Source organism: Pantoea sp. MBLJ3 (genome assembly GCF_000816655.1).
GTDB classification, from domain to species: domain Bacteria; phylum Pseudomonadota; class Gammaproteobacteria; order Enterobacterales; family Enterobacteriaceae; genus Pantoea; species Pantoea eucalypti.
Window position 1 is genome coordinate 344,115 of record NZ_JSUT01000002.1, and the last position, 57,671, is coordinate 401,785.

General features: G+C 53.6%; 56 protein-coding genes and 2 tRNA genes (2 of these 58 cut by a window edge). 21 read left to right on the forward strand and 37 right to left on the reverse strand.

The annotated features are described in order from the left end of the window. The 3 genes from NP77_RS02595 to NP77_RS02605 form a co-directional block, all read left to right on the forward strand. Positions 1-267, forward strand: partial view of a peptidase U32 family protein gene (locus tag NP77_RS02595; protein WP_008925428.1) — the 3' portion only. It extends 729 nt beyond the left edge of the window; the window shows 267 of its 996 coding nt (coding positions 730-996); the start codon falls outside the window, past its left edge; it ends in the stop codon at positions 265-267. A 9-nt stretch (positions 268-276) separates the two neighbouring features. Continuing rightward, a complete protein-coding gene (locus NP77_RS02600) occupies positions 277-1,155 on the forward strand; it encodes a U32 family peptidase (RefSeq protein WP_039658935.1) in 879 nt (292 codons plus the stop codon). A gap of 120 nt (positions 1,156-1,275) precedes the next feature. Further along, complete coding sequence (locus NP77_RS02605) at positions 1,276-2,286, forward strand: luciferase-like monooxygenase (protein WP_003851053.1); 1,011 nt, start codon at positions 1,276-1,278, stop codon at positions 2,284-2,286. Here NP77_RS02605 and NP77_RS02610 read toward each other — a convergent pair whose 3' ends face one another. Continuing rightward, positions 2,287-3,207, reverse strand: a complete 921-nt coding sequence (locus NP77_RS02610) for an AraC family transcriptional regulator (RefSeq protein ID WP_003851054.1) — start codon at positions 3,205-3,207, stop codon at positions 2,287-2,289. It abuts the gene before it with no gap. Between the two features lie 176 nt (positions 3,208-3,383). Here NP77_RS02610 and NP77_RS02615 point away from each other — a divergent pair, with 176 nt between their 5' ends. Further along, positions 3,384-4,130 (forward strand): SDR family NAD(P)-dependent oxidoreductase, encoded by a 747-nt coding sequence (locus tag NP77_RS02615; RefSeq protein ID WP_008925425.1) that lies wholly within the window; start codon positions 3,384-3,386, stop codon positions 4,128-4,130. Between the two features lie 55 nt (positions 4,131-4,185). On the opposite strand, the gene NP77_RS02620 is transcribed toward NP77_RS02615, so the two are convergent. The 17 genes from NP77_RS02620 to rlmE all read right to left on the reverse strand — a co-directional run bounded on the left by NP77_RS02620 (position 4,186) and on the right by rlmE (position 22,191). After that, a complete protein-coding gene (locus NP77_RS02620) occupies positions 4,186-6,114 on the reverse strand; it encodes a DEAD/DEAH family ATP-dependent RNA helicase (RefSeq protein ID WP_003851058.1) in 1,929 nt (642 codons plus the stop codon). Positions 6,115-6,130: 16 nt separating this feature from the next. Further along, complete coding sequence (gene yrbN / locus NP77_RS24040; RefSeq protein ID WP_098053093.1) at positions 6,131-6,187, reverse strand: protein YrbN; 57 nt, start codon at positions 6,185-6,187, stop codon at positions 6,131-6,133. Between the two features lie 105 nt (positions 6,188-6,292). Next, positions 6,293-7,177 (reverse strand): lipoprotein NlpI, encoded by an 885-nt coding sequence (gene nlpI / locus NP77_RS02625; RefSeq protein ID WP_003851059.1) that lies wholly within the window; start codon positions 7,175-7,177, stop codon positions 6,293-6,295. A gap of 129 nt (positions 7,178-7,306) precedes the next feature. After that, positions 7,307-9,442 carry a polyribonucleotide nucleotidyltransferase gene (gene pnp / locus NP77_RS02630; RefSeq protein ID WP_003851060.1) on the reverse strand — a complete coding sequence of 712 codons (2,136 nt, stop codon included), beginning with the start codon at positions 9,440-9,442 and terminating at the stop codon, positions 7,307-7,309. A 310-nt stretch (positions 9,443-9,752) separates the two neighbouring features. Further along, on the reverse strand, positions 9,753-10,022 hold the full coding sequence (rpsO, locus tag NP77_RS02635) for a 30S ribosomal protein S15 (RefSeq protein ID WP_003851063.1): 270 nt from the start codon (positions 10,020-10,022) through the stop codon (positions 9,753-9,755). A gap of 131 nt (positions 10,023-10,153) precedes the next feature. After that, the gene (gene truB, locus NP77_RS02640) at positions 10,154-11,098 is read right to left on the reverse strand and encodes a tRNA pseudouridine(55) synthase TruB (protein ID WP_039658939.1); all 945 of its coding nucleotides are present in this window, start codon (positions 11,096-11,098) and stop codon (positions 10,154-10,156) included. Continuing rightward, positions 11,098-11,505: a 30S ribosome-binding factor RbfA gene (rbfA, locus tag NP77_RS02645; protein WP_033731320.1), complete on the reverse strand. Its 408-nt coding sequence runs from the start codon at positions 11,503-11,505 to the stop codon at positions 11,098-11,100. The genes truB and rbfA overlap by 1 nt, the downstream gene beginning before the upstream one ends. 65 nt (positions 11,506-11,570) lie before the next feature. Next, complete coding sequence (infB, locus tag NP77_RS02650; RefSeq protein ID WP_003851068.1) at positions 11,571-14,264, reverse strand: translation initiation factor IF-2; 2,694 nt, start codon at positions 14,262-14,264, stop codon at positions 11,571-11,573. A 17-nt stretch (positions 14,265-14,281) separates the two neighbouring features. Then, complete coding sequence (nusA, locus tag NP77_RS02655) at positions 14,282-15,769, reverse strand: transcription termination factor NusA (RefSeq protein ID WP_003851070.1); 1,488 nt, start codon at positions 15,767-15,769, stop codon at positions 14,282-14,284. A 24-nt stretch (positions 15,770-15,793) separates the two neighbouring features. Next, the gene (rimP, locus tag NP77_RS02660; protein ID WP_010251795.1) at positions 15,794-16,246 is read right to left on the reverse strand and encodes a ribosome maturation factor RimP; all 453 of its coding nucleotides are present in this window, start codon (positions 16,244-16,246) and stop codon (positions 15,794-15,796) included. A 211-nt stretch (positions 16,247-16,457) separates the two neighbouring features. Further along, positions 16,458-16,534, reverse strand: a tRNA-Met gene (locus tag NP77_RS02665). Between the two features lie 59 nt (positions 16,535-16,593). Then, positions 16,594-16,680 (reverse strand) — tRNA-Leu (locus NP77_RS02670). A gap of 37 nt (positions 16,681-16,717) precedes the next feature. Further along, positions 16,718-17,056, reverse strand: coding sequence for a preprotein translocase subunit SecG (secG, locus tag NP77_RS02675; RefSeq protein WP_003851074.1), 339 nt, complete (start codon positions 17,054-17,056; stop codon positions 16,718-16,720). Positions 17,057-17,272: 216 nt separating this feature from the next. Then, positions 17,273-18,607 carry a phosphoglucosamine mutase gene (gene glmM, locus NP77_RS02680; RefSeq protein WP_003851080.1) on the reverse strand — a complete coding sequence of 445 codons (1,335 nt, stop codon included), beginning with the start codon at positions 18,605-18,607 and terminating at the stop codon, positions 17,273-17,275. Then, positions 18,604-19,443 carry a dihydropteroate synthase gene (gene folP / locus NP77_RS02685; protein WP_039658941.1) on the reverse strand — a complete coding sequence of 280 codons (840 nt, stop codon included), beginning with the start codon at positions 19,441-19,443 and terminating at the stop codon, positions 18,604-18,606. Before folP ends, glmM begins: the two co-directional genes overlap by 4 nt. A 79-nt stretch (positions 19,444-19,522) precedes the next feature. After that, positions 19,523-21,448: an ATP-dependent zinc metalloprotease FtsH gene (gene ftsH, locus NP77_RS02690; protein ID WP_033743100.1), complete on the reverse strand. Its 1,926-nt coding sequence runs from the start codon at positions 21,446-21,448 to the stop codon at positions 19,523-19,525. 113 nt (positions 21,449-21,561) lie between these two features. Next, positions 21,562-22,191 (reverse strand): 23S rRNA (uridine(2552)-2'-O)-methyltransferase RlmE, encoded by a 630-nt coding sequence (gene rlmE / locus NP77_RS02695; protein WP_008925419.1) that lies wholly within the window; start codon positions 22,189-22,191, stop codon positions 21,562-21,564. A gap of 127 nt (positions 22,192-22,318) precedes the next feature. Between rlmE and yhbY the strand changes: the two genes are divergently transcribed. Further along, positions 22,319-22,612 (forward strand): ribosome assembly RNA-binding protein YhbY, encoded by a 294-nt coding sequence (gene yhbY / locus NP77_RS02700; RefSeq protein ID WP_008925418.1) that lies wholly within the window; start codon positions 22,319-22,321, stop codon positions 22,610-22,612. A 106-nt stretch (positions 22,613-22,718) separates the two neighbouring features. Here the strand turns inward: yhbY and greA are convergent, their stop codons facing one another. Further along, on the reverse strand, positions 22,719-23,195 hold the full coding sequence (greA, locus tag NP77_RS02705; protein WP_003851087.1) for a transcription elongation factor GreA: 477 nt from the start codon (positions 23,193-23,195) through the stop codon (positions 22,719-22,721). Between the two features lie 248 nt (positions 23,196-23,443). Here greA and dacB point away from each other — a divergent pair, with 248 nt between their 5' ends. Further along, complete coding sequence (dacB, locus tag NP77_RS02710; protein WP_033743117.1) at positions 23,444-24,877, forward strand: serine-type D-Ala-D-Ala carboxypeptidase; 1,434 nt, start codon at positions 23,444-23,446, stop codon at positions 24,875-24,877. 170 nt (positions 24,878-25,047) lie between these two features. Here the strand turns inward: dacB and cgtA are convergent, their stop codons facing one another. From cgtA to rplU, 3 genes are all read right to left on the reverse strand, one after another. Beyond that, a complete protein-coding gene (cgtA, locus tag NP77_RS02715; protein WP_003851092.1) occupies positions 25,048-26,220 on the reverse strand; it encodes an Obg family GTPase CgtA in 1,173 nt (390 codons plus the stop codon). 242 nt (positions 26,221-26,462) lie between these two features. Then, on the reverse strand, positions 26,463-26,720 hold the full coding sequence (gene rpmA, locus NP77_RS02720) for a 50S ribosomal protein L27 (RefSeq protein WP_003851093.1): 258 nt from the start codon (positions 26,718-26,720) through the stop codon (positions 26,463-26,465). Positions 26,721-26,735: 15 nt separating this feature from the next. Further along, the gene (rplU, locus tag NP77_RS02725) at positions 26,736-27,047 is read right to left on the reverse strand and encodes a 50S ribosomal protein L21 (protein WP_008925416.1); all 312 of its coding nucleotides are present in this window, start codon (positions 27,045-27,047) and stop codon (positions 26,736-26,738) included. Between the two features lie 256 nt (positions 27,048-27,303). Here rplU and ispB point away from each other — a divergent pair, with 256 nt between their 5' ends. Both ispB and NP77_RS02735 read left to right on the forward strand, forming a co-directional pair. Then, complete coding sequence (ispB, locus tag NP77_RS02730; protein ID WP_008925415.1) at positions 27,304-28,275, forward strand: octaprenyl diphosphate synthase; 972 nt, start codon at positions 27,304-27,306, stop codon at positions 28,273-28,275. A 238-nt stretch (positions 28,276-28,513) separates the two neighbouring features. After that, positions 28,514-28,798, forward strand: a complete 285-nt coding sequence (locus NP77_RS02735; protein ID WP_003851095.1) for a helix-turn-helix transcriptional regulator — start codon at positions 28,514-28,516, stop codon at positions 28,796-28,798. 72 nt (positions 28,799-28,870) lie between these two features. Here the strand turns inward: NP77_RS02735 and murA are convergent, their stop codons facing one another. The 8 genes from murA to NP77_RS23610 all read right to left on the reverse strand — a co-directional run bounded on the left by murA (position 28,871) and on the right by NP77_RS23610 (position 33,906). Further along, positions 28,871-30,130, reverse strand: a complete 1,260-nt coding sequence (murA, locus tag NP77_RS02740) for a UDP-N-acetylglucosamine 1-carboxyvinyltransferase (protein ID WP_008925414.1) — start codon at positions 30,128-30,130, stop codon at positions 28,871-28,873. 67 nt (positions 30,131-30,197) lie between these two features. Next, positions 30,198-30,455: a BolA family iron metabolism protein IbaG gene (gene ibaG / locus NP77_RS02745; protein WP_003851098.1), complete on the reverse strand. Its 258-nt coding sequence runs from the start codon at positions 30,453-30,455 to the stop codon at positions 30,198-30,200. A 113-nt stretch (positions 30,456-30,568) separates the two neighbouring features. Beyond that, complete coding sequence (mlaB, locus tag NP77_RS02750) at positions 30,569-30,874, reverse strand: lipid asymmetry maintenance protein MlaB (RefSeq protein ID WP_008925413.1); 306 nt, start codon at positions 30,872-30,874, stop codon at positions 30,569-30,571. Further along, positions 30,874-31,509: a phospholipid-binding protein MlaC gene (gene mlaC / locus NP77_RS02755; RefSeq protein ID WP_008925412.1), complete on the reverse strand. Its 636-nt coding sequence runs from the start codon at positions 31,507-31,509 to the stop codon at positions 30,874-30,876. Before mlaC ends, mlaB begins: the two co-directional genes overlap by 1 nt. A gap of 15 nt (positions 31,510-31,524) precedes the next feature. Further along, complete coding sequence (mlaD, locus tag NP77_RS02760) at positions 31,525-32,070, reverse strand: outer membrane lipid asymmetry maintenance protein MlaD (protein WP_008925411.1); 546 nt, start codon at positions 32,068-32,070, stop codon at positions 31,525-31,527. 4 nt (positions 32,071-32,074) lie between these two features. Continuing rightward, positions 32,075-32,857 (reverse strand): lipid asymmetry maintenance ABC transporter permease subunit MlaE, encoded by a 783-nt coding sequence (gene mlaE / locus NP77_RS02765; RefSeq protein WP_008925410.1) that lies wholly within the window; start codon positions 32,855-32,857, stop codon positions 32,075-32,077. 4 nt (positions 32,858-32,861) lie between these two features. Then, on the reverse strand, positions 32,862-33,677 hold the full coding sequence (gene mlaF / locus NP77_RS02770; RefSeq protein WP_008925409.1) for a phospholipid ABC transporter ATP-binding protein MlaF: 816 nt from the start codon (positions 33,675-33,677) through the stop codon (positions 32,862-32,864). Then, complete coding sequence (locus NP77_RS23610) at positions 33,649-33,906, reverse strand: hypothetical protein (RefSeq protein ID WP_128755139.1); 258 nt, start codon at positions 33,904-33,906, stop codon at positions 33,649-33,651. The genes mlaF and NP77_RS23610 overlap by 29 nt, the downstream gene beginning before the upstream one ends. Here NP77_RS23610 and NP77_RS02775 point away from each other — a divergent pair. The 11 genes from NP77_RS02775 (at position 33,905) to npr (ending at position 41,885) form a co-directional block, all read left to right on the forward strand. Continuing rightward, entirely contained in the window at positions 33,905-34,885 is a 981-nt protein-coding gene (locus NP77_RS02775) for a calcium/sodium antiporter (protein ID WP_003851100.1), read from the forward strand. The two genes, NP77_RS23610 and NP77_RS02775, sit on opposite strands and share 2 nt — an antisense overlap. A 16-nt stretch (positions 34,886-34,901) precedes the next feature. After that, complete coding sequence (gene kdsD / locus NP77_RS02780) at positions 34,902-35,885, forward strand: arabinose-5-phosphate isomerase KdsD (RefSeq protein ID WP_003851102.1); 984 nt, start codon at positions 34,902-34,904, stop codon at positions 35,883-35,885. 13 nt (positions 35,886-35,898) lie between these two features. Then, a complete protein-coding gene (gene kdsC, locus NP77_RS02785) occupies positions 35,899-36,465 on the forward strand; it encodes a 3-deoxy-manno-octulosonate-8-phosphatase KdsC (RefSeq protein ID WP_003851104.1) in 567 nt (188 codons plus the stop codon). Then, positions 36,462-37,034, forward strand: coding sequence for an LPS export ABC transporter periplasmic protein LptC (gene lptC / locus NP77_RS02790; protein ID WP_008925408.1), 573 nt, complete (start codon positions 36,462-36,464; stop codon positions 37,032-37,034). The genes kdsC and lptC overlap by 4 nt, the downstream gene beginning before the upstream one ends. Then, positions 37,009-37,560 (forward strand): lipopolysaccharide ABC transporter substrate-binding protein LptA, encoded by a 552-nt coding sequence (gene lptA / locus NP77_RS02795; RefSeq protein WP_033762313.1) that lies wholly within the window; start codon positions 37,009-37,011, stop codon positions 37,558-37,560. The genes lptC and lptA overlap by 26 nt, the downstream gene beginning before the upstream one ends. 5 nt (positions 37,561-37,565) lie before the next feature. Beyond that, positions 37,566-38,291, forward strand: coding sequence for an LPS export ABC transporter ATP-binding protein (lptB, locus tag NP77_RS02800; protein ID WP_003851107.1), 726 nt, complete (start codon positions 37,566-37,568; stop codon positions 38,289-38,291). A 48-nt stretch (positions 38,292-38,339) separates the two neighbouring features. Beyond that, the gene (gene rpoN, locus NP77_RS02805; protein ID WP_008925406.1) at positions 38,340-39,773 is read left to right on the forward strand and encodes an RNA polymerase factor sigma-54; all 1,434 of its coding nucleotides are present in this window, start codon (positions 38,340-38,342) and stop codon (positions 39,771-39,773) included. Positions 39,774-39,794: 21 nt separating this feature from the next. Further along, positions 39,795-40,082 (forward strand): ribosome hibernation promoting factor, encoded by a 288-nt coding sequence (gene hpf, locus NP77_RS02810; RefSeq protein WP_003851111.1) that lies wholly within the window; start codon positions 39,795-39,797, stop codon positions 40,080-40,082. Positions 40,083-40,234: 152 nt separating this feature from the next. Next, positions 40,235-40,714: a PTS IIA-like nitrogen regulatory protein PtsN gene (gene ptsN / locus NP77_RS02815; protein WP_008925405.1), complete on the forward strand. Its 480-nt coding sequence runs from the start codon at positions 40,235-40,237 to the stop codon at positions 40,712-40,714. Positions 40,715-40,761: 47 nt separating this feature from the next. Further along, positions 40,762-41,616: an RNase adapter RapZ gene (gene rapZ, locus NP77_RS02820; RefSeq protein ID WP_003851114.1), complete on the forward strand. Its 855-nt coding sequence runs from the start codon at positions 40,762-40,764 to the stop codon at positions 41,614-41,616. Then, positions 41,613-41,885 carry a PTS phosphocarrier protein NPr gene (gene npr, locus NP77_RS02825; RefSeq protein ID WP_003851116.1) on the forward strand — a complete coding sequence of 91 codons (273 nt, stop codon included), beginning with the start codon at positions 41,613-41,615 and terminating at the stop codon, positions 41,883-41,885. Before rapZ ends, npr begins: the two co-directional genes overlap by 4 nt. A 3-nt stretch (positions 41,886-41,888) precedes the next feature. Here npr and mtgA read toward each other — a convergent pair whose 3' ends face one another. Both mtgA and arcB read right to left on the reverse strand, forming a co-directional pair. Continuing rightward, the gene (gene mtgA, locus NP77_RS02830) at positions 41,889-42,608 is read right to left on the reverse strand and encodes a monofunctional biosynthetic peptidoglycan transglycosylase (protein WP_033762315.1); all 720 of its coding nucleotides are present in this window, start codon (positions 42,606-42,608) and stop codon (positions 41,889-41,891) included. 887 nt (positions 42,609-43,495) lie between these two features. Then, complete coding sequence (gene arcB, locus NP77_RS02835; protein WP_003851122.1) at positions 43,496-45,829, reverse strand: aerobic respiration two-component sensor histidine kinase ArcB; 2,334 nt, start codon at positions 45,827-45,829, stop codon at positions 43,496-43,498. 889 nt (positions 45,830-46,718) lie between these two features. Between arcB and NP77_RS02840 the strand changes: the two genes are divergently transcribed. Together NP77_RS02840 and NP77_RS02845 are read left to right on the forward strand one after the other, a co-directional pair. Beyond that, positions 46,719-52,250: a glutamate synthase-related protein gene (locus NP77_RS02840; protein ID WP_039658946.1), complete on the forward strand. Its 5,532-nt coding sequence runs from the start codon at positions 46,719-46,721 to the stop codon at positions 52,248-52,250. Positions 52,251-52,435: 185 nt separating this feature from the next. Continuing rightward, positions 52,436-54,193 (forward strand): sulfite reductase subunit alpha, encoded by a 1,758-nt coding sequence (locus NP77_RS02845; protein ID WP_039658947.1) that lies wholly within the window; start codon positions 52,436-52,438, stop codon positions 54,191-54,193. Positions 54,194-54,306: 113 nt separating this feature from the next. Here the strand turns inward: NP77_RS02845 and sspB are convergent, their stop codons facing one another. The 5 genes from sspB to zapE all read right to left on the reverse strand — a co-directional run. Then, on the reverse strand, positions 54,307-54,792 hold the full coding sequence (gene sspB / locus NP77_RS02850; RefSeq protein ID WP_003851133.1) for a ClpXP protease specificity-enhancing factor: 486 nt from the start codon (positions 54,790-54,792) through the stop codon (positions 54,307-54,309). 3 nt (positions 54,793-54,795) lie between these two features. Beyond that, on the reverse strand, positions 54,796-55,437 hold the full coding sequence (sspA, locus tag NP77_RS02855; RefSeq protein WP_003851135.1) for a stringent starvation protein SspA: 642 nt from the start codon (positions 55,435-55,437) through the stop codon (positions 54,796-54,798). Between the two features lie 331 nt (positions 55,438-55,768). Next, the gene (gene rpsI / locus NP77_RS02860; RefSeq protein WP_008925401.1) at positions 55,769-56,161 is read right to left on the reverse strand and encodes a 30S ribosomal protein S9; all 393 of its coding nucleotides are present in this window, start codon (positions 56,159-56,161) and stop codon (positions 55,769-55,771) included. Between the two features lie 15 nt (positions 56,162-56,176). Next, complete coding sequence (gene rplM, locus NP77_RS02865) at positions 56,177-56,605, reverse strand: 50S ribosomal protein L13 (RefSeq protein ID WP_008925400.1); 429 nt, start codon at positions 56,603-56,605, stop codon at positions 56,177-56,179. A gap of 227 nt (positions 56,606-56,832) precedes the next feature. Further along, positions 56,833-57,671: the 3' portion of a cell division protein ZapE gene (gene zapE / locus NP77_RS02870; protein WP_033743099.1), read on the reverse strand. Its footprint extends 289 nt past the window's final position; only the last 839 of its 1,128 coding nucleotides appear in the window; the start codon falls outside the window, past its right edge; it ends in the stop codon at positions 56,833-56,835.

Here is a 57,671-nt window from a genome sequence, read left to right on the forward strand (position 1 = left end):
CACGTGCTGGAAGAACCCACCAGCCTCAACACCCTGGAACTGCTGCCGGAACTGCTGCGGGCAGGCATCGCCTCAGTGAAAATCGAAGGCCGTCAGCGCAGCCCCGCCTATGTTGCTGACGTGGCGCGCGTCTGGCGTCAGGCCATCGATCGCTGCAAAGCGCAGCCGGAACAGTTTGACGTCGCGCCGCAGTGGATGCAGACGCTGGGCGATCTCTCCGAAGGGACGCAAACCACGCTGGGTGCTTATCACCGTGAATGGCAATAAGGAGTCATGATGCAATATGCCCTTGGGCCGGTGCTCTGGTACTGGCCAACCGATACGCTGGAAGATTTCTATCAACAGGCTGTCCGCAGTCGCGCAGATATTATCTATCTCGGCGAAGCGGTGTGCAGTAAACGCCGCGCCACGCCCTATGCGCGCTGGATGGATCTGGCCCGCGAAGTCGCGGCCAGCGGCAAACAGGTGGTACTGAGCACGCTGGCATTGCTGCAGTCACCCTCTGAGCTGAAAGAGCTGCAGCGTTACGTTGAGAACGGCGAGTTTCTGATTGAAGCCAATGATATCGGCGCGGTCAATATGGTCGCTGAACGTCACCTGCCTTTTGTCGCGGGCCCGACGCTGAATGTCTATAACGCTGACACGCTACAACTGCTGGTCAAAGAGGGCATGACGCGCTGGTGTATGCCGGTGGAGATGTCCCGTGACTGGCTGCTACAGCTGCTGGAGCAGTGCGAGAGACGAGGTATCCGGCAGCAATTTGAGGTGGAGGTGCTGGGCTACGGTCATCTGCCGCTGGCGCTCTCGGCGCGCTGCTTCACCGCCCGCTCGGAAAACCGCGCGAAAGATGACTGCGAAACCTGCTGCATCAACTATCCAGCAGGCCGTCGCGTTAACTCTCAGGAGGGACAGCAGGTGTTCGTCCTCAATGGCATTCAGACCATGAGCGGCTACTGCTATAACCTGGGTAACGATCTGGCCGGTATGCGCGATCGGGTTGATTGTGTCCGGCTGTCGCCGCAGGGTGTCACGACGCTGGCAGAGATCGACCGTTTCCGCGCCAATGAAAACGGCCAGGCACCGTTAATGGTCGCGAAAGGCAGCGATTGTAACGGTTACTGGCGCAAACTGGCGGGTATGACGCTGGTCTCCTGAGTAAAAGCACATACCGGCTATATTCCTGCACAGGTTAGCAGTTTTAATAGAAGGAATGATGCGTAATACTTAATGGTGCAGGCCTTCACTTAATGCCTGCGCCATTCAACGGGAGTAGTCATGTCTGATAAAAAACCTCTTCGCCTGTCCGTACTGGATCTTGCGCCGATTCCACAGGGCGCGACCGCACGGGATGCGTTCCATAATTCACTGGCGCTGGCGCGTCAGGCGGAAAAACTGGGTTTCGAACGCTACTGGCTGGCTGAACATCACAACATGACAGGGATTGCCAGCGCCGCGACGTCAGTGCTGATTGGCTATCTGGCGGCGAATACCGAGACCCTGAGGCTGGGATCCGGCGGGATCATGCTGCCTAACCATGCGCCGCTGGTCATCGGCGAGCAGTTTGGCACGCTGGCTTCCCTCTATCCTGGGCGTATTGATCTCGGCTTAGGTCGTGCGCCAGGTTCTGACCAGCGCACCATGATGGCGCTGCGCCGTCATCAGGCCAACATGCATATCGACACCTTTCCCGAAGATGTCGCTGAACTGATTAACTGGTTCGATGCTGACGCGGATGCGCAGCTGCCAGTGCAACCGGTGCCCGGTCTGGGTCTGAAAATTCCGGTCTGGCTGCTCGGCTCCAGTCTTTACAGCGCACAGCTGTCAGCAAAAATGGGCCTGCCGTTTGCGTTTGCCTCCCACTTTGCGCCTGACCAGCTGTTCCAGGCCCTGCACGTCTATCGCGAGAACTTCAAGCCATCGGCGCGTCTCGACAAACCTTATGCCATGGTCTGCATTAATGTGGTTGCCGCTGATAATGAGCGGGATGCACGTTTCCTGTTTACCTCAATGCAGCAGCAGTTTATTAACCTGCGCCGCGGCAAACCGGGCCCGCTACCGGCACCGGTTGAAAACATGGATAACCTCTGGTCACCGTCAGAACAATATGGTGTTCAGCAGGCGCTCAGCATGTCACTGGTCGGCGATATTGATAAGGTGCGTCATGGGCTGGCCTCACTGATGCGTGAAACCCAGGCGGATGAGATTATGGTCAACGGCCAGATTTTTGACCGCGATGCGCGCCTCAAATCCTTTGCCATTGCGATGGAAGCGGCAAACAGCCTCTAATCAGTTTTGCGGTGGGCGGCGGGTCTCCGTGCTCACCGCCAGTTCACGGCTGTCCCTCGCCGGTGATTGCCCATACAGGCGGCGATACTCCCGGCTGAACTGTGACGCGCTCTGATACCCCACCCGATAACCTGCCGTACCGGCATCCAGCTTTTCAACCAACATTAAACGCCGTGCCTCATTCAGCCGAAGCTGTTTCTGGTATTGCATCGGCGTCATGGCAGTGACGGCTTTGAAGTGATGATGCAGTGAAGAGATACTCATGCCGACATTACTGGCAAGCTGATCGATTTTCAGCGGCTGATGAAAATTCTCCCGCAGCCAGCGTGCAGCCTGTGCCACCCGACTGCCCGGCCGCTCAGCCAGCGCCATGTTTAAAATCCGCGAGCCTTCTGGCCCGGTCAGCAACCGGTAGAAAATCTCCTGCTCAATGAGCGGAGCCAGAGCATCAATATCTTCGGGATGGTCAAGCAGGCGTACCAGTCGAATGACCGCATCCACCAGCAAAGGTGAGACTTTGTGTACGGTGACGCCGCGTTCATCAGGTGCGATCGCCAGCGGCAGCGCGGGAGGAAACTTTTCAAGATAGCGCCTCAGCCGGGATTCATTGATGGCAATACCAATCCCCAGATTCGGCTTTTCCGGCGTGGCGACAGTCACGCAGGCGCGTACCGGCATATCGAGTGTCACCAGCAGCAGATCACCCGGCCCATAGTGCAGCACCTCATCACCCATATGCAGCGCTTTACTGCCCTGCGCCACCAGCGCAAAACTGGCCCATTGAGCAAAGTGCATGGGCTCAGTGGGCGCTGAAACCCGGCCAAAAAACAAGCAATCGATGGCACTGGAATGCCGGCCATCCTCCGGCGCATGACGGGCAATTAACTGTGCCAGCGCCTGCCACTTATCACTCTCTGTCACTCTGTTCTTCCCCCTCCTGCTCGCTGTGCTGATATTACCTGACCTCCGGCCAAATACCTGTTGCGATAAGGCACTTTTGCAGGATTGTGCAAAAAGCTTGCAGGATTGCGCTACCCGCTTCTCAGCACCAGCGCGCATAGTCTTTCGACGCAATCATTACGGCGGAGAATGACATAATGAAAGCACTGCAGAACAAAATCGCACTGGTGACCGGCGCCTCGAAAGGCATAGGTGCGGCGATTGCTATCGCCTTTGCCGCAGCGGGCGCACGCGTCGTGGTCAATTATCGTCAGGATGAAGTCGGGGCCGCTGACGTAGTCAGCGATATCATCACCCTGGGCAGTGAAGCCGTGGCAGTTCAGGCAGATATCTCTCGCCTGCGGGATGTGGAACGACTGTTCGCCACCACCGCAGACTGTTTCGGCGCACCTGACATTGTGGTGAACAATGCAGGCAGCTTTCATCACGGCGAGTTTGAGGCGCTGACACAGGAGGAGATGCAGCAGCAAATTAACGTTAACCTGCTCGGCACGCTGATGGTCTGTCAGCAGGCGATTCGCCACTTCCCCGCGCACGGCGGCAGCATTATTAACCTCAGCGCCCTTAACAGTAAAAACAGCACGCCGGGCTCCGTACTCTGGGCAGCCACCAAAGGTGCGGTGGATACCCTGACTCAGGGACTGGCGCGCGAGCTGGGTGCCAGGAACATACGGGTTAACGCCCTGGCGCCTGGCATGATCCTGACTGAGGGATTACTGGCAGCGAAGAGGATGAGTCCGCAGCTCAAAGCGCAGCTGCTGGCGGCTACGCCGCTGGGGCGTTTTGGTCTGCCAGAGGATGTCGCGCAGGTGGCGCTTTTTCTGGCCTCTGAGGAGTCCGCCTATGTCAGCGGAGAGCGCGTCATGATTAGCGGCGGTGCCTGACGGGCATAAAAAAAGGGAAGCCAGTGGCTTCCCTTTTTACTACGACGCTAAGTCGTTATGCATCACGACGACGTGGAGCGGCAGCTGCGCCTTCTTCACGACGTGGACCACGGCTACCTTCACGGTTAAATGTACGTCCACCGCCTTCACGACCACCTTCACGGCGTTCAGAAGAGAAGCGACGACCACCTTCACGGTTAGCTGCGCCCGGACCGCCAGCACCTGGACCACGACGCTCACCGCCAGCTGGACGACGATCACCACGGCCTTCGTTTGGCTGTGCATCACCCAGCAGCTGCATATTCATCGGTTTGTTCAGAATACGCGTACGGGTGAAGTGCTGCAGCACATCGCCTGGCATGCCTTTCGGCAGCTCGATAGTTGAGTGGGTGCCAAACAGCTTGATGTTACCGATATAGCGGCTGCTGATGTCGCCTTCGTTAGCGATAGCGCCAACAATGTGACGAACTTCAACACCATCATCGCGGCCTACTTCAATGCGGTACAGCTGCATTTCACCAACGTCACGACGTTCGCGACGTGGACGGTCGCCATCACGGCTTTCGCGGTTTTCACGCGGAGCACGATCGCCACGCGCTTCACGGCTGTCACGACGGCCATCACGCTCGTCACGATCGCGGTATTCGCGACGTGCAGGACGTGGTGCTTCTGGTGGCAGAATCAGAGGACGTTCGCCCTGTGCCATCTTCAGCAGTGCAGCTGCCAGTGTTTCCAGATCCATTTCATCTTCAGGCTGCATTTTAGCCAGCAGAGCACGGTACTGATCCAGATCGCTGCTTTCCAGCTGCTGCTGTACTTTCGCGGCAAATTTAGCCAGACGACGCTCACCCAGCAGTTCTGCGTTAGGCAGTTCAACTTCAGGAATGGTCAGCTTCATTGTACGTTCGATGTTACGCAGCAGACGACGCTCGCGGTTCTCAACGAACAGCAGCGCACGGCCAGCACGACCGGCACGACCGGTACGGCCGATACGGTGAACGTAAGACTCTGAATCCATCGGGATGTCGTAGTTCACAACCAGGCTGATGCGCTCAACGTCCAGGCCACGGGCCGCAACGTCGGTTGCAATCAGGATGTCGAGACGACCATCTTTCAGGCGTTCCAGCGTCTGCTCACGCAGTGCCTGGTTCATGTCACCGTTCAGCGCGGCGCTGTTATAGCCACTACGCTCCAGCGCTTCTGCCACTTCAAGCGTCGCGTTTTTAGTACGCACGAAGATAATAGCAGCATCAAAGTCTTCAGCTTCCAGGAAGCGAACCAGTGCATCGGTCTTACGACCATAAGCAGTCCAGTAGCTCTGGCTGATATCAGGACGCGTGGTCAGGCTTGACTGAATACGCACTTCCTGTGGATCTTTCATGAAGCGTTTAGTGATACGACGAATCGCTTCCGGCATAGTTGCAGAGAACAGCGCAGTCTGATGATCCGCTGGAATCTGTGCCATGATGGTTTCAACGTCTTCGATGAAGCCCATACGCAGCATTTCATCAGCTTCATCCAGCACCAGACCACGCAGGTTAGACAGGTCTAACGTACCGCGTTTCAGGTGGTCAAGCAGACGACCAGGCGTACCTACAACAACCTGTGGACCCTGACGCAGTGCGCGCAGCTGCACGTCATAACGCTGGCCGCCGTAAAGGGCGACGACGTTCAGGCCACGCATGTGTTTAGAGAATTCGGTAACTGCTTCAGCAACCTGTACCGCCAGTTCGCGGGTAGGTGCCAGCACCAGGATCTGTGGCGCTTTAACAGTAGGATCAATGTTGTGTAACAGCGGCAGAGAGAAAGCCGCAGTTTTACCACTCCCGGTCTGCGCCATGCCTAACACGTCACGGCCCGCCAGCAGGTGAGGAATACACTCAGCCTGGATTGGGGATGGCTTTACGTAGCCCATGCCATTCAGTGATTCAAGGATGTCGGCGTTCAGGCCAAGGTCAGCAAAAGTGGTTTGAATATCAGTCATGTAGTACACGTGCCTCTTAGATTGCGGCGGCCAGTCTACATAACTCGTCGTGAAAACTTTCAGTCATTTTCATCAAAAAGTGTGAACCGGCTCAAATTAAAAGTTTTGACGAACAGAAAAGCCTTCATCCTTTAAGATGATGACTTAACAGGTTTTACAGGCAAATTAAGTTCGTCAGCTATTGCTGGTCAGATTCTGATAAATCGTCTTGTGCCTGGCCGAGTTGCGCCAGTTCCAACAATGCGTATCGGTGTTCAACAAAGTTATTGACGTTGTTGGCCACCGCCAGTTTGAACAACGCTTTCGCGTCGTCCTTCTCCCCCAGACTTAGGTAGTACTTACCTAAATAGAAGTTGGTTTCACTGAGATGTTCAGCGAGCGAGGTGTTATCCGTTGCGTCCGCCTTGAGACTTTCCATCAACGTTTTCTCGTTGATATCTCCAAGGTAGAACTCGACAATATTCCATCCCCATTGATCTTTCGCCGCTTTGTCGTAACGCTGTTGAAGCGCCACTTTTGCCTTGTCAGCATCCATCTCACGTTCAACGAGATAGAGCCACAGACTGCGGAAAGGATCGTTAGGATCGTCTTGATAAAACGCCAGCAGATCATCTTGCGCTAACTTGTATCGACCGCCGTAATAGAGGGCGATACCACGGTTTAAATGCGCATAGTTGTAAGTTGGATCAAGCTCAAGTACAGAATCAAACGCGTCATAGGCGGCATCAAAGTTGCCCGCCTGCGTTAAATATATGCCTAAGTAGTTAAACACTTCGGGCATATCTGGTCTTATAGACAGCGCTTGCGAAAAATCGTTCCGCGCTAATGCCCGCAGACCTAAACTATCATACAACACTCCGCGCTCATATAACAGCTGTGCGCGTTCATCATCGGTGAGAGCGCGACTGGCAAGAATTTGTTCCATGCGCGCCAGTATCACTTCCTGCTGCAGTGTGGGCTGTAAAGGCACTGCAAGAACTTCGTTCTTACGCCAATTGGAGTTGCTGCATCCTGCCAGCGTCAAAGCTGTCGCAACAAAACACCAGCGCAGAAAAGGCTTCATTTCCCACTCCCGAATACAAACATTGGGATAACCATCCTGTCATCCGCCTGCTGTGCACAAGGATTCCCGCCCTCGCGATGATACAAACGCCCCTCTCTGCCAGGCAAAGAGGGGCAAACCAGCAACGTCTTATTCCGCGTCAGGTGTAATCACCGCTGCAGCTTCTTCAGTCTGCGGCTTAGATTCTGTCGCTTCTTTGATGCTCAGACGTACGCGGCCCTGGCGATCAACTTCCATCACCTTAACCGGCACTTCCTGACCCATCTGCAGATAATCAGTCACTTTCTCAACGCGCTTATCAGCGATTTGTGAAATGTGAACCAGACCTTCTTTACCACCACCGATAGCGACGAAGGCACCGAAGTCAACGATGCGGGTCACTTTACCACTGTAAACGCGGCCCACTTCGATTTCTGCAGTGATCTCTTCGATACGACGAATCGCTTCTTTCGCTTTCAGACCATCGGTCGCAGCAATTTTAACGGTGCCATCATCTTCAATTTCAATCGTTGTGCCGGTCTCTTCGGTCAGTGCACGAATCACTGAGCCGCCTTTACCAATCACATCTTTGATCTTGTCAGAGCTGATTTTGATGGTGTAGATGCGTGGAGCAAATTCAGAAATCTCGGTACGCGGTGTGCTGATAGCCTGTTCCATAACGCCGAGGATGTGCAGACGCGCACCCTTAGCCTGGTTCAGCGCTTCCTGCATGATTTCACGCGTGATGCCTTCGATTTTGATGTCCATCTGCAGCGCGGTGATACCTTCACGGCTACCGGCTACTTTGAAGTCCATGTCGCCCAGGTGATCTTCATCGCCCAGGATGTCAGACAGAACCACAAACTTCTCATCTTCTTTCACCAGACCCATTGCGATACCCGCAACGGCGGCTTTGATTGGCACACCTGCATCCATCAGCGCCAGTGAAGCACCACAGACAGAGGCCATTGAAGAAGAACCGTTAGATTCGGTGATTTCAGACACTACACGCACGGTGTAAGGGAAATCTTCCGCTTTTGGCATAACGGCTAACACGCCACGTTTCGCCAGACGACCGTGACCAATTTCACGGCGCTTAGGTGAACCTACCATGCCGGTTTCGCCGACAGAGTACGGAGGGAAGTTGTAATGGAACAGGAAGCTGTCGGTACGTTCGCCCATCAGCTCATCCAGGTTCTGCGCATCGCGGGTTGTACCCAGCGTGGCCGTAACCAGCGCCTGCGTCTCACCACGGGTGAACAGTGATGAACCATGGGTACGTGGCAATACGCCAGTACGCACGTCCAGACCGCGGATCATATCTTTTTCACGGCCATCGATACGTGGCTCGCCATTCAGGATACGGGTACGAACGACGGTTTTTTCGAGGCTATGCACGATATCGCCGATTTCTGAACCATCCAGCGTTTCATCTTCAGCCAGCAGAGCAGCAATGGTTTCGTCTTTAATGACGCCAACCTGCGTGTAACGCTCCTGCTTGTCAGTGATGCGGTAAGCATCGCTGATGCGCGCTTCTGCCAGGGCAGCAACACGAGAAATCAGTGCGGTGTTAGCCGCTTCTGGCTGCCAGTCCCAGCGTGGTTTGCCAGCTTCTGCAACCAGGGCATTGATGTTTTCGATAACAATCTGCTGCTGATCGTGGCCAAAGACCACAGCGCCCAGCATCTGCTCTTCTGACAGGATCTCAGCTTCAGATTCAACCATCAGAACGGCATTCTGCGTACCCGCAACAACCAGATCCAGACGAGACTGTTTCAGCTCATCTGCAGTTGGGTTCAGAACATATTGATCGTTAATATACCCTACGCGCGCTGCACCGATTGGGCCATTGAACGGCAGACCTGACAGCGCCAGCGCGGCAGAAGCACCCATCATCGCAACGATGTCCGGGTGAACCTGTGGGTTAACAGAAACCACGGTTGCAATAACCTGGACTTCATTAACAAAGCCTTCCGGGAACAGTGGACGAATCGGGCGGTCAATCAGACGCGAAATCAGCGTTTCGCCTTCGCTTGGACGGCCTTCACGACGGAAGAAGCTGCCTGGGATACGACCAGCAGCGTAAGTACGCTCCTGATAGTTTACGGTCAGTGGAAAGAAGTCCTGACCTGGTTTAGATTTTTTCTGACCTACAACAGTGACGAACACTGCAGTATCGTCCATGCTCACCATTACAGCGGCAGTCGCCTGGCGAGCCATCATGCCGGTTTCCAGCGTGACGGTATGTTGACCATATTGGAATTTGCGTACGATCGGATTCAGCAAAGTCAAAGTCCTTAACTTCGGGGCATGGCTATCTGTAGCCCGCCATTGATTACCAATCTTCAGCTGCATCCTCGCGACTAATGACAACCCTCGACCGCCTCTGCGGTAAAGCCTCTCATTAGCCGCGCGAAATTCTGCAAACTAAAGATCACACTAAGCAACAATACATCAGTTTGGACCGGATTGCTGCCGATTGCTCGAAAAAAGGGGCCATAAAGGCCCCCTCTTCACGAAACTCGCACAAATCTGATCGTAAGCTGCACACAGTGCAAAAAACCACATAATGCCCCGACGATCAGATTTTTCAGACTTAGCGACGCAGACCGAGACTTTCAATCAGGCTGCTGTAGCGTGCAACGTCTTTACGCTTCAGGTAGTCCAGCAGCTTACGACGCTGAGATACCATGCGCAGCAGACCGCGGCGGCTGTGGTGGTCTTTTTTGTGCTCAGAGAAGTGACCCTGCAGATGGGTAATCTGCGCGGTCAACAGGGCAACCTGAACTTCGGTTGAACCGCTGTCGTTAGCACCACGGCCATATTTAGCAACGATCTCTGCTTTAGCTTCTACGCTTAGAGACATAATAAACTCCGGTAATAAATGAATGTATGGGTGCCGATCTCTAATTCAGCATCCCGCTTTAAAGCCGCACTATTCTACTCTGCGCCTGATAGCAACGCAAATGCCCCATCAGCGAAAAGTGGCCGCACGACTTAATCCTGATACTCAACCACTAAACGACGCGGCGCAAGACGCCCATCAGCGGCAATTTCTGCCATGCCGATAAACTTACGCGCTTCGCCTTCTGATACCCTGACCAGTCCCTGTGCAGGCGCATTACTCGCCTGTACTGGCTGTCCCAGGCGGAACAAATCTGCCACGGCAGTCGGGATATTCACTTCAGGGAAATCAGAGGCCGGGCTGTCCATTGGCAGCAGCAGCGGATCAAGCTGCGATTCCAGTGAGATGCCAGCGTCAGTGGCTTCCGCCAGCAGGGTATTGAGCTGCTCCAGCGTCACCATCCTTTCATAGGGATAACGGGCAACCTGCACACGACGCAGCATGGTGACATGCGCACCGCATCCCAGCTTTTCACCCAGATCATCAATGATGGTGCGGATATAGGTGCCTTTGGAGCAGTGAATTTCCAGCTCCAGCTCATTATCCTGCCAGCGAATAAACTGCAGCTCATAGACCGTAATCGGACGCGGTTCACGCTCGATCACAATGCGCTGACGCGCATATTCATACAGCGGACGACCCTGATGCTTCAGCGCCGAAAACATTGAGGGCACCTGCAGCGTATCGCCGCGGAAGCTCTCCAGGGCGCTATCGAGTTCGGCCTGACTGAAGCTGACCGGACGCGTCTGCACGATGTTGCCATCGGCGTCTGACGTGTCAGTCCGCTCGCCCAGTCGGGCTATCACACGGTAGCGTTTGTCGGAATCCAGCAGATATTGAGAAAACTTGGTTGCTTCACCCAGGCAAATTGGCAACATGCCAGTGGCCAGGGGATCAAGCGCGCCGGTGTGTCCTGCGCGATTAGCGTTGAAGATACGCTTTACTTTCTGCAGGACATCATTCGACGAGACGCCTTGTGGCTTATCCAGCAACAACACGCCATGGACGTCGCGACCGCGACGACGCGGACGACTCATTACGCCTCCTCGTCATCGCCAGTGGCGTCCGGACCACGACGTTCAGCATCATTCTTCACAACGCTGGTGACGAGATTGGACATACGCATCCCTTCAACTAACGAGTTATCGTAGAAGAAGGTCAGCTCAGGCACGATGCGCAGACGCATCGCTTTACCCAGCAGAATGCGAATATAACCTGACGCTTCTTTCAGCGCTTTCAGGCCATGTTTAATGGCATCTTCATCTTTGTCGTTAAGGAAAGTGACGAACACTTTTGCGTAGGCAAGATCGCGTGACACTTCAACGCCAGACACCGTGACCATCATGCCAAGACGTGGATCTTTAATCTCACGCTGCAGGATCATCGCAATCTCTTTTTGCAGCTCTTGTGAAACGCGCTGCGGGCGACCAAATTCTTTCGCCATCATTATTTCTCCCAAATAATTCGGGAGGCCAGAGGCCTCCCAAATTGCAACACATCAGCAGTCTATTACTCGATGGTGCGTTTAATTTCGATGATTTCAAACACTTCGATCATATCGCCAACGCGAACGTCGTTGTAGTTCTTCACGCCGATACCGCACTCCATGCCGTTACGCACTTCGTTGACGTCATCTTTAAAGCGACGCAGAGATTCCAGCTCGCCTTCGTAAATCACCACGTTGTCACGCAGGACACGGATTGGATTGTGACGTTTGATGTTACCTTCCGTCACCATACAACCGGCAATGGCGCCAAACTTCGGTGATTTGAATACGTCGCGGACCGCAGCCAGACCAATGATCTGCTGTTTGTACTCTGGTGCCAGCATACCGCTCATCGCCGCTTTAACTTCGTCAATCAGGTTATAGATGACAGAGTAGTAGCGCAGATCCAGGCTTTCTGCGTCAATGACGCGACGCGCAGAGGCATCGGCACGAACGTTGAAGCCAAGCAGAATGGCGTTAGAAGCAGCCGCCAGGGTCGCATCGGTTTCGGTAATCCCGCCGACGCCTGAACCCACAATCTTCACCTTCACTTCATCGGTGGAGAGTTTCTGCAGAGAATCAGAGATGGCTTCGACAGAACCCTGAACGTCAGCTTTCAGAACGATGTTCAGTTCAGATACTTCGCCTTCGGTCATGTTAGCAAACATGTTCTCGAGCTTAGATTTCTGCTGGCGAGCCAGTTTAACTTCGCGGAATTTGCCCTGACGATAGAGTGCAACTTCGCGTGCTTTCTTCTCGTCACGTACCACAGTCGCTTCATCACCCGCAGCCGGCACACCGGACAGGCCCAGAATCTCAACCGGGATAGACGGACCCGCTTCCATGACTTCGCGACCCAGTTCGTCACGCATTGCACGAACACGGCCATATTCGAAACCACAAAGAACGATGTCGCCTTTGTTCAGCGTACCTTCACGTACCAGCACGGTGGCAACCGGACCACGACCTTTGTCGAGGAACGATTCAATCACCACGCCGCTCGCCATACCTTCACGGATAGCGGTCAGTTCCAGAACTTCCGCCTGCAGCAGGATAGCGTTTAACAGATCATCAATGCCGGTACCCGCTTTCGCAGAGACATTCACGAACATGTTTTCGCCGCCCCACTCTTCCGGAATGATACCGTACTGAGTCAGTTCGTTTTTAACACGATCCGGATCCGCTTCTGGCTTATCGCACTTGTTCACGGCAACCACAACCGGCACTTTCGCGGCTTTGGCGTGCTGAATAGCTTCAACAGTCTGTGGCATTACGCCATCGTCTGCTGCAACCACCAGGATAACGATGTCGGTAGCCTGCGCACCACGTGCACGCATCGCGGTAAACGCGGCGTGGCCCGGGGTATCCAGGAAGGTGACCATACCGTTGTCAGTTTCAACGTGGTAAGCACCGATGTGCTGTGTAATGCCGCCCGCTTCGCCAGAGGCGATTTTAGTGGAGCGGATATAGTCCAGCAGAGACGTTTTACCGTGGTCGACGTGGCCCATGATGGTAACAACCGGCGCACGAGACTCCTGCGCAGCATCGGTATCACGATCGTCCATTACCGCTTCTTCCAGCTCGTTTTCACGACGCAGGGTTACTTTGTGGCCCATCTCTTCGGCAACGAGCTGTGCAGTTTCCTGATCGATCACCTGGTTGATGGTCGCCATTGCGCCCATCTTCATCATCGCTTTGATGACCAGAGAACCTTTCACTGCCATTTTGTTAGCCAGTTCGGCTACGGTAATGGTTTCGCCAATCACAACATCACGGTTAACAGCCTGCGCTGGCTTGTTGAAGCCCTGCTGCAGTGCGCTAGGTTTGCGATGCTTGCCGCCTTTACCACCACGAACCTGCGCACGCGCTTCTTCACGGTCGGTTTTGGCTTCAGAGTGTTTGTTGCCTTTTTTCGCCGGACGCGCAGCTTTAGCAGTCGTCCGCGCACGCGCACGACCTGCTTCAACCTGACGGTCGTTTTCATCTTCCGCCTGACGGGCATGGGTAGAAGTGGTGACGTGATAGTCGCCTTTATCCTCTTCTTCCGGTTTTTCCCATTCAGCTGATTTCTCTTCAGCCAGACGGCGGGCTTCTTCGGCTACGAGGCGGGCAGCCTCTTCCAGCTTACGGCGCGCTTCTTCTTCAGCTTTACGCTTCAGTTCAGCAGCTTCTGCTTCGCGACGGGCTTTGTCTGATTGCGCAGCCTTTGTCACTTCGTCGGTAGGTTGATTTGTCACTTTGTCATTTTCCGCTGCTGCACGTTTGGCCTTATCAGCGGCTTCGCGCCTTGCTTTGTCTTCGGCTTCACGTTGCGCTTTCTGTTCAGCTTCGCGACGGGCTTTTTCTTCAGCCTCGCGTTGCGCCTGCTCTTCCGCTTCACGCTGCGCCTCGGCTTCAGCTTCTGCCTGAGCTTGCTCAGACTCTGCATCACCTTTCACATAGGTACGCTTTTTGCGGACTTCAATTTGCACCGACTTACTTTTACCCCCGGTGCCTGGAATATTCAAGGTGCTGCGCGTTTTACGCTGCAACGTCAGCTTAGCTGAACCGACCTGACCGTGTTCACGGTTCAGATGAGATAGTAAGGTTTCTTTCTCTTGCTGGCTCACCGCGTCATTTTCAGACTTAGGGATACCCGCATCAGCAAATTGCTGTACCAGGCGATCGACCGGAGTCTGAATTTCTGCGGCCAGCGATTTTACGGTTACATCTGTCATGCTGTTCCTTCCTGTTATTACGCGTCATCGCCGAACCAGCAGATATTACGTGCGGCCATAATCAGCGCGCCGGCTTGTTCATCAGACAGGCCTTCAATATCCGTCAGATCGTCAACACCTTGCTCAGCGAGATCTTCCAGCGTGCAAACGCCTTTCGACGCCAGGCGGAACGCCAGCGCACGATCGAGGCCTTCAAGATTCAGAAGATCCTCAGCGGGCTCCTGATTTCCAAGACTCTCTTCTTTCGCCAGTGCCAGGGTGGTTAACGCATTTTTTGCTCGTTCACGCAGGGCTTCAATGGTCTCTTCGTCGAGGCCGTCGACTTCCAGCAGCTCGTTGATTGGCACGTATGCCAGCTCTTCCAGCGAGGAGAAGCCCTCTTCCACCAGTACGGTGGCGAACTCTTCGTCGATGTCGAGATGTTTAGTGAACATATCGATCGCTGCATGTGCTTCAGCCTGATGCTTAGCCTGCAGATCATCGACGGTCATCACGTTCAGCTCCCAGCCACTCAGCTGCGAAGCGAGACGCACGTTTTGGCCGTTACGGCCGATCGCCTGAGCCAGATTGCCAGCTTCTACGGCGATATCCATGGTGTGATTATCTTCATCAACCACGATTGACGCCACATCGGCCGGAGCCATGGCGTTGATAACAAACTGTGCCGGGTTATCGTCCCACAGCACGATATCAATACGCTCGCCACCCAGTTCACTGGAAACTGCCTGAACACGCGCGCCGCGCATGCCCACACAGGCACCGACCGGATCGATACGTTTGTCGTTGGTTTTGACTGCAATTTTAGCGCGCGAACCCGGATCACGGGCGGCTGCTTTAATTTCAATCAGTTCTTCGCCAATTTCTGGCACCTCGATCCGGAACAGTTCAATCAGCATTTCGGGTTTGGAACGCGTGACGAACAGCTGCGCGCCACGCGCTTCCGGACGTACAGAGTAGAGTACGCCACGAATACGATCGCCCGGGCGGAAGTTTTCACGCGGCAGCATATCTTCGCGCAGAATGACCGCTTCGGCATTGCTGCCTAAATCGAGGGAAATGTTGTCGCGGTTAACTTTTTTCACCACACCGGTGATGATTTCGCCTTCCTGCTCACGGAACTGATCAACCACCATTGCGCGCTCAGCTTCGCGCACTTTTTGCACGATAACCTGCTTAGCAGTCTGGGTGGTGATACGGTCAAAGGTGACCGATTCAATCTGATCTTCGACATATTCGCCCAGATTGAATGCTTCATCTTCGAAGCGGGCCGCATCCAGCGTGATCTCGCGCGTCGGCTGTGTTACCTCTTCAACGATTTCCCAGCGGCGGAAAGTATCGAAATCGCCACTGCGGCGATCAATGCTGACGCGTACCTCAATTTCCTGCTCGTACTTTTTCTTGGTCGCAGTCGCCAGCGCGCTCTCCAGCGCTTCGAAGATTTTCTCACGCGGCAGGGCTTTTTCGTTAGAAACGGCTTCTACAACAGCTAAGATCTCTTTGTTCATCCTGGTTAGCCTCAATCCGGACTTTTAAAAGTGGGGGACCAGGTTCGCTTTCTGAATATTACTCAGCGCGAACACTTCATCGCTACCCTCAACGTGCACCGTGATCATCTCGCCATCAACTGACTTGATGGTTCCCTGCCATTTACGGCGGTTCTGAACGGCCATACGCAACACCAGGCTCACTTCTTCACCCATAAAGCGGGTGTAGTGTTCAGCGGTGAACAGAGGACGATCGAGTCCCGGTGAAGAGACTTCAAGGTTGTAAGGAACAGTAATAGGATCTTCAACATCCATTACCGCACTTACCTGGTGGCTGACATCGGCGCAATCATCGACATTGATGCCATCTTCACTATCAATATAGATGCGCAGGATAGATGTGCGACTACGAACGAATTCAATTCCAACCAGTTCGTAACCCAGCGCTTCTACGGGAGCCGATACCAACTCTGTCAATTTTTGCTCTAATGTGGACAAGCCCACCCCCAAGACATAAAAAAAGGGCCTATAGCCCAGTATTACGATTCGCTAATAACAAAAAACCCCGAATATTCGGGGCTTTTAATCACTGGACCCTGTATGCCGCAATGCGGCCCGGACTCCATCCAAAGAATTTTCTTTCAAAAAATAGCCGTGAATGCGTCCGTCGATGCATACAGTATATTTGAAAAAGAACTCAAAGGGAAAGTGGTTGCGGGGGCCGGATTTGAACCGACGACCTTCGGGTTATGAGCCCGACGAGCTACCAGGCTGCTCCACCCCGCGTCCGAAAACGTGGCGAATAATACGCCAGACCTGCAAAAAATGCAAGTGATACTACGATTTGGTACCGAGGACGGGACTTGAACCCGTAAGCCCAATCGGGCACTACCACCTCAAGGTAGCGTGTCTACCAATTCCACCACCACGGCACTGCACTGACCACAACGATTCGTTGTGCTGACGACCTTACTTAGGAATATCGCTGCCCGGTGTAACCGGTTGAGCTGGCTTTTCAGTCTGTTGAGAAGACTGCGCCGGCGCAGAAAGATTTTCCCACTCACTTCCTTTTGACGCTTTATTGCTGTTCAGATTACCCAGAACCAGGCTGATGATGAAGAACAATGCCGCTAAAATGCCAGTAGTACGGGTCATGAAATTACCTGAACCCGACGAACCAAACACTGTACCGGATGCGCCTGCACCGAATGAGGCTCCCATATCAGCGCCTTTGCCTTGCTGCAGCATGATCATACCCACGAGGGCGATAGCTACAATAAGGAAAACAACTAAAAGAGCTTCGTACATATTCAACCTGTTCCTTGCACGATAATCGTACAGTTAAAGCTTCACCAGTATTGATGGGGAGTCTCGTCATCACCCATCAGAAGCGGGTGTGAATACTAACCAAAGGCGCATATCTCTGCAAGTGCAATTTTTACCACCCGAACTGATTGCAGAAAAAAGCGCCATCCCGGTGATTTTACAGGCAGTTCCACACTCTGCAGACTGCCTGTTAATGTTTTAAACGGCCTTGACCTGATCGGCGATGCGATTCGCCAGTTCGGTGACCTGTGCTTCATTTTCGCCTTCGACCATCACACGAATCAATGGCTCGGTGCCGGACTTACGCAGCAGAACACGTCCGCGACCTGCCAGCGCTTTTTCCACTTCCGCGGTCACGGTTTTGACGGCATCGCTTTGCAGCGGATCATGTTCACCTGAAAAGCGCACGTTGACCAGAACCTGCGGCAGCATTTTCATACCACTGCAGAGATCGTGCAGGCTCATGTGGTTGCGCACCATTGCAGTAAGTACTTGCAAACTTGCAACGATACCGTCGCCGGTCGTGGTTTTATCGAGCAGGATCACATGACCGGAGTTCTCAGCACCGAGACGCCAGCCCTTCTCCTGCATCTTCTCCAGCACATAACGGTCACCCACTTTGGCGCGGGTAAACGGAATGCCAAGCTGCTTCAGTGCTAACTCCAGTCCCATGTTACTCATCAGCGTACCCACTACACCGCCGCGTAACTGTCCCTGGCGCAATGCTTCACGTGCAATGATATAGAGGATCTGGTCGCCATCCACTTTGTCGCCCAGATGGTCAATCATCATGATACGGTCGCCGTCGCCGTCGTAGGCCAGACCAATATCAGCTTTCTCGGCCAGCACACGCTGCTGCAGCAGTTTGAGATCGGTGGCACCGCACTCTTTATTAATGTTCATGCCATCTGGCTGGACACCAATAGCAATGACGGTCGCACCCAGTTCACGCAATACATTCGGCGCGATGTGGTAGGTGGCACCATTGGCACAGTCGACCACAATCTTCAGGCCATTCAGATTCAGTTCGCTGGGGAATGTCCCTTTGCAAAACTCAATGTAACGCCCTGCGGCATCCACGATGCGGCTGGCACGGCCTAACTGCGCTGATTCAACACAGGTAATCGGCTTTTCCATCTCCAGCTCAATCGCTTCTTCAACGTCATCAGGCAATTTGGTGCCTTCGGAGGAAAAGAACTTAATCCCGTTGTCGTCAAACGGGTTGTGTGACGCCGAAATCACAATGCCCGCCTCTGCGCGGAAAGTGCGGGTCAGATAGGCGATGGCGGGCGTCGGCATCGGGCCGGTAAACGCCGCTGTCAGGCCTGCCGCAGCGAGGCCTGCTTCCAGCGCGGACTCCAGCATGTAGCCAGAGATACGGGTATCTTTACCAATAATGATCTTCTTGGAACCATGGCGCGCCAGCACTTTACCTGCGGCCCAGCCGAGCTTCAGGACAAAATCGGGGGTAATGGGGGTTTCACCGACTTTGCCGCGAATGCCGTCTGTACCGAAATATTTACGATTACTCATGATACTCCTTTTGCTCTTCGGGTCGCTTCGACCACGCGCATCGCTTCGGCCGTCTCTTTTACGTCATGCGCGCGAATAATCTGCGCGCCCTGCATGGCAGCAATCACCGCGCAGCTCAGGCTGCCGGTTAAACGCTGTGATGGGCCGACATTTAACAGCTGACCAATCATTGATTTACGCGACATCCCAACCAGCAGCGGCAGACCGAAGTGGTGAAAATCGCCCAGATGAGCCAGCAGTTCATAATTGTGGCTGAGATTTTTACCGAAACCGAAGCCCGGGTCGAGTATCAGCCGCTTTTTTTTAATTCCCGCCGCTTCACAGCGTGCAATCTGCTGAGCGAAGTAAGTGTCCACTTCGCTTAAGATGTTTTCGTAAACCGGTGCCTGCTGCATGGTGCGCGGCTCGCCCTGCATATGCATTAAACAGACGGGAAGTCCGGTAGCGGCTGCAGCATCGAGCGCGCCTGGTTCAGTGAGTGAACGAACGTCATTAATGATGTGAGCACCCACTCGTGCAGCTTCCCGGATAACCTCGGCTTTAGAGGTGTCCACTGAGATCCAGACTTCGAAACGCTGGGCGATGGCTTCGACCACCGGAATCACCCGCTCCAGCTCTTCCTCCACACTCACTTCATCAGCGCCAGGACGGGTTGATTCACCGCCCACGTCGATAATGGTGGCACCTGCATTAACCATCTCATTGGTATGCGTCAGCGCATCAACCAGCGCGTTATGTTTACCACCATCTGAAAAGGAGTCCGGCGTGACATTCAGAATGCCCATCACATGCGGGAAAGATAAATCGAGATGGGAATCACGGGCAAACAACTTCATGGTGAAAACTCCTTGCTGATCAATATCTGGATGTAAAAAACCCCGGACCAGCCGGGGTTTTGTCTGACGATGTTGCGTCTTATTTGTTGTACTGCTCTGACATAGTATTGCCTGGGTTTGGCGTACGCGGTTCATCAACCGGACGTGGCGCCTTTGGCGTACCGTTGCTGTCTGAGTTGCTGCCTGGATCTTCCCAGCCTGCTGGCGGACGCACTTCGCGGCGTGCCATCAGGTCGTCGATCTGCGGTGCATCAATGGTTTCATACTTCATCAGCGCGTCTTTCATCGCGTGAAGGATGTCCATGTTCTCACCCAGAATGCGGCGAGCACGCTGGTAGTTGCTGTCGATCAGGTGTTTGACTTCCTGGTCGATGATGCGGGCAGTTTCATCAGACATGTGTTTCGCTTTCGCGACAGAACGTCCAAGGAACACTTCACCCTCTTCTTCTGCATACAGCAACGGACCCAGTTTTTCAGAGAAGCCCCACTGCGTCACCATGTTACGTGCCAGGTTAGTCGCGACTTTGATGTCGTTAGACGCACCGGTAGAAACACGTTCTGCACCGTAGATGATCTCTTCTGCCAGACGACCGCCGTAAAGCGTTGAAATCTGGCTTTCCAGTTTCTGACGGCTGGCGCTGATCGCGTCGCCTTCAGGCAGGAAGAAGGTCACACCCAGCGCACGGCCGCGCGGGATAATCGTAACTTTATGGACCGGATCATGCTCTGGTACCAGGCGACCAATAATCGCGTGGCCGGCTTCGTGGTAAGCCGTTGACTCTTTCTGCGATTCCGTCATCACCATGGAGCGACGTTCCGCACCCATCATGATTTTATCTTTCGCTTTTTCGAACTCAACCATCGACACCACACGCTTGTTTGAACGGGCGGCGAACAGCGCTGCTTCGTTGACAAGGTTGGCCAGATCGGCACCGGAGAAGCCTGGGGTACCACGTGCAATGATCGCTGCATCAATATCGGTAGCCAGTGGCACACGACGCATATGCACTTTCAGGATCTGCTCACGACCGCGTACATCGGGCAGGCCTACAACAACCTGACGGTCAAAGCGGCCCGGACGCAGCAGCGCAGGGTCCAGTACGTCAGGACGGTTAGTCGCGGCGATAACGATAATACCTTCGTTACCTTCAAAACCATCCATCTCAACCAGCATCTGGTTCAGCGTCTGCTCACGTTCATCATGACCACCGCCTAAACCGGCGCCACGCTGACGACCAACGGCATCGATTTCATCGATGAAGATGATGCACGGTGCCGCTTTCTTAGCCTGTTCGAACATGTCGCGCACACGGGATGCACCAACACCGACAAACATTTCCACAAAGTCAGAACCGGAGATAGTGAAGAAAGGCACCTTCGCTTCGCCAGCAATCGCTTTGGCGAGCAAGGTTTTACCGGTACCCGGTGGCCCCACCATCAGAACGCCTTTTGGAATTTTACCGCCCAGCTTCTGGAAACGGCTCGGCTCACGCAGATATTCCACCAGCTCAGCCACTTCATCTTTCGCTTCGTCACAACCTGCGACGTCAGCGAAAGTGGTTTTAATCTGGTCTTCCGTCAACATGCGGGCTTTACTTTTGCCGAAGGACATCGCGCCCTTTCCGCCACCGCCCTGCATCTGACGCATAAAGAAGATCCACACACCGATCAGCAGCAGCATCGGGAACCACGAAATGAAGATTGAAGCCAGCAGGCTTGGTTCTTCCGGCGGTTCGCCAACCACTTTGACGTTTTTGGTCAAGAGGTTATCGAGCAACTTAGGATCATTGACAGGAATGTAGGTGGTATATTTATTGCTGTCTTTTTTGACAACGTTAATTTCACGCCCGTTAATGCGTGCCTCGCGGACCTGATCCTGGTTCACTTCCGACAGGAAGGTTGAATAATCAACCCGACGGCCATTCGACTCGCTGGGCCCAAAGCTCTGGAATACTGACATCAGCACGACCGCGATGACTAACCAGAGAATCAGGTTTTTCGCCATGTCACTCAAGGGATTAACCTCATATTACATCGGTGTTAACAGATAGCGTAGGGTACTATAGTTCCTGCATACATGGAATCGCAGCAACGCTGCGGACTTCTCCAGCAATTTGGTTATAGTTTGCGCCCAGTCGCCACAATGTACACTTCACGTGAACGAGAACGTGAAGCGTCCGGCTTACGAATTTTTACTTTCGTAAACAGGGAGCGAATTTCCCGCAGGTATTCATCGAAGCCATCTCCCTGAAACACTTTCACTACAAAACTGCCGCCAGGTGCCAGGATATCCCGACACATCTCCAGCGCCAGCTCCACTAAATACATCGACCGGGGAATATCTACGGCAGGTGTACCACTCATATTCGGCGCCATGTCGGACATGACAACCTGAACTTTCTGATCGCCAACGCGCTCAAGCAGCGCATTGATCACCGATTCTTCACGAAAATCGCCCTGAAGGAAATCGACACCGACTATTGGATCCATTGGCAGGATATCACAGGCAATGACGCGCCCTTTGTTCCCGATTTGCTGTACCACATATTGCGACCAGCCACCGGGTGCGGCACCCAGATCTACCACGGTCATACCGGGTTTGAACAGCTTGTCACCCTGTTGTATTTCATCAAGTTTAAACCAGGCGCGCGAGCGCAACCCTTTTTTATGCGCCTGGAGCACATATTTATCGCTAAAGTGTTCCTGAAGCCAGCGGCCGGAGCTGGCTGAACGCTTTTTACCCGTCATATTATTTCCAACTAAATCGTCATCGTAGCGATAAACCTGCACGCAATGGGTTGCGTCGATTTGGTGATATACCCGAGATGGCGGTAGAATGAACCGTTTTCAATCCCTGAGTAAGTAAAAAACTACGATGAATCTAAGTACCAAACAAAAACAGCACCTCAAGGGCCTCGCCCATCCACTCAAGCCCGTGGTTATGCTGGGTGGCAACGGCCTGACTGAAGGCGTGCTGGCCGAAATCGAGCAGGCTCTGGCGCATCACGAACTGATCAAGGTAAAAATCGCCTCAGAAGATCGTGAAACGAAACAGCTGATCGTTGAAGCTATCGTGCGTGAGACCGGTGCCAGCAACGTACAGGTGATCGGCAAAACGCTGGTGCTGTATCGCCCCTCTAAAGAGAGCAAAATTTCTCTGCCACGTTAAGTGGGCAAAGAAAGTGACATGCTCTTACCTCAGATAAAAGGCCGCGATGCGGCCTTTTTCTTTTCTTTACATTGTGCTTTAACGCTTTTCAAAGCGTAGCAACATCTTAAAGGTATTCCACCTTCAGGATTTCGTACTCAACGTCGCCGCCTGGGGTTTTAACAATAGCCACATCATCGGCCTCTTTTCCCACCAGGCCACGCGCCATTGGCGAATTGACCGAAATCAGATTTTGCTTAAAGTCCGCTTCGTCATCGCCCACGATACGATAAGTCGACTCTTCGTCGGTCTCGACATTCAGTACGGTTACCGTTGCGCCGAAAATTACGCGGCCAGTTTTAGGCATCTGGGTGACGTCGATCACCTGCGCATTGGAGAGTTTGGCTTCAATCTCCTGAATACGCCCTTCACAAAAACCCTGCTCTTCACGCGCAGCATGGTATTCCGCGTTTTCTTTTAAATCGCCGTGTTCGCGTGCGTCAGCGATAGAGGCGATAATGCGCGGGCGCTTCACGGTTTTCAGCTCGTTCAGCTCTTCGCGCAATCTTTCAGCGCCTCTTAACGTCATCGGAATCTGATTCATTTAAGCTCCTCGCCCTCTTTCCTGTTAACGATGTCATCCTGACCGGTGACTGCAGAAAAAAGCGTTCTGCGGCACATTAGCCCGTTTTTGCAAATAAAAGAATCCTGACCCGGAGATGCTTCCAGGCCAGAAAAGAGTTTTGCAATTTGATACGTATTTTACCCCAGAGTTCACTGCGGGTCATCGTTTACTTTGCACCGTCCGGCAACGTAGTATTGACGCCCTCACCTGCCAGTTACCGCGAGATTATGCGATTTTCACGACTTGTTACCGGATTAAGCTGTGCATTTATGCTGCAGGCACACGCAGCGCCAGTTGATGAATACATGCAGTACCTGCCAGACGGTGCCAATCTGGCGCTGATGGTCCAGAAAGTGGGTGCTTCAACACCGATCATTGATTATCACGGAAAACAGATGGCCCTGCCCGCCAGTACCATGAAAGTGGTGACGGCGCTGGCGGCATTACTGGAACTGGGTGGCGATTTCCGTTTTCAGACCACTTTTGAGACTCGCGGCGCCATTATAGATGGCACCCTGAACGGCGATTTAGTCGCACGTTTCGGCGGTGATCCCACTTTAACCCGTCAGGATCTGCGCAACATGGTCGCGGCGATTAAGAAGCAGGGTATTAACCATATCAAAGGCAATCTGGTTATCGACACGTCCGTGTTTGCCAGTCACGACATGGCGCCGGGCTGGCCGTGGAACGATATGACTCAGTGCTTCAGCGCCCCGCCGGGTGCAGCGATTGTTGATAAGAACTGTTTCTCGGTGTCGCTCTACAGCGCGAATACGCCGGGTGAAAATGCCTTTGTTCGCATCGCCTCCTATTATCCGGCGCATATGTATAGCCAGGTCCGCACCATCGGCCGCAACAGCGGCGAAGGGCAATATTGTGAACTGGATGTGGTGCCGGGCGAGTTGAACCGCTACACGCTGACTGGCTGTATGCGTCAGCGTGCCGAACCGCTGCCGCTGGCCTTTGCCGTGCAGGATGGTGCGGCCTGGGCTGGCGAGATTCTCAAGGCGGAACTGCGGTCGTCAGAGATTGATTACAGCGGGCATCTGGTGCGTCAGACGCAGGTCACGGAGCCAGGCACCGTACTGGCATCGACCCAGTCCGCGCCGCTGCATACGCTGCTGCACACCATGCTGAAGAAGTCAGACAACATGATTGCCGACACGGTGTTCCGCACTATTGGTCATCACTACTTCAACGTACCAGGAACCTTCCGTGCCGGGCAGGATGCGGTTCGTCGTATCCTGAAAGCGAAAGCCAACGTCGATATGGGCAACAGCATCCAGGTCGATGGTTCCGGCCTGTCGCGCCACGACCTGATTTCGCCGCAAACCATGATGCAGGTGTTGCAGTTCATTGCGAAGAATGACAACACGCTGGATTATATTTCGATGCTGCCGCTGGCTGGCTATGATGGCACGCTGCAATATCGGGGCGGACTGCATGAAGCAGGACTGGATGGCAAAGTCTCGGCGAAAACCGGTTCACTGCAGGGCGTCTATAACCTGGCGGGCTTTATCACTACCTCAAGTGGCGCGCGGGTGGCGTTCGTTCAGTTCCTTTCCGGGTATGCGGTACCGCCGGAAGATCAACGTACCCGTCGTATTCCCCTGGTGCGTTTCGAGAGCCGACTCTACCGCGATATCAATCAGAACAACTGATTACGCAGTAATAAAAACGCAGCAGGTGATCAACCTGCTGCGTTTTTTTATGGCTGAACGCTTCAGAAGCAGATATCAGCGTCGCCCTGAAGAGCAGGCTCCAGAAAGAACAATGCCCCCTTTCATTCCTGAAAGGGGGCATCCTATATCACGCTGTAGCAGACGCGCGGTTAACGCTGATAGATGATTTCAACACCTTCGTCGTCTTCATCATCCCAGTCGTCATCCCACTCTTCATCTTCCACTTCGACCGTGTTTTCAATGGTTTCTTTGTGGTAATCGTCCCACATAAACTCCACTTTTTCCGGCTGTTTCTCTTCAAGCTCGGCTTCTTTCGGGTTGGCATTGATGAAGCTCATCACGTCCCAGCAGAGTTCGTTGACACCAGTACGGCTTGCGGCAGAGATCAGGTAATACTTATCTTCCCAGCCCAGCGCTTCAGCAACGGCTTTTGCCCGTGACTGCGCTTCTTCTTCGCTAATCAGATCAATCTTGTTGAAGACCAGCCAGCGTGGCTTGTTGAACAGCTTCTCGCTGTACTTTTCGAGCTCGCCGAGAATAATGCGGGCATTTTCAACCGGATCGCTTTCATCGATCGGATCGATGTCGATCAGGTGCAGCAATACGCGGCAACGCTCAAGGTGTTTCAGGAAGCGGATACCGAGGCCAGCACCGTCTGCTGCGCCTTCAATCAGGCCAGGAATATCAGCCACGACGAAGCTCTGCTCGCTGTCCATACGGACTACGCCCAGGCTCGGCACAAGCGTGGTAAATGGATAGTCCGCCACTTTTGGTTTGGCAGCTGAAACAGCACGGATAAAGGTTGATTTACCGGCGTTCGGTAAGCCCAGCATCCCAACGTCTGCCAGCAGCATCAGCTCCAGCTGCAGGTCACGTTTTTCACCTGGAGTACCCATCGTTTTCTGACGAGGACTGCGGTTCACTGAGGATTTGAAGCGCGTGTTGCCCAGACCATGCCAGCCGCCCTTGCCGACCATCAGTTTCTGGCCGTGACGCGTCATGTCACCGAGTGTCTCACCGGTACCCTGATCGATAACCCGGGTGCCGACCGGCACTTTAACTTCGATATCTTTACCGCGTTTGCCTGTACAGTCGCGGCTCTGGCCGTTCTGTCCGCGCTCTGCCCGGAAAGATTTTTCGAAACGATAATCGATAAGGGTATTGAGGTTTTCATCAGCGATCAGATAAACATCACCGCCGTCACCGCCATCACCGCCATCAGGGCCGCCTCTCGGGATATATTTTTCGCGGCGGAAGCTCACGCAACCATTACCGCCATCACCGGCGACGACCAAAATTGTCGCTTCATCTACAAACTTCATTTTCTATCTCCGTCACACAATCGTCTGCAGCACTCTGCAGACGGGTCCGCCAGGGTCTTCTGCGCTGACCAGCGGCGGATAAATCAGGATTGGCTTTCGCCAGTGCGTACACAAAGTGTACAGCAAACTTTTGTGATGCGTCGCTTTTACCGCAACAGACCGCAGAATGTAAAAAGCCCCGCAGGAGCTGCGGGGCCTTCAATTCGTGCGTTCAGACGTTAAACGTCTGCGTCACGACAACCTTACTCAGCAACGATGCTGATGTATTTACGGTTGTTCGGACCTTTAACTTCGAACTGTACTTTACCGTCTGCGGTAGCAAACAGGGTGTGGTCACGACCACAACCTACATTGGTACCGGCGTGGAATTTGGTGCCACGCTGACGAACGATGATGCTACCTGCCAGAACAGATTCGCCACCGAAACGCTTTACACCCAGACGTTTTGCATTGGAGTCACGACCATTTCGAGTCGAACCACCAGCCTTTTTATGTGCCATTTGTCAGATCTCCTCTTACGCCGTGATACCAGTGATTTTCACATCAGTGAACCACTGGCGATGGCCTGCTTGCTTACGGTAGTGCTTACGACGACGAAACTTAACAATCTTAATTTTCTCGCCACGACCGTGAGCAACAACTTCTGCCTTGATCATTCCGCCTGAAACCAGTGGCGCGCCGATTTTCACGTCTTCGCCATTAGCAATCATCAGAACCTGGTCAAACTCAATCGTTTCACCGGTTGCGATGTCCAGCTTTTCCAGGCGAACGGTCTGACCTTCGCTAACTCGGTGTTGTTTACCACCACTTTGGAAAACCGCGTACATATAAAACTCCGCTTCTGCGCTTGCCTTTTAGTTCATCAGGCGGCGCGCTAAATATTCACAATAGGGCGCGAATTCTACGCAAAACTCCAGAAGAAGACAAGAGCACTTTGCACACTCTTGCAGAAAAAAAACACAGGCTGAATGCAACCGTTTCTCAGGCACAAAATTCAAGTACAATCAGTAACAGATTACCTGAACGCTGGCTGAGTAAACCACTTACCATGGCAGAGATAACGAGTCATAGCTGAAAAGACGAATGAACTTAGAACAGATTAATGAATTAACCGCACAGGATATGGCTGCCGTTAACCAGACCATCCTCGACCAGCTGAATTCAGATGTCTCGCTCATCAACCAGTTGGGCTATTACATCATCAGTGGTGGGGGCAAGCGTATCCGTCCCATGATTGCCGTGCTCTCCGCACGTGCCATGGGCTACAAGGGCGACCTGCACGTGACCAATGCGGCGCTGATCGAATTTATCCACACCGCCACGCTGCTGCATGACGATGTCGTGGATGAATCCGATATGCGTCGTGGCAAAGCGACCGCGAACGCGGCGTTTGGCAATGCGGCAAGCGTGCTGGTCGGTGACTTTATTTATACCCGCGCCTTCCAGATGATGACCAGCATGGGTTCGCTGCGTATCCTGGCGCTGATGTCAGAGGCAGTAAACGTCATTGCTGAAGGTGAAGTCCTGCAGCTGATGAACGTCAATGATCCCGACATCACTGAAGAGAGCTACATGCGCGTCATTTACAGCAAGACAGCGCGTCTGTTTGAAGCCGCCTCGCAGGCTTCTGCAATTCTGGCTGAAGCCACACCTGAAGAGGAAAAAGCCCTGCAGGATTATGGGCGCTATCTGGGTACGGCTTTCCAGTTAATTGACGACTTACTGGATTACAGTGCTGATGGTGAAACGCTGGGTAAAAATACTGGCGATGACCTGAGTGAAGGCAAACCCACCCTGCCACTGCTGCATGCGATGCAGCACGGCTCGCCTGAACAGGCGAAGATGATCCGTGAAGCTATTGAACAGGGAAACGGCCGCCATCTGCTGGAACCCGTACTGGAAGCGATGAATCAGTGCGGTTCACTGGAGTGGACGCGCAGTCGTGCCGAACAGGAAGCGGATAAAGCCATTGAAGCCCTGAGAATTCTGCCGGAATCGCCATGGCGCAGTGCCCTGGAGTCGCTGGCGCACATGTCAGTTCAGCGCGATTTTTGATCCCTCACGGAGCCTTCCGGGCTCCGTTTTCATCTCATCCGTCCCCATTATTCTTATTTCCTGCAAGCATTTGCACACCTTTTGCGAGTCATCCCACAGACCCGGCGCTGGATCTAAAAATAACTGGAAATTAATGGAAACTTTTTGCTATAAAACCCCTGTTCTTTCCAGATGGCACTAAAAAGGAAAGCCAACGTCCTGCTGGACGACGCAATGACAAGGAAAAGGAGAACAGGTTATGGAAAAAATAAAGGAAGACTGGCATCCGGCTGACATTATCGCGGCGCTGCACAAACGCGGTATGACGCTGGCAGCACTATCACGCGCATCGGGTCTGAGTTCGTCAACACTGGCTAATGCGCTGACGCGCCCGTGGCCCAAAGGAGAATGGCTGATCGCCGACGCGCTAACGATTCACCCGAGTGAGATCTGGCCCAGTCGATATTATGATCCCCACACCCACCGCCTGCTGGATCGCAGAAAACGTATCCGGACGCCTGCAGCGCATTCCGACAGCAACTGAGACCGCAGGCTATTTTCAGGCGAAAAAAAACCAGCCCTGAAGGGGGCTGGCTTTTTGAGTGCCTCAGCAGACTTACTCTTCGCTGACACGCTCGATGTTCGCGCCCATTGCTTTCAGTTTATCTTCGATGTGCTCATAGCCACGATCGATGTGATAAATGCGATCAACGAACGTCGTGCCTTCCGCAATACAACCCGCCAGAACCAGGCTGGCAGAAGCACGCAGATCGGTCGCCATCACCTGCGCACCTGACAGGGTTTCAACCCCATGGCAGATTGCCGTGTTGCTCTCAATCTCAGCATGTCCGCCCATACGAATCAGTTCAGGGATATGCATAAAACGGTTTTCGAAAATGGTTTCGGTAATCAGACCCGTGCCTTCCGCAACCATGTTTAACAGGGTGAACTGTGCCTGCATATCTGTCGGGAACCCCGGATGCGGAGCGGTGCGCACGTTAACCGCTTTTGGTCGCTTGCCGTGCATGTCCAGACTGATCCAGTCTTCACCGGTTTCAATATCGGCACCCGCATCACGCAGCTTAGCCAATACAGCATCCATGGTATCTGGCTGGGTTTTGTGGCACATCACTTTGCCGCCTGAAATGGCAGCAGCCACCAGGAAGGTACCGGTTTCGATACGATCGGGCAGAACGCGATAAACACCGCCACCCAGACGCTCAACGCCTTCAATGGTGATTTTGTCGCTACCTGCGCCACTGATTTTGGCACCCAGGGTGTTAAGGAAGTTGGCGGTATCGACAATTTCCGGCTCACGTGCCGCATTCTCAATCACAGTGGTGCCCGTCGCCAGCGTCGCTGCACTCATGATAGTGACCGTTGCGCCAACGCTGATTTTGTCCATGACAATCAGCGCGCCTTTCAGGCGTCCATTGACTGAGGCTTTAACGTAGCCCTCTTCCAGTTTGATCTCAGCACCCAGCTGTTCCAGACCGGTGATATGCAGATCAACCGGACGCGCGCCGATAGCGCAGCCACCCGGCAGAGAAACCTGACCCTGACCAAAACGCGCCACCAGCGGACCCAGCGCCCAGATTGAGGCACGCATGGTTTTGACCAGGTCATAAGGCGCACAAAACACATCTACCGCACTGGCATCGACATGCACAGAACCGTTGCGTTCGACCTTCGCACCCAGCTGGCTCAGCAGTTTCATGGTGGTATCAATGTCGCGCAGCTTTGGCACGTTCTTAATCTCTACCGGCTCTTCAGCCAGCAGGGCAGCAAACAGAATAGGAAGTGCGGCGTTCTTTGCCCCGGAAATGGTGACTTCACCACTTAAACGGGTGGGGCCTTGCACACGAAATTTTTCCATCAACACGGCTCTCGATTAACTAGCTAAAAATTGGACTCGCTCACGGCGAGTTCACCACGCAGAAGGATCAGAAACCGTTGAGTTTGCGGTCACGTGCCCATTCAGCGGGAGTATAAGTTTTGATAGAGACAGCATGCATGCGGTTATCCGCGATGAATTCCATCAACGGCGCATAGACAGCCTGCTGCTTTTTCACGCGGCTCAGTTCGCCAAACAGTTCGCCTACGGCGATCACCTGAAAATGGCTGCCATCGTTGCTCATCACATGAACTTCGTCTAAAGGCAATGCGGCCATCAGCACGGCCTGAATTTCACTGTTTTCCATTGGGCTTAACTTCACTTAATAATAATAAGGCTGACATAGTAGAGGAAAGCGGCTGACTCTTAAATACGCAAAAGCCCCTGTTGGAAACAGGGGCTTAGCATAACAACCGGAAATCAGGCGCTTTTATCCGCAGAAACAATAATCTGTTGCAGATTGTAAAGGGTAATCAGCGAGCGCAGTTTGTCACTGATGCCTGTAAAGCATGGGGTTATACCCTGTGCACGCGCGATTTCCCGCAAGTGCACCAGCAGGGCGAGACCGGAAGAGTCCACCCGCTCCAGCCCCGCGACGTCGATAGTATCGACATCTTTGATCAGCGTCTCGCGTTGCTGCCACAGGCTCATCAGCGTGTCGCGATCCAGTTCGCCTTTAAGTAATAGCGTGCTGGCTTCCCGCTCCCAGCGTAACGATTCGTGCATTATTGTTGTTTATCCAGCGTGATCGGCTGTGCCGCAGAAGACTTCAGTTGTGCCGTCAGACCATCAATACCTTTGGTACGCAACAAATCGCTCCACTCATTTTGTTTCGTGGTGATCATGCTGACGCCTTCGGCGATCATGTCATAAGCCTGCCATTTCCCGCTCTGGCTATTTTTACGCCACTGGAAATCGAGGCGTACCGGCGGACGTCCATTTGGGTCAATAATGGTGACACGAATAGCGACAATCTGGGCGTCGCCTAACGGCTGTTCAGGCTGAATCTGGTAGCTCTGGCCGTTATAGAGTGCCAGTGCCTGACCATACGCCTGCGCCAGATAATCACCAAAAGCGCTGAAATAGGCTTCACGCTGAGCAGGTGTTGAGTCACGATAGTAGCGTCCCAGCACTAACGCGCCTGCATATTTAATCTGCACATACGGCAGGAGCTCCTGACGCACAATCTCACGCAGGTAGTTGGGATCCTGCTTGATTTTCGGCTGCTCATTTTTCAGACGGGTGAATGTCTTCTGCGCCGCTTCGTTCATCAGCTTGTAAGGATTGCTCTGATCGGCTGCGGTCGCCGTCAGCGGTACCGCTACCACCAGCATGGCAATCATCAGTAAACGTTTAAACATGGTAAACCCTCTTCTTTAAGGTTGAGCCGGTGCCGCAGGCGCAGCACTGTCGCCTTCCTGCGCGTCTTTGGAGTCAGTTTTTTGTTTGTTATCGCCGCTCTTATAAAGGAACTGGCCGATCAGGTCTTCAAGCACCATGGCTGACTTCGTATCACGCAGCGTATCGCCATCTTTCAGCATCGCCGAGCCGAGCTCAGGATCGTCAAAGCCTAAGTTCAGCGCCAGGAACTGCTCACCCAGCAGGCCCTGAGTACGGACAGCCAGCGAGCTGGTATCTGAAATTTTATTCGCATACTGATCGCTGATCTCCATGGTGACACGCGGCAGCAGCGTTTTCGGCTCAAGCGCTATTTCTGTCACCCGGCCAATGACCACACCACCAATTTTGACCGGTGAACTGGCTTTCAGGCCGCCGATATTGTCAAAGGTCGCGTAGAGTTTCCACGTCGGCTCTGTACCCATCGACTTTAAATCGGCGACGCGCAGACAGAGAAACAATGCGGCGATCAACGCCATAATCATAAAAATGCCAACCCAGATTTCGCTTTTTTTGCTTTGCATTGCATCAATTCCCAAACATCAGTGCTGTCAGCACAAAATCCAACCCGAGCACCGCCAGTGAAGCATGTACTACGGTACGCGTTGTCGCGCGACTGATCCCTTCAGAAGTGGGAATCGCGTCATAGCCATTAAAAAGAGCAATCCAGGTGACCGTTACGGCAAAGACGGCGCTTTTGATGATGCAGTTAACGACATCGGTTCGGAAATCGACCGCGTTCTGCATAGCTGACCAGAAGAAACCGGGATCGATCCCCTTCCAGCTCACGCCAACCAGTGCACCGCCTGCAATACCGACCGCAGTGAAGATCATGGTCAGTAGCGGCATGCTGATAAAACCGGCCCAGAAGCGCGGCGAGACTACCCGGCGCAACGGATCCACCGCCATCATCTCCATACTGGAGAGCTGTTCAGTGGCTTTCATCAGGCCGATTTCAGCCGTCAGTGCCGATCCTGCCCGTCCGGCAAACAGCAGCGCGGTAACAACCGGCCCCAGTTCACGCAGCAAGGAGAGCGCCACCAGCATACCCAGACTGGTTTCTGCACCATAGGTGTTCAGCACCAGATAGCCCTGCAGTCCGAGCACCATGCCGATAAACAGACCTGAAACCACAATAATCAGTAACGACAGTACGCCTACACTATAGAGTTGTTTGATCAGTAGCGGCGTATGTCTGCGGAACGCGGGTTTTCCCACCAGCGCGTGAAACAGCATTAATCCTGCGCGTCCAAAACTGGCGCACGTTTCAATTCCCTGACGACCGAATGACGCCAGCGCCTTCAAGACCATCTGTTTAGTTACTCCCTGAGCCGGTTAAATCAGCGAGATAGTCGCCGGCAGGAAAACGGAAGGGAACCGGACCATCCGCATGGCCATCAATAAACTGGCGCACGCGCGGGTCATTATTCTCTCGCAGTTCCGGCGTGGTGCCGTGTGCGATAATTTTTTGTCCGGCCACGATATAGGCATAGTCCGCAATACTCAGTACTTCCGGTACGTCGTGCGAGACCACAATACAGGTCAGGCCCAGAGCATGGTTAAGTTCGTCGATTAATTTTACCAGCACGCCCATGGTAATGGGATCCTGTCCGACAAAAGGTTCGTCGAACATGATCAGCTCCGGCTCAAGCGCAATTGCACGCGCCAGTGCCACACGGCGTGCCATCCCGCCCGACAGCTCAGCTGGTTTCAGCTGGGCAGCACCGCGCAGGCCTACCGCTTCCAGCTTCATTAAGACAGTGCTGTGCAGAATCGGTGCAGGCAGACGGGTATGTTCACGCAGCGGCCAGGCCACATTTTCATAGACCGTTAAGTCAGTAAACAGGGCACCAGACTGGAACAGCATGCTCATTTTCTTGCGCGCTTCGTACAATTTAGCGCGTGACAATGACGGAATGTTTTCGCCACGGAAAAAGATTTCACCGCTGGTTGGCTGAAGTTGCCCCCCAATCAGGCGTAGCAGAGTGGTTTTTCCTATCCCCGATGGCCCCATTATCGCCGTGACTTTCCCTTTCGGCACGGTCAGCGAAATGTCGTCGAAGATAGTGCGATCTCCGCGCGAAAAACTCACGCCACGAACCTCAACCAGATTCGTTTGCTGCTGGATCATTATTACCTCTTGTAAGGATCGGGCGTAAACATGGGGTACGATGGTAGCCTGTTCGGTCCTGATTCACGATAGCTTTACAGAAACTTACCGCTAAGATTTGGCGAAAATGGTCATTAAATTTACTTTTGCCGTTCAGGCGGTCAAAATCAGCGCCTGTCTCGCCAAACAGAACCTTAAACCGGTCGGGAAAAGCATTGCCGGCCCGGGTTTTTACGCAAGGATTTTTCATGTTCTTAGCTTCTGCACTGCTGATTATCGGTTTGCTTTTACTGGCATATGGTGCCGATCGTCTGGTGTTTAGCGCCTCAATATTGTGTCGATCTTTTGGCATCCCGCCACTGATTATCGGCATGACCGTTGTCAGCATCGGCACCTCGCTGCCCGAGATGATCCTCTCCTTTTCAGCGGCGCAGCATGGCCAGATGGATCTTGCTGTGGGTACCGCGCTCGGCTCGAATATTACCAACATTTTACTGATCCTCGGTGCCGCTGCGCTCATGCACCCGCTTTACGTCCATTCTAATCTGATACGCCGCGAACTTCCGTTAATGTTGCTGGTTACCCTGCTCAGCGGATTCATGCTGTTTGACAATCAGCTTAGTCGACTGGATGGAATTGGCCTGATCGCCATAGCCGCTATTTATCTGATGGTGGTGATTCGCATTGCACGGAAAGCGGAACAGGACAATAACGACACCCTGACCCGCGAACAGCTGGCCGAACTGCCTCGCGAAGAGAGCGGAAATACAGTGGCCTTTCTCTGGCTGGCCGTCGCGCTGATTATACTGCCGATGTCGACGCGGATGGTGATCGATAATGCGACCGCTTTTGCCGACTACTTTGGCGTCAGTGAACTGGTCATGGGCCTGACGCTTATCGCCGTGGGAACCAGCCTGCCTGAGCTGGCAACGGTCATTGCGGGTGCGCTGAAAGGTGAAGATGATATCGCGATCGGCAATCTGATCGGCGCCAACATTTATAATATTGCCATCGTGCTGGGCCTGCCGGCGCTGATTCATCCTGGCAGCATCGACTATCACGCTTTTGCCCGTGATTATTGGGTGATGCTGGGCGTCAGCGTGCTGTTTGCCCTGCTTTGCCTGCTTCGTCGCCGTCGGGTTGGTCGCACGGCAGGCTTAATTTTACTCTGTGGTTTCTTCGTCTGGGTGACGCTGCTCTGGATGCAGCCGGCATTTATGGACGGTTAACAAGGACAGACTCACTATGTCATATCAGCAACCAACAGCATTTGATTTTCAGCAGGCGGGAAAAACTGTCCTGCGCATCGAGCGTGAAGGACTGGAACAACTCGATCAATATATCAATGACGATTTCGCCCGCGCCTGCGCCCTCATTTATGCCTGTCAGGGAAAAGTGGTGGTCATGGGCATGGGCAAGTCTGGCCATATCGGCAAAAAAATGGCGGCGACCTTTGCCAGTACCGGCACGCCCGCCTTTTTTGTGCATCCGGCTGAAGCCAGCCATGGCGATCTGGGGATGGTGAGCAAAAATGATGTGGTCATCGCCATCTCTAACAGCGGTGAGTCCAGCGAAATTCTTGCGCTGATCCCAGTGTTAAAACGTCAGCATATTTCGCTGATCTGCATCACCGGACGGCCTGACAGCGCGATGGGACGGGTTGCCGATGTGCATCTTTGTGTTCATGTTCCGCAGGAAGCGTGTCCGCTGGGTCTGGCGCCCACCTCCAGCACGACGGCCACGCTGGTGATGGGTGACGCGCTTGCGGTTTCGCTGCTGGAAGCGCGTGGATTCACGGCGGAAGACTTTGCCCTCTCCCATCCTGGCGGTGCGCTGGGCCGCAAGTTGCTGCTGCATGTGGCTGATATCATGCACAGCGGCGATGAGCTGCCGCACGTCACGCGGGATGCTTCACTGCGCGATGCGCTGCTGGAAATTACGCGCAAAAACCTGGGACTGACGGTGATCGTCGACGGTCTGATGAAAATTGAAGGCATCTTTACCGATGGCGACCTGCGCCGCATTTTTGATATGGGCATCGATTTTCAGCGCGCCACCATTGGCGAAGTGATGACGCCGGGTGGCATCCGCGTCCGGCCAAATATGCTGGCGGTTGAAGCCCTGAACCTGATGCAGACCAAAAACATTACCTCGATTCTGGTGGCCGATGACGACCGTCTGCTCGGTGTGGTACATATGCATGACATGCTGCGCGCTGGCGTAGTCTGAACAGGAAGAGAAAATGCAACAGGCAACTCCCCCGATTGAAACCTGCTATGGCCCGGTCAGCGCTGATGTTATGGCACGCGCCAGCAACATTCGTCTGCTGATCTGCGACGTCGACGGCGTGATGTCCGACGGGGTGATCTACATGGGAAATAATGGCGAAGAGCTGAAGGCATTCAACGTGCGGGACGGTTATGGTGTGCGGTGTTTGCTGACCTCTGATGTAGAAGTGGCTATTATTACCGGCCGTAATGCCCGTCTGATGGAAGATCGCTGCAAAACGCTCGGCATCCGTCATCTTTATCAGGGACAATCGGATAAGCTTTTGGCCTATCGTGAACTTCTGGATAAACTGTCTCTTTCCGACGACCAGGTCGCCTATATTGGTGACGATCTGATCGACTGGCCGGTTATGGCGAAGGTGGGATTAAGTGTGGCAGTGGCGGATGCACACCCGATCCTGTTGCCACGAGCCCACTACGTCACGCGGATCGCCGGTGGACGCGGCGCGGTACGCGAAGTATGTGACCTGATATTAATGGCGCAGAACAAATTTGAGGATGCCAAAGGGCAATCAGTATGAGTAAAAGCAGGCGTTGGATAACGCTGATTCTGACCTTGATTGCACTGGTTTTGATCGGCTGGAATCTTACTAACCAGGATGACAATGGCACGCCCGTCGGGCCCGACAGTCAGTCGCCGACCTACACCAGTGCTGATTCACACACTGTGGTTTATAACCCGCAGGGCGCGCTGTCATATAAACTGGTCTCAGACAAAGTGACCTATTTCTCGGATGACGAGCTGAGCTGGTTCGAAAATCCGGTGATGACCACTTATGATGAGAATAAAATCCCTACCTGGACGTTACGCGCCGATAAAGCAAAGCTCACCAAAGATCGTATGCTTTATCTGTATGGCCATGTTGAGCTGAATACGCTGACGCAGGATTCTCAGCTTGAGCGCATTAAAACTGATAACGCACAGATCAACCTTGTCACTCAGGATGTTACCTCTGATGATCAGGTAACATTGTATGGACGCAGTTTTAACTCCACCGGCATGAAAATGCGCGGCAATTTACGGACAAAAAACGCCGAGTTAATCGAGAAGGTCAAAACCTCATATGAAATTCAAAATGAACAAAAATAGCCTGAAGCTTTTACTGGCCAGCATGTTGCTGGCAACCAGCGTTCCGGCGCTTGCCCTGACCGGTGACTCGGATAAGCCCGTCAACATTGACTCGCAGAATCAGGCACTCGATTTGCAGGGCAATGTCGCGACCTTTACCGGCAATGTCATCGTGACGCAGGGTTCAATCAAAATCACGGCGGATAAAGTCGTGGTGACCCGTCCCGGTGGCGACAGCAAGAAAACCATCGTTGATGCCTACGGCAACCCCGCTACGTTCTATCAGATGCAGGACAGCGGCAAGCCGGTTCAGGGCCATGCCTCAAAGCTGCACTACGAACTGGCTAACGACTTCGTTGAACTGACCGGCAATGCGTTCATTGAGCAGCAGGACAGCAACATCAAAGGCGATCGTATTACCTATCTGGTAAAAGAGCAGAAAATGCAGGCTTACAGCCAGGGCCAGAACAAGCGCGTCACTACCGTCCTGGTGCCGTCGCAACTTCAGGATAAAGGTTCGTCCAACAGCGGAAAGAAGAGTAACTGATAGCTATGGCCACATTAATCGCAGAAAACCTGGCGAAGGCATATAAAGGCCGTCGCGTGGTAGAAGATGTCAGTCTGCAGGTAAAGTCCGGCGAGATTGTCGGCCTGCTGGGTCCGAACGGCGCCGGTAAGACCACCACCTTTTACATGGTGGTCGGTATTGTCCCGCGTGACGCTGGCCGTATCATTATTGATGATGAAGATATCAGTATCCTGCCGTTGCATGCCCGTGCGCGTCGTGGCATTGGCTATCTGCCGCAGGAGGCCTCCATTTTCCGTCGCCTCAGCGTCTACGATAACCTGATGGCGGTACTGCAGATTCGTGACGATCTGACAGAAGAACAACGTCAGGATCGCGCCCGTGAGCTGATGGAAGAGTTTCACATCGAGCACCTGCGCGACAGCATGGGTCAGGCGCTGTCGGGTGGTGAGCGACGTCGTGTTGAGATCGCACGCGCACTGGCCGCTAATCCTAAATTTATCCTGCTGGATGAGCCTTTTGCCGGTGTTGACCCGATCTCCGTTATCGACATCAAGAAAATCATTGAGCATCTGCGTGACAGCGGCCTTGGCGTGCTGATTACCGACCATAACGTGCGTGAAACCTTAGCGGTCTGTGAGCGGGCTTATATTGTCAGCCAGGGACACCTGATTGCGCATGGCACACCCAATGAAATTCTTGCGGATGAGCAGGTTAAGCGGGTTTATTTGGGTGAAGAGTTCAGACTCTGATAAGGTGTCGTTAATACCGATGTTTACCTGGGAACTACCATCCTGTCTATGAAGCAAGGTCTACAACTCAGGTTCAGCCAACAGCTGGCAATGACTCCACAGTTGCAACAGGCGATTCGTCTGCTGCAACTCTCTACGCTTGAACTCCAGCAGGAGTTACAGCTTGCACTCGAAAGCAATCCGCTGCTTGAGCAGACTGATCTGCATGAAGAGATCGACTCCAGGGAATCGCCGGAGTCTGAGGCGCTGGATACACGCGAAGCGCTTGAGCAGAAAGAGATGCCCGATGAACTGCCGCTGGATGCCACCTGGGATGAGATCTACACGGCGGGCACGCCTTCCGGCACTGGCACCGATTATCAGGATGATGAGTTACCGGTTTATCAGGGTGAAACGACACAGTCACTGCAGGACTACCTCATGTGGCAGGTTGGATTGACGCCTTTCAGTGATACCGATCGCGCTATTGCCACCTCTATCGTCGATGCTATCGATGACACCGGATATCTCACCGTTTCGCTTGAGGAGATCCTGGACAGTATCGGCAACGATGATCTCGAAGTGGATGAAGTTGAGGCGGTGCTGAAACGCATCCAGCGTTTTGACCCAATGGGTGTTGGTGCGCGCGACCTGCGTGACTGTCTGCTGGTGCAGCTGTCGCAATATGCGCCCGACACACCGATGCTGGCAGAAGCACGCCTGATCGTCAGCGAGCATCTCGACCTGCTGGCCAATCACGATTTCCGTAGCCTGATGCGAGTGACGCGCCTCAAAGAGGATGTACTGAAAGAAGCGATGGTGCTGATTCAGTCGCTGGACCCGCGTCCGGGTCAGTCGATCAATACCAGCGAGCCAGAATATGTCATTCCCGATGTCCTGGTGCGTAAAGTTGGCAGTCGCTGGACGGTTGAACTCAATGCCGACAGCTTGCCACGCCTCAAGATCAATCAGCACTATGCGGCAATGGGCAGTTCAGCGCGCAACGACAGCGACAGTCAGTTTATCCGCAGTAATCTGCAGGAAGCCCGCTGGCTGATTAAGAGTCTGGAAAGCCGCAATGATACGCTGCTGAAAGTAACGCGCTGCATTGTTGAGCAACAGCAGGCGTTTTTCGAGCAGGGTGAAGAATTTATGCGTCCGATGGTGCTGGCAGATATCGCCCAGGCTGTTGAGATGCATGAATCGACCATTTCTCGCGTGACTACGCAGAAGTATCTGCACAGTCCCCGTGGCATTTTTGAACTAAAGTACTTTTTCTCCAGTCATGTGAATACGGAAGGTGGAGGCGAAGCCTCCTCAACCGCGATTCGTGCGCTGGTGAAAAAATTAATTTCGGCGGAAAATCCAGCCAAACCCTTGAGCGACAGTAAACTGACCTCAATGTTATCTGATCAGGGGATTATGGTGGCACGGCGTACCGTCGCCAAATATCGTGAGTCTTTATCCATCCCGCCATCGAACCAGCGTAAACAACTGGTTTGAAAGAAATGAGAAGGAAGACCTATGCAGCTGAACCTGACCGGGCAACATGTTGAAATCACACCGCCTCTGCGTGAGTTCGTCAACGGGAAATTTGCCAAACTGGAACACTATTTTGAACATATCAATCAGGTCTATATTGTCCTGAAAGTTGAGAAAGTCACTCAGGTGGCTGATGCAACACTTCACGTGAATGGTGGCGAGCTGCACGCTACATCGGAAGCGGAAGATATGTATGCGGCAATTGATGGGCTGATCGACAAGCTGGCCCGTCAGCTGACCAAACACAAAGATAAACTGAAAAAACACTAATCTTCACGCTAGCAACGCGCGCCTGGCGCGCAGAGCCGACAGGATGGGGCGGATAATCCGCCCCGTTTTGTCATCTGAGTAAGCGCAGCTTGTCTCAGAGGTAATGACGCGCTGGCGGCGAATGGCCTGGTGAACACGCAAGTGAAATGATAATGAACAACGATCTTACACTGGAATTGAGCACAGTGCTTTCGCCAGACTGCACCCGCAGCGGCGTACACTGCCAGAGCAAAAAACGTGCGCTGGAAATCATCAGCGAACTGGCCGCTAAGCAGCTCAACCTGCCGCACCAGACGCTTTTCGAAGCGATCCTGACCCGCGAACGCATGGGCAGTACCGGTATTGGCAATGGGATTGCGATCCCTCACGGCAAGCTGGAAGAGGATACGCTGCGCGCGGTTGGGGTCTTTATCAGCCTCGAACAACCGATTGCATTTGATGCCGTCGACAACCAGCCGGTCGATCTGTTGTTTGCTTTACTGGTCCCGGCCGACCAGTGCAAAACACACCTGCACACCCTGTCACTGGTGGCGAAACGTCTGGCAGATAAAACGGTCTGCCGTCGTCTGCGCGCTGCCCAAAGTGATGAAGAGCTCTACGCCATTATTACGGAAATCCAGACAGAGCAGTAACACGTCTTTACCGGCCAGGTGCCGGTTTTAAAACGGGAGAAAAGGTCATGGTGCTGATGATCGTTAGCGGTCGTTCAGGCTCGGGGAAGTCAGTGGCGCTCCGTGCGCTGGAAGATATGGGGTTCTACTGTGTTGATAACCTGCCGGTCGTGCTACTGCCCGAGTTAGCTAACTCGCTGGCGGAGCGTAATATTTCGGCAGCAGTCAGCATTGATGTGCGTAACATGCCAGAATCTCCGGAAATTTTTGAAACCGCGCTGAATAACCTGCCTGACTCATTTTCACCTCAGCTGCTGTTCCTGGACGCCGATCGTAATACGCTGATTCGTCGGTACAGCGATACGCGCCGTCTGCATCCCCTTTCCAGCAAGAATCTGTCGCTGGAGAGCGCGATTGACGAAGAGAGCGATCTGCTGGAGCCATTGCGTTCGCGGGCCGATCTCATCATCGACACCTCAGAGATGTCAGTGCACGAGCTGGCCGAGATGCTGCGTACCCGCCTGCTGGGTAAACGTGAACGTGAGCTGACCATGGTGTTTGAATCCTTTGGCTTCAAACATGGCATCCCTATTGACGCTGACTATGTGTTTGACGTGCGCTTTCTGCCCAATCCCCATTGGGATCCCAAGCTGCGGCCGATGACTGGCCTCGATCGCCCGGTGGCGGCCTTTCTTGATCGCCATACAGAAGTGCATAACTTTATCTACCAGACGCGCAGCTACCTTGAACTCTGGTTGCCGATGCTGGAAACCAACAACCGTAGCTATCTTACCGTAGCGATTGGCTGCACTGGTGGCAAACACCGCTCAGTCTATATCGCTGAACAGCTGGCGGATTACTTCCGTTCGCGTGGTAAGAATGTACAGTCACGCCATCGTACGCTGGAAAAGCGCAAATCATGACCGTCAGACAAACTGTAGAAATTAAAAATAAGCTGGGCATGCACGCCCGTCCGGCAATGAAGTTATTTGAGCTGGTGCAGAGCTTTGATGCCGAAGTGTTGCTGCGCAATGAAGCGGGCACGGAAGCTGAAGCCAGCAGCGTGATTGCGCTGCTGATGCTCGACTCAGCCAAAGGCGGACACATCGAAATTGAAGCCAGCGGGCCGGAGGAAGTCCCGGCGCTGGCTGCGGTCATTGAGCTATTTGAAGCGGGTTTCGACGAAGATTAAGGCCTAGTCGAGTTTGTTACGCTGTAAAAAACCTTCTCCGCCAAGCTGGCGCATCTGACGCAGTATCCACTGTTGCCGTTCTCTGACATAACCTGAGGGGGCAGCAGCACGATAACGAATCGGATTGGGCAAAACCGCCGCCAGCAAAGCAGCATCTGCTGCCGTAAGCCGGCTGGCAGGTTTATGGAAATAGTGCTGTGAAGCCGCTTCAACGCCAAAGATACCCGGCCCGAACTCCGCGATATTGAGATAGACGGTCAGAATGCGTCGCTTAGTCCAGACCGTCTCAATCCCGACTGTCAAACCCGCCTCCAGACCTTTGCGGATCCAGCTGCGGCCATCCCAGAGAAACAGATTTTTCGCCGTCTGTTGTGACAGCGTGGACGCTCCGCGCATCCGGCTGTCGCTGTTATCCAGTACAGATTCAATTGCCGCAACATCGAAGCCCCAATGCTCAGGAAACTTTTGATCTTCTGAGGCGATAACCGCCAGTCCCATCCAGGGCGACATTTCGTCATGGCCGACCCAGTCTGAATGGGCGACATAACTAAAATCACCGTATAACCAGGCACCTATCTGTCGTTCAGCCATCACGGCTGAAAACGGCACCGGCAGGAATGAAAAGAGTAAAATACCTGCCAGCCATGCGCCCAGCCATACCAATACGATTCGACCGACAATCCGTCTGATACGCTGTCCGACGCTTCCTTTATGCTTGTTCATGCAATCTTCCCACACTTGTTCCAGACGTTAATCAATCACTCATGTAATCACTGCCGCTAACACAGGCTTTTTACGATTATCGCTGAAAACGGGACGACAGTTTCCAGACTTTATTCAATCATTTTGCATCAAAATGCTGCAACAGTTCGAAATAGTTCAAGGACTTCCGTAAAAAAGGAATCGGTTCCATTGCTTACCCTTGCTTAGGCGCTTTCCAGATAAACAGTTAATAAAGAGTAATAAGCGCCGGATTGAATCATTCGCTATATTTAACTATTATTTTTTTCTTAATCAGATGCAGTTTAAACCTTAATCAGAATCTTCGTTATAACGCTCAAATAAACAGCGCTTAACTGACTCCCTCCTGGCCATTATGGCACTGTTGGCTTCCTTTAAAGCCTCAGGTGTGCAGACGGGAAAAGGAGAAAGTTTTAGATTCTTTTTAATCATTCCAAATCGTTTTGGATAATTCGTATCATTTCAGGCTGTGTGCTTGCAATATCAGCGCGTTAGCCACACTGGAGAGGTGAATGTTAACGCGGCTTCACTTTACTGCAGCGCAGACTCTGCGTCCCTGTCCGACAGCCTTAAAACTACACGAAAAAGAGCAAATATGGTCAAAACACCATCAATACAGCGTGTAAAATGATTCCTTACTTGACTGTGTTGGCAAATTAATGTTTTCTGTATTTAAACGCTGCTCAATATCACAAATTTTAATGAATCTTGTCGCACGAGAAGATGAATTTGCTAAGGTGATAACAGTGTTAACCAATACCCTGCGGCTGCATTAATTATTCATATCATAGCGGTCGCAATGATTTCCCTGGTGTTGGCGCAGTATTCGCGCACCCCGGCCTCGGCTGGGGTCATTTTTTTCCGGGATATCACTTCTCCTGCTCTGATACCCAGTCACGCAGTACCTGCACATCATGTCGCCACTCCTGTTTCAACTCATCGATCCATTCAACAACATTGTCCCACCATGCCGGTAACTCCGGACTCTGAATCTGTTTCGCCAGCATCTGCAAACGCTGCAGCCCTACTGAACCCGCCGCACCTTTAATTTTGTGGCCTTCTTCAGCAATCCCTTTCTGATCTCGGGCCATCAGATTGGATTCCAGAACCGCAAGATAGTCTGGCATCATTTTTTCAAACATCGTCAGACTTTGGGTTATCAGACCGGGGCCGACCAGTTCGATATACTGTTCGAGCATGGCAACATCCAGCAGCATCCGACTTTTGTCGTCGCTGACATCAAGCGTTTCTTCTTCCGCTTCTGCCTGATAATCCCAGTACTTTTTAATCATCGCAGTCAGTGCTGGCACCGCAAGAGGCTTGCTAAGCACGTCATCCATGCCTGCGTCGAAGTACTCTTTTTTGTCTTTGAGAACATTGGCGGTAAGTGCAACCAGCGGTGGCAGATGTGTTCCCTGATACTGCTGGCGAATCGCACGCGAGACATCCAGCCCGGTCATATCAGGCAATTGAATATCCAGCAGCACCAGATCAAACTCCAGCGGGTCAAACATCGCCAGCGCCTCACTGCCGGTCATGGCGACCTCAACGCTACAGCCCAGCTTTTCCAGTACTGAGCGCGCCACAATCACGTTGAGCTCAATATCTTCGACTAACAGTACGTGCAGTGCAGGCAGTGGCAGGCTGTCATCCACACCTTCGTCCTCCACCTCTTCAGCAATACGCGGGGCTTTGATTTCAACGGTGAAGCATGAACCTTGTCCTGGTGCACTGTGAACCCGGATATCCCCGCCCATCGCCTGCGCCAGTCGGCGTGATACCGCCAGCCCGATACCGGTACCAGTTGCGGGTTTGCCGCCATGCTGGTCTTTAACCTGATAGTACATGGCAAAAATCTTGTCCTGCTCGTCCTGGCGAATCCCCATGCCGGAGTCCTGCACCTCGAAGCGCAGCGTCTCGTCCTGCTCATAGGTGACCCGCACGACAATTTCACCCTGTTGGGTAAATTTCACGGCGTTACCTATCAGGTTCCACAGAATCTGGCGCAAGCGGGTCCCGTCGGTGGAAATCATATGCGGTAGTGGCAGTTGCGGCGCGAGCACAAATTTCAGCCCTTTTGGCTGTGCCAGCAGGCCGGAAAGATTTTCCAAATCGGCCAGGAAGCCGGTGAAATCAAGCGGCTGATTATCCAGTTGCACTTTACGGCGTTCGATTTTGTCCACCTCAATGACATCATTAAAGATGTTGCCCAGCGTGATGGCAGAGACGTGGATGGTTTTCAGGTATTTCAGCTGTTCCTGATTAAGGTCGGTATCCAGCAGAATACGGCTCAGGCCAACAATGCCATTAAGCGGCGTACGAAGCTCGTGGCTGATCGTAGAGATAAAGGTGGTCTTCTCCCGGCTGGCGTTCTCTAACGCGTCCTGATAGCGCTTACGCTCGGTTATATCGCGGCCAAAACCCATTAGCCCGCTGCGCTTACCCACACGGTCGTAATAAGGCACTTTACGGATCTCGAAACAGGCTTTGCGTCCGTCGGGATATTGCAGCCACTGTTCATAGGTCAGCGAGACGTTGTGGCGGAACACTTTTTCGTCTGTTTCAAGCACCTTCGTTGCCGCTTCATCATCGTAGATATCACGCGGGGTCAGGCCGATCAGCTGCTTTTCGCTTTTGCCGGTGAGTAATTCCATTGCACGGTTACAGCCGGAGAACTGTTTATCGATGTTGCGATAGAAAACCAGGTCTGGCGAAGCATCCAGGAATGAGCGCAGGAAGGAAGATTGCTGCTCCAGCTCAATCTGTGCCTGCTCACGACGCGTCACCTCTTCACGCAACTTGTCCATCACCTGCTCACGAGCCAGCTCCGCCTTTTTACGGTCGCTGATCTCCTGATTCAGCTGCGTAATGGTCTCTTTCATCTGCTGATTGAGTTCCAGATCACGTGTGCGCATCTCTTCCAGCTTGTCCACCAGCCTGGCCAGTCGTTGTCGTGACTCTTCAAGCTGATCGACCACGACGGACAGGAAATAGACTGCCCAGGGCGTAATCAGCAGCCCGAAGAAGACCGAACGCACCACGTCAATACTCTCAACATGGCCCCGCAGCACCATCGTGACCGCCATCTGGACAATCATCGCCAGCACCACCAGCGCAGACGCCAGCAGCAGCGAAAACCTCACCAAACCCAGCTTGACCATTAAATCAACGTAGTACTGCGCCAACAGACGAATTTGTTTCATAACAACTCCCTGGATGAGAAACAGCCTCATAATAGCGCAGTTACCCTGCTGACGTCGCAGCACGTCGCAGGGAGAAGCGGGATAAAACGCCCTGTTATGGTGCATCCGCGCGGCCGATCGGCGACGTTAAGGACAAAGCGGTTAAAACCCTTGACTGACTGTGCCAAATGAATAATCTGTAAGGCCGCCAGCGAATCACCGATTTCTCTGTCCGGCCTTTTTTCAATATCCTGGCAGACTCCTGCTGCGCAGGCACACCTTTCATATATGCATACCCATTCATCTTTAATGATGTTTTACGCACGCTCATCCTGATTAATTTTTCTTATAACCAATGGCTGTTTCATTCAAATAGTCGGACATAAGAAAAACAGATACATGCTATGCATCAACGGTGTTGAACAGCATTTAATGCTGTCTAACACCCCGTCACCAGCATGGTGCAGAGATCTGATGCCTGCACTACAGTGAGTCAGTTCACATTTATCGGCCGATCGACGGGTGCCAAAGTGATACATTTTAAACCATAAAAATCATTTAATTCATAAAGTTATATACATTAAACACCTGATTACCCCGTCTGACCACGCCATTTGACCTGATTACGCTTTCCCGATAAGTTGGAAATCCGCTGAAAGCTTTCCAGACGGGCCATTGTCTCGGCATATCTATGCAACAAGAAGACTCCCGCGTGGTTTAAGTCATCTCCTTTAAGAGACCGGAAATCAGAGAGCAGCTCAATTAAGGACGTTTTACCGATGTCTGGAGAGAAATGCTCAGGGCTATGACGCGCGCTCGACAGAGCATGGCGATGAAAATGATAGCGCCCCAGTGCGCCCAGACCCTGAATCAGTGCAGGTAATGTCAAAGCAGTTTAAGGAGACCCTCAATGTCCACTAAAAAACCTCAATCCTATGGCTTGTATGATCCGACAGCAGGCAGTGACAGCTGTGGTGTAGGTTTCATTACGCGTAAGGACGGCGAGCAGACCCACGAGATTCTGCAGATGGCACACAGCGCTCTGTGTACCGTGCCTCACCGCGGCGGTATGTCCGCGGAAGGCGTCGGCGATGGTGCGGGGGTCAACGTTGATCTGTCGCTGCACTTCTTCCGCAAAATTACCGGCCAGCCGCTGGAAGCGGGTCGCTTTGGTGTCGGCAACTTCTTCGTGCCAAAAGATGCCGGGCTGCGCGCGAATGCCGAACGTCTGGTGGATGAGGCACTCAGCAGCTTTGGCCTGCCGGTGATCATGAAACGCGACATGCCGCTCGACAGTAGCGTGACGCGCCCGGCCGCCGTGCAGTTTCAGCTACCGATTTTGCAGTGGATTTTCACTGCGCCAGAGGACGTGGTCGACCAGAACGACTTCGAAAAACGTATCTACCGCGCCCTGCTGACCATTGAAGCCCGTGCGTTTACCGAAAGCGAATTTGGCGGTCTTTATCCGCTGTCGCTGTCATCACGCACCCAGGTGTTTAAAGCCCGTCTGAATTCCAATGAAGTGATCCCTTACTTCAAAGATCTGACCGATCCGGACCATCAGGTACGCGGGCTGTTCTTCCATACCCGCTTCTCCACTAACACCGATCCGCATACCACCATGGCACAACCGTTCCGCCTGATGGCGCATAACGGTGAACTGAACACTGACCGCAAAAACCGCATCGCCGAGTCGGCGCTGGCGCTGGCGCGTGGCAAGAAAATCGTCCGGCCAAAAGGCCAGTCTGACAGTTCGCGTCTGGATCAGAGCATCCACAGCCGTCTGATGGAAGATAACCTCGATCTGATCACGGCCGTTGTCTCGATGATGCCGCCCGCCTGGGAAAACGACAGTTCACTGCCGACAGAAGTGCGCGACATGCTGGAGTATTTCTCGCTGTATGAAGAGAAGAACGACGGCCCTGCAGCATTAATCTTTGGCAATGGCGAAGTCATTGGTGCTCGTCTGGACCGTCTTGGCCTGCGTCCACTGCGTTCAGTCGAAACGGCTGAGTATATCGGTGCAATGTCAGAAGCCGGGCAGATCGCGTTTCCACCTGAAAGCGTGTTGCGTCGTGGCCGAATCGAAGCGGGCGGCATGCTCTATTTCGATCATCGTGAAAAACGCAGCTACACCACGCTGCAGGCGCTGGAAAAACTGGCTGCAGAGAAAGATTATTCTGCGTTGCTTCACGAAGCGCGCGTCGGTCTTGACGATCTGCCTGAGATCCCGGCAGAACAGCAGGGTTCACCGTTGCGTTATCGTGGCGACCTGAAAACCTATCAGCGCTTTGTTGCCTACTACTACAACCAGGAAAGCTTCAAGTTCATGATGGACCCGATGCTGAACACTGGCGCAGAGAAGATCTCTGCGATGGGTTACGGCAACGCCATCAATGGCTTATCCGATCATGAAGGCGGCATGGCGCACTACTTCTCTCAGCGCTTTGCTCAGGTGACCAACCCACCGCTGGACTCTATCCGCGAAGTGGACGGTATGACGCTGCGCGTCGCGCTGGGCGCAAAACCGCATCTGGGCCGCAGTAAAGGCCGTCAGATTGTGGTGCCGAGCCCCATCCTCAGCCACCTTGATATGCTACGTTTACGTGAGCAGAAAATCGCGCCTTATGCCCGCTTTGAAATGCTCTATGAGCCCGTGATCGGTAAAGATTTGCTGAGCACCACGGCTAACGCGAATGCGCTGGAAAAAGCGATTGATGACCTGGCGCAACAGGTAGTGGATTTTGCCCGCTCTCAGGGTGGCATTGCCGTACTGACCGATCGCCACATCTCGTCGAAACACGCTGCAATCCCGATGTTGCTGGTGGTATCCGCCATTAACCAGCGTCTGGTGCAGGAAGGCCTGCGTCTGGATGTTTCTCTGGTGGTGGAGAGCGGCCAGAGCATCTCTTCGCACCACATTGCCGCCACACTTGGTTTCGGCGCTTCCGCTATCTACCCACTGGGCGTACAGATGCGCGCAGAGGAGAAATTTGGTGAAGGTGAAGAAGGCAACAAAGCCTTTAAACGCTATGCCAAAGCGGCTGAAAAAGCGCTGATGAAAACCATGGGCAAAGTGGGCCTCTGTACCGTTGAGAGCTACAGCAGCGGCGAGTTCTTTGAGCCAAACTTCCTCAACACCGATGATCCGGTGTTGAAAAAGTATTTCCCGAATATCAGAACACCGGTGGGCGGCGCAGGCTTCGCAGCAATCGCGGCGATGGCAGTAGACTGGCACCAGAGCGCACTGAAGATTCAGGGTGAATCTGAAGTGCCATTGCTGGGCCTGTTTAAAGAGCGTGCAGAAGGCGCGGGGCACTCTTACGGCACCATCGCCGTACGTACTTTCATCGACATGACTGAAGAGCCGATTCGCTTTGCCGACAAAGCGCGCGAAGAGGACAACTTTATCCGCCTGATGACGCTGGCAAAACTGGATAACGCTTTTGGCATCAAGCCCGAAACGTTCAAAGACAGCAGCTTCGAGCGCATCCCGGATGACGTCATCAACAATTTTGCCATTACTGCCGATTATCGTCAGTTCTCAAGCCTGATGTACGAAGAGCGTAAACGTCGTCCGGCGGCCCTGCGCGACATCCTGACCTTCCCGGCTGATTTGACACACATCGACAGCGAAGCGGAGTTCCGTCGCAAACTGGGACGCTACTCACTGACCAACAACGGCTTTGCGATTCGCGGCATGGTGTGTGAAGCGGTGGATGGCAGCCTGAATCACTTCATGCTGCGTCTGACCGATGCCATTGAAGGGCTGAAGCCTGAGAGTGAGCGCCTGCAGAACCTGTCACGCGCCCTGAAATTCCGCTTCGGCGACGATATTGAGAGCAGCGAAGTGGTTGAAGGGGGTCTGAAAGTGACCGCGTACGGTAAAGCGGCTGATTATCTGTCACGTATCTTCACCACCCTGCCCTCACTGCCGCTGAGCGACGTACAGCCAGCCTGTGAAATTACCCGTACCTTTGCCTCCGGGGCGATGAGCCACGGTGCGCTGGTCGCGCCTGCTCATGAAGCGGTTGCACACGGCACAAATATGGTCGGCGGCATGAGTAACTGCGGTGAAGGCGGTGAGCACTACTCCCGCCATGGCACTATTCGTGCCTCCCGTATCAAACAGCTGGCTTCCGGTCGTTTCGGCGTCTGGGCTGCCTATCTGGCAGATCCAATGCTGGAAGAGCTGGAGATCAAAATTGGTCAGGGTGCGAAGCCTGGCGAAGGCGGACAGTTACCGGCAGCCAAAGTCACGGTAGAGATTGCGGCTGCGCGTGGCGGCACGCCTGGCGTTGAGCTGGTTTCTCCACCGCCACACCATGACACCTACTCCATCGAAGATCTGGCGCAGTTAATCCACGACTGTAAAGCCGCGCGGGTGCGCGTTATCGTCAAACTGGTCTCGTCTGAAGGCATCGGCACCATCGCGGTTGGCGTAGCCAAAGCCGGTGCAGATGTGATTAACGTGGCGGGTAACACCGGCGGTACCGGCGCAGCGTCTGTCACCAGTCTGAAATACACTGGACGTGTAGCCGAAATCGGCATCGCTGAAGTCCACCAGGCGCTGTGCGCCAATGGTCTGCGCGATAAAGTCCTGCTGCGCTGCTCTGGCGCGCAACAGACCGGCAGCGATGTCGTGAAATCTGCCCTGCTGGGCGGCGACAGTTTCGAGTTCGGCACTACCGCGCTGATGATGCTGAAATGCGTGATGGCGAAGAACTGTAATGTGAAGTGCCCGGCTGGCTTAACCACCAATGCCGAAGCCTTTGATGGCGATCCACGTCAGCTGGCGCAGTACTTCCTCAACGTGGCGCATGAAGTGCGTGAGATCCTGGCACGTATGGGTCTGCGTTCTTTGCGTGAAGCGCGCGGTCGCTCTGACCTGCTGCACCTGATGGATCACCCGCTGGAAGTGGGCAAACTCGACTTACGCGCCATGCTCACCGTGGTGCCTGAACTGAAAATCGACAAGCCGGTTTATCTGGAAAAAGATTTTGAACTGGATGATGGCTGGATTGAGCAGCTGAAACTGTCGCTGGTGGAGCAGGGAAATCCTGACGTCGCACTGGGCGATGGCATCGTGCTGAATAACCGCAACAAAAGTGTCGGTGGTCAGCTGGCTATCGATATCGAACGCATGCTGAACCATCAGTTGAGCGCGGAGCAGTTAAACCTGATGCCTGCTGTCATGACTGACGATCGCGGTCGCCGCTATCTGGCGCCTGAGAGCGTAAAAATTTCCACAACCGGCTCTGCCGGCCAGTCATTTGGCGCATTCTGCAACGATGGCATGCAGCTGGCACACTATGGCACCTGTAATGACGGTGTCGGCAAAGGACAGTGTGGCGGCGAACTGATTGTGATGTCGCCGGGTGGCGGCGCGCAGGATGCCGATGGCAACGTGCTGATTGGTAACTTTGCGCTGTTCGGTGCAACTGGCGGACGTCTGTTCGTACAGGGCCAGGCCGGTGACCGCTTCGCGGTGCGTAACTCAGGTGCAACGGCCGTCGTTGAAGGCGTGGGTGACTTCTGCTGTGAATATATGACCAACGGCGCCATTCTAAACCTGGGCACCTTTGGTAAAGGATTTGGCAACGGCATGAGTGGCGGCTTTGCCTACCAGTACGATCCCTATGGTTCGCTGGCAAGCCACGCTGCCGGGGACTCTGTGCGGTTTGGCTCGATTGCCGACCAGGATGAGATGGCGCAGGTGCACAAGCAGGCGGTACTGACCATGCTCAACTGGCACATTGAGGCGACGAAATCGCCACGTGCTGCCTGGCTGCTGGAAAACTGGGAAACAGAGTGTCATCACTTCGTTTATGTGATGCCACGTTCGCTGCTGCTCTATCAGGATGGCGGTGAGATCCTGAAAGCCAAGAGCCGTAAAGATCTGCTCGAAGAGCTATCAACGGCGCTGTCAGGCCATCAGGTTGCCAAGTTTAAAGCCGCGTGGCGTCAGGGTAAAACCATCGCCAACGGTGCCGTACCAGCCTATGGCGCGACCGATACGCAGGAGATGTTTGTCCTGCTGAACAACTACACCGTGCTGAGCTTTGCGCAGCAACTGGCACTGGCAAAATTGCCGAAAGGCACGTCAGTTGAAGATCCGGCGGTAGAAAAAGCGGTGCGTAATCTGCTGATGACGGAAGACTTTTCGCTGGTCAGTAAGCTGCAGCGTCATGCCCGTTCCGCCATCGAGAGTTACAGCGATGACGAACTGGCGAGTCTGATTGGGACCAAACGCATGTCAGATTACAAAGCGGCGCTGACGCAACGTAATATCCGCTCCATGGACAGCCTGGCAACCTACGGCTGGATCATGTATCAGGATGCCTGTAACCGGGAAGTGCTGGGTCATCTGCCTGACTTTGAAGAGCTGTTTGCACGTGCGGCATTGCCGGAAATCGCCGCTGCGGTGGGTAAACTCTCCTGACAGTGATACTGATCAGGCTGAACTGAATATTATTAATTGATCATTGCCCGGATTAATCGTTGTACCGGACAGATGCAAAACCGCTCTCCCCTGCTGCAAAATCTGCGGCACGGGAAAGCGGAACGGCTGTCACACCGGACAACGCCACTGATATCGGGCGAGAACGGGATTGAGTAAGCGTACCCATGAAAATTCCTTATATTCCAGAAGATGCACCTTTTAATGGCGATCAGAAGTACTGGCTGGCTGGCTTTCTTGCGGGGCTTCACTCCCGTTTGCTGGTGTTAGAAGACAAACAGCAACCTGCCGCAGGTACGGGTGCAGCCGCGACCACGCAACTGCACATTCTGTATGGCTCGCAGACCGGCAATGCCGAAGCGCTGGCGCAGACCGCAGCAAAATCTGCCCGCGCGAAAGGGCTGGTTCCGGTGGTTCAGGCGCTGGGCGATGTCGATCTTGATGTGTTCGCCACCATGCGCCATGTGCTGATTGTTACCTCGACCTATGGCGAAGGGGAAATGCCGGACAACGCACAGCTATTCTGGGATGCGATTTCTGCCAGTACCGCACCGCGTCTGGAGCAGATGCATTTTGCCGTGCTGGCGATTGGCGATACCGGTTACGACGGCTTCTGTCAGGCGGGCAAGTTCATTGATATGCGCCTTGAGCAGCTGGGCGCGAAACGCGTGGTTGATCGTATCGATTGTGATATTGATTATGAAGAGCCTTCCAGCGAATGGCTGAACAGCTCAATGCCACAGTTTGCTGCCAGCGCGGGCAGCAGCGGCACCGTGCTGGAGAGTGCACCTGAAGCGCCTGTGATTCCTGGCAGCAATAAATCGAATCCGTATGCCGCCGCACTGATCACCAACAAGCGTTTGTCAGGCGAGCAGTCAGCAAAAGATATCCGTCATTTCGAATTCGACCTGTCGGACAGCGGTCTGAAGTATGAAGCGGGCGATGCGCTGGGCGTGATTCCGGTCAATGAACCGTCGCTGGTCAGCCTGCTCCTGACTCAGCTTAATGCTGATTACCAGACACCGGTGCCCGGCTTCGACCGCAGCCTCGGCGACCTGCTGACCTACCAGTTTGAGATTTCGGAGCCGTCGCGCAAGTTGATCGAATGGGTCGGACAGAACACCACCAACCAGGAACTGCGTCATGTGTTACAGCATGATGATAAAGATGCGCTGGGCGTGTGGCTGTGGGGCAAAGATACGCTCGACCTGCTGCAGCTTGAACTGACGCGCTCGCTGGCGGTGCCTGAATTCGTCGCTCTGCTGCGTCCGTTGCAGCATCGTGCTTACTCCATTTCGTCCAGTTCTAAAGCCCATCCTAACCAGGTGCATCTGACTGTTGCCTCAGTGCGTTATCACAGCGGCGGCCGTAATCGCGGTGGCGTCTGCTCCACCTATCTGGCCGAGCGTGTGCGTCGTGGCGAGAAGCCCGCTATCTTTATTTCACCCAATAAATCGTTCCGCGTGCCGGCTAACAACAACGCACCGCTGATCATGGTGGGACCCGGTACCGGCATCGCCCCATTCCGGGCCTTCCTGCAGGAGCGTCAGGCAACCGGCGCGCAGGGAAAAAACTGGCTGTTCTTCGGCGATCAGCATCAGGAACATGACTTTATCTATCAGGATGAATTACTTGCCTGGCGGGATAATGGCTTGCTGACCCGCCTGGATCTGGCGTTCTCACGCGATCAGGAGAAGAAGATCTACGTGCAGAGCCGGATGCTTGAGCAGGGTGCGGAACTCTATGCCTGGCTGCAGGAAGGGGCTTACTTCTACGTCTGCGGCGATGCATCGCGCATGGCGAAGGATGTGGATAACGCGCTGTATGAAGTGGTTCGCCAGTTTGGTGGGCTCTCCACCGAGCGCGCTGCGGACTACGTGGATCAGTTGAAGAAAGAGAAACGCTACCTGCGCGACGTCTACTGATAGCAAAGGTGTGCTGAAAGAAACCCGGCTTGCGCAGGCAGCCGGATTTTTTTTATCTCTTTTTTATGAATAACAGGCAAAAAAATACCCGTCGGATGGACGGGTATTCACGGCTATTTCACTACACGGAGTGAAGGGCGTCCGCCACGAGGCGGTGGATCGTCGTCAGGCGGTGTCTCGTCATCGCGGGCATCGTCAGGACGATCGCCATCAATCACGGACATCATGGTCTCTTCCTGACCCTCTGACGTCTCCTGCGTACCCAGCTCGTAAGCAGGTTCAGGCTCAAACATCGTCCCGGCACCGTTTTCACGCGCGTAGATTGCCAGAATCGCCGCCATCGGCACATTAACCTGGCGAGGAACACCACCAAAGCGCGCATTGAACGACACCTGATCATTCGCCAAATCAAGGTTACCCACCGCGCGTGGCGCGATGTTCAGGACAATCTGACCATCACGCGCATACTCCAGCGGCACCTGCACACCGGGCAGATTAATATCGACCACGAGGTGCGGCGTCAGCTGATTGTCGAGCAACCAGTCATAGAAGGCGCGAAGCAGGTAGGGACGACGTGCAGTAAGTTGCGACATTTCCATACGTTAAGCCCGGGCTTGCAGGCGCATTTCACGTTCAGCTTCAGTTAATGAAGCAAGGAAAGAGTCACGCTCAAATACGCGGTTCATGTAGCCTTTCAGCTCTTTTGAACCTGAGCCAATCAAATCGATGCCCATTGACGGCAAACGCCATAACAGCGGTGCCAGGTAGCAATCGACCAGACTGAACTCTTCGCTCATGAAGTAAGGGGTACGACCAAACAGGGGTGCGATAGCCAGCAGCTCTTCACGCAGTTGCTTGCGTGCTGCTTCAGCTTCCTGACCCGTGCTGTTCTCGACTTTCCGCATCAGGCTATACCAGTCCTGCTCGATGCGATGCATCATCAGGCGGCTATCACCACGGGCAACCGGATAAACCGGCATCAGTGGCGGATGCGGGAAGCGCTCATCTAAGTATTCCATGATGATGCGTGATTCATACAGCGTCAGCTCACGATCTACCAGCGTCGGTACCGTGCGATACGGATTGAGGTCAATCAGATCCTGCGGCAGGTTATCCATTTCGACCTGCTCGATCTCTACGCTGACACCCTTCTCCGCCAGGACGATACGTACCTGATGGCTGAAAATGTCAGTAGGACCAGAAAACAGCGTCATTACCGAACGTTTGTTGGCAGCGACAGCCATGAAAACCTCCAAGTTTGTTCACAAAAAGATACTGCAAATAGCCAACCACACGGCGACTCACTTGCTTATCGAACTCGCACGCAACCTGGTTAGCCGCGCCGTAGATACTGACGCCCCGACAGTGGGAAGGCGCATAACGCACCGGCCTGCGGGCGCAAAGTGACACAGAGTTTACCAGATTTTAGGCTACTTGTGGGCGTGGAATGAATGTTTGCAGGTAAATTGAGCGCGACGTTACGGTTTTCGCCGGGAGTTGAGGGGACGGCAGCAAATAAAAAACCCGCCGAAGCGGGTTTTTTGAGCCAATTGTCGCAGCCGGAGCTGCAAACAATTAACGCTTGGAGAACTGAGGACGACGACGTGCTTTACGCAGGCCGACTTTCTTACGTTCAACCTGACGCGCATCACGAGTAACGAAGCCTGCTTTACGCAGTTCGCCACGCAGTGATTCGTCGTATTCCATCAGAGCGCGGGTGATACCGTGACGGATCGCACCAGCCTGACCAGAAATACCGCCACCTTTAACAGTGACATACAGATCGAATTTACCAACCAGGTCCAGCAGCTCAAGCGGCTGACGAACTACCATGCGGGCAGTTTCGCGACCGAAGTACTGTTCCAGAGAACGTTGGTTAATTACGATGTTACCGCTACCCGGCTTAATGAATACGCGAGCGGTAGAGCTTTTGCGGCGACCAGTGCCGTAGTTTTGAGTTTCAGCCATTGCCTTTAATCCCGATTAAATGTCAAGAACTTGCGGTTGCTGTGCCGCATGGGTGTGCTCGTTGCCTGCGTAAACTTTCAGTTTACGATACATAGCACGACCCAGCGGGCCCTTCGGCAGCATGCCTTTAACCGCGATCTCAATCACACGCTCAGGACGGCGAGCAATCATCTCTTCAAAGGTCGCCTGTTTGATACCACCGATGTGACCAGTGTGGTGATAGTAGATCTTGTCAGTACGCTTGTTGCCGGTTACAGCAACTTTTTCTGCGTTCAGAACGATGATGTAATCACCAGTATCAACGTGCGGAGTGTATTCCGCTTTATGCTTACCACGCAGACGGCGCGCCAGTTCAGTCGCCAGGCGACCCAAAGTTTTGCCCGTTGCGTCAACTACAAACCAGTCACGTTGGACGGTTTCTGGTTTAGCTGTAAAAGTTTTCATCGAAAAGCTTACCCAAATTAAGTTACACGTTGGTGAAATCCCAAACGCTTAAGTAAACGAATGAGGCTCACACGACCATTTTGACCAGCAAGCCACCCCTTCGGATAGAGTTACTGGAACACAGAGGATTTGGGAAAAAAATCCTTTGCTGTAACGTGGGGTCGCAAGATTATAGAGAAGTCGGTTACAAAAATCGAACCCTATTTCGGTATTTATCCTGTTTATTCTCACGGCAGGTGCGGCAAACGCAGATACTCTTCGCTCTGCATCTCCTGAAGCCGGGATAAACAGCGCTGATATTCGAATTTCAGCCGCGTGCCCTGATAAATCTCGGTCAGTGACGTCTCCGCCGCGACTACCAGCTTCACATGACGTTCATAGAACTCATCGACCAGCGCCAGGAAACGGCGCGCCTGATCTTCGGTTTTATAGATCATTACCGGCACGTCATACAGCAGCACGCTGTGAAAACGGCGCGACAGCGCAATATAGTCATGCTGACTACGCCCTTCACCGCACAGGGTCTTGAAGTTAATCGCCAGCACGCCTTCGCTGACACCCAGTGTCGGCATCTGGCGGTGATTAATCTCCAGCACCGGCGCCGCTTCTGGCTGGCTGCCCGACAGCGCTTTAAACATCCGCGTCATTTCAGCGTGCGTTTCCGGGTTCAGCGGATAGTTCCACAAGTGTGCGGAGGTCAGCGTGCGCAACCGATAGTCGATACCGGCATCCACGTTCATCACATCACAGTGGCGTTTTATCTGCTCAATGGCTGGCAGGAAGCGTGCACGCTGCAGACCATTGCGATAGAGATCGTCGGGCGGAATGTTCGAGGTGGCCACCAGTGCGATACCGCGTTCAAACAGCGCTTCCATCAGCGTGCCCAGCAGCATCGCATCTGTGATATCAGAGACAAAAAACTCATCAAAACAGAGGATGTCCGTTTCGGCTTTAAATTTGTCCGCGATAATCAGCAAGGGATCGCTCTGACCCTGGAGCTGCGTCAGCTCTTCATGCACCCGCAACATAAAGCGGTGAAAGTGCAGGCGCAGTTTTCGGTCGCCAG

Bases quoted from the DNA above. Each gene is read 5' to 3' on its own strand.
- glmM (WP_003851080.1), bottom strand. From the start codon at position 18,607: ATGAGTAATCGTAAATATTTCGGTACAGACGGCATTCGCGGCAAAGTC.
- NP77_RS02605 (WP_003851053.1), top strand. From the start codon at position 1,276: ATGTCTGATAAAAAACCTCTTCGCCTGTCCGTACTGGATCTTGCGCCG.
- lptC (WP_008925408.1), top strand. From the start codon at position 36,462: ATGAGTAAAAGCAGGCGTTGGATAACGCTGATTCTGACCTTGATTGCA.
- NP77_RS02735 (WP_003851095.1), top strand. From the start codon at position 28,514: ATGGAAAAAATAAAGGAAGACTGGCATCCGGCTGACATTATCGCGGCG.
- hpf (WP_003851111.1), top strand. From the start codon at position 39,795: ATGCAGCTGAACCTGACCGGGCAACATGTTGAAATCACACCGCCTCTG.
- ispB (WP_008925415.1), top strand. From the start codon at position 27,304: ATGAACTTAGAACAGATTAATGAATTAACCGCACAGGATATGGCTGCC.
- secG (WP_003851074.1), bottom strand. From the start codon at position 17,056: ATGTACGAAGCTCTTTTAGTTGTTTTCCTTATTGTAGCTATCGCCCTC.
- NP77_RS02600 (WP_039658935.1), top strand. From the start codon at position 277: ATGCAATATGCCCTTGGGCCGGTGCTCTGGTACTGGCCAACCGATACG.
- NP77_RS02615 (WP_008925425.1), top strand. From the start codon at position 3,384: ATGAAAGCACTGCAGAACAAAATCGCACTGGTGACCGGCGCCTCGAAA.
- mlaC (WP_008925412.1), bottom strand. From the start codon at position 31,509: ATGTTTAAACGTTTACTGATGATTGCCATGCTGGTGGTAGCGGTACCG.
- arcB (WP_003851122.1), bottom strand. From the start codon at position 45,829: ATGAAACAAATTCGTCTGTTGGCGCAGTACTACGTTGATTTAATGGTC.
- rplU (WP_008925416.1), bottom strand. From the start codon at position 27,047: ATGTACGCGGTTTTCCAAAGTGGTGGTAAACAACACCGAGTTAGCGAA.
- rpsO (WP_003851063.1), bottom strand. From the start codon at position 10,022: ATGTCTCTAAGCGTAGAAGCTAAAGCAGAGATCGTTGCTAAATATGGC.
- murA (WP_008925414.1), bottom strand. From the start codon at position 30,130: ATGGAAAAATTTCGTGTGCAAGGCCCCACCCGTTTAAGTGGTGAAGTC.
- rpoN (WP_008925406.1), top strand. From the start codon at position 38,340: ATGAAGCAAGGTCTACAACTCAGGTTCAGCCAACAGCTGGCAATGACT.
- rplM (WP_008925400.1), bottom strand. From the start codon at position 56,605: ATGAAAACTTTTACAGCTAAACCAGAAACCGTCCAACGTGACTGGTTT.
- sspA (WP_003851135.1), bottom strand. From the start codon at position 55,437: ATGGCTGTCGCTGCCAACAAACGTTCGGTAATGACGCTGTTTTCTGGT.
- rbfA (WP_033731320.1), bottom strand. From the start codon at position 11,505: ATGGCGAAAGAATTTGGTCGCCCGCAGCGCGTTTCACAAGAGCTGCAA.
- rlmE (WP_008925419.1), bottom strand. From the start codon at position 22,191: ATGACGGGTAAAAAGCGTTCAGCCAGCTCCGGCCGCTGGCTTCAGGAA.
- NP77_RS02775 (WP_003851100.1), top strand. From the start codon at position 33,905: ATGTTCTTAGCTTCTGCACTGCTGATTATCGGTTTGCTTTTACTGGCA.
- ftsH (WP_033743100.1), bottom strand. From the start codon at position 21,448: ATGGCGAAAAACCTGATTCTCTGGTTAGTCATCGCGGTCGTGCTGATG.
- nusA (WP_003851070.1), bottom strand. From the start codon at position 15,769: ATGAACAAAGAGATCTTAGCTGTTGTAGAAGCCGTTTCTAACGAAAAA.
- folP (WP_039658941.1), bottom strand. From the start codon at position 19,443: ATGAAGTTGTTTGCCCGTGATTCCCATCTCGATTTATCTTTCCCGCAT.
- rpmA (WP_003851093.1), bottom strand. From the start codon at position 26,720: ATGGCACATAAAAAGGCTGGTGGTTCGACTCGAAATGGTCGTGACTCC.
- mlaB (WP_008925413.1), bottom strand. From the start codon at position 30,874: ATGCACGAATCGTTACGCTGGGAGCGGGAAGCCAGCACGCTATTACTT.
- NP77_RS02620 (WP_003851058.1), bottom strand. From the start codon at position 6,114: ATGACTGATATTCAAACCACTTTTGCTGACCTTGGCCTGAACGCCGAC.
- truB (WP_039658939.1), bottom strand. From the start codon at position 11,098: ATGAGTCGTCCGCGTCGTCGCGGTCGCGACGTCCATGGCGTGTTGTTG.
- NP77_RS02845 (WP_039658947.1), top strand. From the start codon at position 52,436: ATGAAAATTCCTTATATTCCAGAAGATGCACCTTTTAATGGCGATCAG.
- kdsD (WP_003851102.1), top strand. From the start codon at position 34,902: ATGTCATATCAGCAACCAACAGCATTTGATTTTCAGCAGGCGGGAAAA.
- sspB (WP_003851133.1), bottom strand. From the start codon at position 54,792: ATGGAAATGTCGCAACTTACTGCACGTCGTCCCTACCTGCTTCGCGCC.
- NP77_RS23610 (WP_128755139.1), bottom strand. From the start codon at position 33,906: ATGAAAAATCCTTGCGTAAAAACCCGGGCCGGCAATGCTTTTCCCGAC.
- npr (WP_003851116.1), top strand. From the start codon at position 41,613: ATGACCGTCAGACAAACTGTAGAAATTAAAAATAAGCTGGGCATGCAC.
- infB (WP_003851068.1), bottom strand. From the start codon at position 14,264: ATGACAGATGTAACCGTAAAATCGCTGGCCGCAGAAATTCAGACTCCG.
- lptB (WP_003851107.1), top strand. From the start codon at position 37,566: ATGGCCACATTAATCGCAGAAAACCTGGCGAAGGCATATAAAGGCCGT.
- mlaD (WP_008925411.1), bottom strand. From the start codon at position 32,070: ATGCAAAGCAAAAAAAGCGAAATCTGGGTTGGCATTTTTATGATTATG.
- yhbY (WP_008925418.1), top strand. From the start codon at position 22,319: ATGAATCTAAGTACCAAACAAAAACAGCACCTCAAGGGCCTCGCCCAT.
- ptsN (WP_008925405.1), top strand. From the start codon at position 40,235: ATGAACAACGATCTTACACTGGAATTGAGCACAGTGCTTTCGCCAGAC.
- lptA (WP_033762313.1), top strand. From the start codon at position 37,009: ATGAAATTCAAAATGAACAAAAATAGCCTGAAGCTTTTACTGGCCAGC.
- mlaE (WP_008925410.1), bottom strand. From the start codon at position 32,857: ATGGTCTTGAAGGCGCTGGCGTCATTCGGTCGTCAGGGAATTGAAACG.
- mlaF (WP_008925409.1), bottom strand. From the start codon at position 33,677: ATGATCCAGCAGCAAACGAATCTGGTTGAGGTTCGTGGCGTGAGTTTT.
- kdsC (WP_003851104.1), top strand. From the start codon at position 35,899: ATGCAACAGGCAACTCCCCCGATTGAAACCTGCTATGGCCCGGTCAGC.
- NP77_RS02840 (WP_039658946.1), top strand. From the start codon at position 46,719: ATGTCCACTAAAAAACCTCAATCCTATGGCTTGTATGATCCGACAGCA.
- nlpI (WP_003851059.1), bottom strand. From the start codon at position 7,177: ATGAAGCCTTTTCTGCGCTGGTGTTTTGTTGCGACAGCTTTGACGCTG.
- cgtA (WP_003851092.1), bottom strand. From the start codon at position 26,220: ATGAAGTTTGTAGATGAAGCGACAATTTTGGTCGTCGCCGGTGATGGC.
- dacB (WP_033743117.1), top strand. From the start codon at position 23,444: ATGCGATTTTCACGACTTGTTACCGGATTAAGCTGTGCATTTATGCTG.
- mtgA (WP_033762315.1), bottom strand. From the start codon at position 42,608: ATGAACAAGCATAAAGGAAGCGTCGGACAGCGTATCAGACGGATTGTC.
- greA (WP_003851087.1), bottom strand. From the start codon at position 23,195: ATGAATCAGATTCCGATGACGTTAAGAGGCGCTGAAAGATTGCGCGAA.
- rpsI (WP_008925401.1), bottom strand. From the start codon at position 56,161: ATGGCTGAAACTCAAAACTACGGCACTGGTCGCCGCAAAAGCTCTACC.
- ibaG (WP_003851098.1), bottom strand. From the start codon at position 30,455: ATGGAAAACAGTGAAATTCAGGCCGTGCTGATGGCCGCATTGCCTTTA.
- rapZ (WP_003851114.1), top strand. From the start codon at position 40,762: ATGGTGCTGATGATCGTTAGCGGTCGTTCAGGCTCGGGGAAGTCAGTG.